The organism is Sulfuricurvum kujiense DSM 16994 (assembly GCF_000183725.1).
GTDB classification, from domain to species: domain Bacteria; phylum Campylobacterota; class Campylobacteria; order Campylobacterales; family Sulfurimonadaceae; genus Sulfuricurvum; species Sulfuricurvum kujiense.
The window spans coordinates 344,366-401,916 of record NC_014762.1 but is presented as its reverse complement, the minus strand read 5'-3'; the positions used below and the strand labels follow the sequence as shown (position 1 = coordinate 401,916).

Genomic DNA, 57,551 nt, shown 5'->3' with positions numbered 1-57,551 from the left:
AGCAGCAGCTCCGAACCGTACGATACCCCGATAGTCGCACTGAGACTCACTTCGCTCCGCTCATCGATGTTAAAACTCTTTTGCGATATTTTCTCACTGATAAGTGCGGCAAAATTCCTAAACTCATTCAAATCCATCCCACTGGTGCAGATATGGGCAAACTCATCCGAATGGAGCCGGTACAACCCCTCTTCTTTGGGCATTATCTCTTTTAAATACTGGGCAAACTCTTTAAGTATCAAATCCCCCGCCGGCTCTCCGTAAAGATCATTAATCTCTTGAAAAGAGTCAATGTTGATAATCATCAAAAAGACACTGTGCCGCTCTTCCAACTTTTCGGTGAGCCTTCTTCGATTCTCCAATCCGGTCAGTGTATCGAAATAAAACTGATGCTCAATCGAATCGAGCATACTATTAAAGACATCCTTAATCGAATCGATCTCTTCGATATTCTCATTCAGCTCTATGCGCTTTCTCATATCCTGAGACGCCGTTATATTCTTGATCAAATTAGAAAAATTCTTAATCGGCTTGATCAAATACTGGTTGAGTTCTATAAATATGGACAAGTAAACAATTATGGAAAAAACAATAATGAAAATAATAAAAAAGTTGATCATATCGGTGAGCGGTACTTTTAAATTCTCAACGGGATACGAGATATCGATGACCCCGAGAACATCTCCGGAACTGGCATTTACGTGGCATTTTAAACAATTCTCTTTGGCGATAACGGGATAGTAGTATTCGATGAGTTCTTTATCCGAAATATTCAGTACTTCTTCACCGCGAATCGCTTTTTTGATCTCTGTATTTGATTCACGGGCAACTTTGTCTTTTTCAATTTCACCGAAAAGATCGGCGACGACTTCACTCCGGTATACATTGACTTTCATATGAGAATCGACTCGGTTAAGCCTGCTGATAATCTCTTCGAGATCGTTTTTATTCCACCCTCTTTGCATAGCGGAATAGAGTGCTTCGAAAACCAGCATACTCGTTTTCTTGGCATCGACATGCGCCAGATTCGTAATTGCGTCTCTTTTCATGTACTCGCCATAGATATAGGTAGCGACAAGCGTGACTAACATCGTTATAAAAATGATTTTAGCCGCAATCTTCGTATAAGTCGTTTTATGGGACACTTTATTATTCCTGCATGCTTTCGCGGTTACGTATTTGACTCAATATAAATGTATCGATGATAACGAACGGGGGGTGAAAGATATCTTAAAGGCTGATTTTTGCTAAATTTGCCTTTGAAAGATACGCTACAATTTCATCCTCAACGCAAAGGTACCATGAATGATTAAAAAACTCGTTATCCTTCTGCTTACAACCGTACTTTCCCTCACGGCAGACGAACCGGTGCAATGGGGTGAAAACGTGACCGGTGTTGTTACGACATTTAAAACCTCTCAAAAAGAAGTCGCCCTTACCTTCGACGCATGCGGAGGCAGTGCCAAAAGTTCGCAATTTGATGCCGGACTGATCGACTTTCTGATTGAAAACCGTATTCCGGCGACATTATTCATCAATTCCCGCTGGATACAAAGCAATCCGGAAACGTTCATGTATTTAGCGGCTAATCCCCTCTTCGAGATTGCCAATCACGGAACCGCTCACCGTCCCCTTTCCGTCAGCGGCAAAAGTATTTATAATATCCCCGGCACCGCTTCCCCCGAAGAGGTTAAGCACGAAATCAACGGCAACGGAGATTTGATCGAAAAACTGACCGGCAGACGGCCAAAATTTTTCCGCTCAGGCACCGCCTATTATGATGAGCTCTCTGTCGCTATCGCCCGCCAAAACGGTGTAGAGATTGCGGGATTCAGCATTTTAGGCGATGCGGGGGCAACCTTTAGCGCTCCCAAAGTGGTCCAGCAAATAGAAAGTGCCCGCAGCGGCGATATCCTCATTTTTCACATGAACCATCCGGAAGGGGGGACGCGAGAAGGGATTATGGAAGGGGTTGTCAAACTCAAAGCACAAGGATATAGTTTCGTCCGTCTCAGTGATGTTAAAGAGCGTCTTAATCACTTCCCCTGAAGCAATCGGTGTTATACTCAGCTATCGGAATCTATTTAGGAGGTGACGAATGTGTCTTATAATAACGTTTGCTTTTATCGTAGCGACCTTCTCTTTTTTTTCTCAGGGGCTTATACCGCATGCAATTATCAGCGGTCTTCTCGCCTCCGTTTCCCTTTTCTTTTTTATCCGTAAACTCATTTTTAACGGACGTTGCATATTCGGTAAAGATACCGATTGCAATACCCCGAAATAATCTATGAACTTATTTTAAATACGAGCGAATCACGCTCACCAGCTTTTCCAAGTCTTCATTGCGCTGCTGTTCCGGAACATCCGGGCTGAGATGCTCGCGTATATATCCTTCCATAACCTCACTCATCAAACCGTTGATTGCCCCTCGAATCGCGGCAATCTGCTGAAGCACCGCCGAGCACTCTTTTTCATCGTCCAATGCCCTCTCCAATGCTTCTGCCTGCCCTTTTATCCGCCGGACCCGTGTCAATAACTGTTTCTTAGAATGGATCGTATGCGCCATGGTGTTCTCTTTGTTTTAATCTCAATTAAGTATACTGGGGTATAGTATCATAATTTAATTTAAGGATACGTTTCCTATGAGCACTTCTGCCGAAAAATGGTATCACTCTCACATCTTTGACGAAGGCAATCCCCTTGCTGAGCGAAACACCCGTATAGCCGTCGCGCTAACCGCTTTTATGATGGTAGCCGAGATCATCGGCGGATGGGCTTATAACTCTATGGCCCTTCTGGCTGACGGCTGGCACATGGGAACCCATGCATTGGCACTCGGATTATCGGTGATGGCCTACGGTGCCGCACGTCGATATGAAAATGACAAGCGTTTTGCATTCGGTACATGGAAAATAGAAGTTCTGGGAGGTTATACCAGTGCCATTTTCCTTGTCGGCGTGGCTGCACTTATGTTCTATGAATCAGCGCAGAGGCTTATTTCACCGACGCCGATCCATTACGGCGAAGCGATCCAAATCGCCGTCATCGGTTTGGTAGTCAATCTGATATGCGCATGGCTTCTTAAAGACGGGCACCATCATGATCATGATCACCACCACGGCCACGATCATAGTCATGATCATCATCACGATTTGAATCTCCGCTCAGCCTATATGCACGTTATTGCAGACGCCGCTACTTCGGTTCTTGCCATTATCGCACTCTTCTGCGGGATGTTATGGGGTGCTGCCTGGCTCGATCCGATCATGGGGATCGTGGGAGCCGGTTTGGTTGCGGTTTGGGCATACGGGCTGCTGCGCGACTCGGGACGCATTTTGCTCGATGCCGAAATGGATGCGCCCGTGGTGGATGAAATCTATGACGTCATTGAAGCAAGCCCTATCAAAGCAACCATTACCGATTTGCATGTATGGCGTGTCGGAAAAGGGAAATACTCCTGTATCCTCTCATTGCATACGACCGAAGAGGTTTCCCCCGATTTTTTCAAACAACAGCTGAGCATTCATGAGGAGCTGGTTCACATTACGGTGGAAGTGAACCAAGCATAAGTTTATCCGCTTCAATTATTCTATCAGAAAGACTTAAGGGGAAGTAACTACAATTTCGATAATAGTTATTGTTTTTAATATTAGGCGGAATCCGTGAATTTGATTTGGGAAGCATTTTGGGACTTAAGTGTTGCTATGGGCATTTATATCCTTTTTGGTTTATTGGCCGCAGGGGTACTGCATCAGCTGATCCGTGAAGAGTGGATCCAAAAACATTTGGGTTCCGACACGCACGGATCGGTCTATAAAGCAGCTCTGTTCGGAACACCTCTCCCCTTGTGCTCCTGCAGTGTCATCCCTTTTGCGGCATCACTGCGACGTAACGGCGCTTCCAAAGGCGCTACGCTGTCTTTTTTGATCTCGACTCCAATCACGGGAATCGATTCGATACTTGCAACCTTCGGGATGTTCGGATGGGTATTTACTTTTTACCGTGTTTTCACCTCGGTTATCCTAGCGATTACTGCCGGAATGCTGATGAATATCTTTGACCCCAAAGAAGTTGCCAAAAAAGGGGTTGCTTTTTCGGCAACCCCTCCGAATGCTCCTTCTCCCATTATCCAATCGGCTAAAGAAGAAAAGAAACCGCCGTTTTCGGTCTCGGGCGTTTTTCAGTACGGTCTGGTAACACTTCTGGGAAGCTTTAGCAAGCCCCTCTTATTTGGGCTATTGCTCGGTGCCTTTATCACAGCGGCAATCCCCTCCAATCTTCAGGAACTCTTTAATGACAACCGTATTTTAGGCTACCTGCTGGCCGTTGCGATCGCCGCACCCATGTATGTATGCGCTACCGAATCACTTCCGATAGCCGCTTCACTCATCATAGCCGGAGTTTCTCCGGGAGCCGCATTTATCTTCCTCAGTGCAGGACCGGCAACCAACACCGTAACGATGGGGGCAGTTAAATCGATGCTCGGAACGCGTGCATTGGTGATTTATCTCTCCGTCATTGCCATCGGAAGTATTACATTCGGTGCATTAGTCGATATTGTATTTGACACCCTCTCAATTAACATGGGTATAAACCTGCATGAACACCGCGGAATAGTCGAAGAAGCTGCTGCAGTGCTCATGCTTGGGCTTATCGGATGGCACCTCATCCGTGGATTATTTCAACAAAAAGAAAAGGGGTGTAACGGCGGTTCATGCTGCTCCTAAAGCGCATAATCACCAAACCCCTCTCTAGCACTACTTTGTCCGCTATAATTGCGCAATTATTTTTCAGGACTCACTATGAACGAAACTCTTCTTATCCTCGCCGTAGCATTGGCGATGGATTCCGTAGCCGTATCGATTGCCATCGGTTCAAAGTACAAAAGACTGCTCCTCTCTAAAGTGCTTTTCGTTGCCGCCGTTTTTGGATTTTTTCAGGGAATTATGCCTTTGGCAGGATATTTTATCGGAATCAGTTTTGCGCAATACGTCCAAGACTATGATCACTGGATCGCTTTTGCACTCCTCACGGCACTCGGGGGGAAAATGCTCTACGAAGCCTACAAAAACGAATTTGACGAAGAGGTCACCGATCTTTCAACCAAGACACTTATCACTCTAGGGATTGCTACAAGTATCGATGCCATGGCGATCGGTGTGACGTTTGCCTTTTTGCAAACCGATATTTATACCGCAGCGGGCGTCATCGCTTTGGTCACATTCCTATTGTGTATAGCGGCGGTGTATATCGGGAAAAAACTGGGATCGCTTCTGGAAAGCAAAGCGGAGATGCTCGGCGGGTTAATTTTAATCGGATTAGGCTTTAAAATCTTATTAGAGCATTTAGGAGTAATTTAATCACCATCCGTCCGTTGTGTGATTATCATGTTTTGATTTTTTGTATCGGCGGGCATTGATCCGTTTTTCAAGCTGATTTTGGGCGTAAAACAGCTCCTCTTTGATCGTCTCGATATCATTCTCGCTTGCCCTGAAATCAAGGATTTTTTGCCCCAAAGCTTCGAGTTCGGTGTATTCGTCTTTATAGAGTTTCACCGCTTCGTTTTTTTCCAAAAAACGGAAATTCATATCCACTTTTTGATCATACTGCTCTTTTGTCGGGCTCTGCGCTTTTGAAAGCCACGAGATAATCCCGCTGATAAAGCGGCCGAGCAAACGGATATAGCGAAGCCGTTTTGAATTTTCCTCTTTAGATGCGTTCATAAGCCCTCATATTAATCATTCATCGATACAATACCGCAATTATACCCTTAAGAGGATTTAGTATGCGAATTTTGCTTATTGCCCTATTGTTATCCGCTACCGCTTTGATGGCCGATTATAGTCATCAGCCGATCGATCAAAAGCTGATCGATTCCAAAATCAAAATCATCGATATCCGCACTCCAAATGAATGGAAAACAACCGGAGTAGTAAAAGGCTCGCTTCCGATCATGTTTTTTGATGAAAACGGGAATTACGACATGAACGGTTTTTTAGCGGAACTGAACACAAAAGTCAAAAAAAATGAACGCTTCGCACTCATCTGTAACAGCGGCAACCGCAGCAAAGTACTCGGTACCTATCTGGGCAAACAGCTTGGCTATAACGTTATCGATTTAGACGGGGGAATCCAGTACGCCATCGCTAAAAAAATGCCTCTTGAGCCTTATCAACCGAAAAAGTAAATGGGACGTTTCCTTTTTTTTCTTTTTACGCGAGTCGCATTAATATTTGGGGCAATCGCGTTGATTGCCTATGCCCTTGCGCGCGGTTTATATTGGCTATTAACGTAAGAACTCCAGCAAATCGATATACTCTTTTTCGATAACACCGAGATTTTCCAACATCCGGATCTCATCAACGCCCGGATTTTCACTCAAAAACTCCCGTCTCCATTGAATGTTATCCTGAAGTTCGGAGAGTCCTGTCGAGAGATATTCGATCATCGCCTCGATATCGGCGCCCCGAACCGCACCTTCGGTATCGGCTTTGTAAAACAACAGCGCATAGTCTCCCGTTTCATGTGAAAAACGAAAATCTTCGGCAATATTATGTATAATCGTCTTGATCCTCTCATCTTTTATGAGTCGTTTTGCCATCATTTCCCTCCCGTTTAAAGTCCCTTATTGTAATCGCTTTTGGTATAGGAGTTGCTTAGTTCTATTATCCAATGAATAAAGATTAATCAAAACAGTGAAAGCACTCAAACTCAAAACAAAGCTACTTTATTTGTTATTGCTTGTAGGATTCGGCCTTGTAGTCATCGGGCTAATCGGTTATATCAATATTCAAAACATCAAACGAAATATGGATACTCTCTATTTCGGCTCTCTCATCCCGTTAAATGAACTTAATACCATTACGGCAACCTATCATAATGATCTCGGCTCATCCGTCTACCGATGGAGTCATCAGCTCCTGAGCGACGAACAGGCGGCAACCAACATTTTACAAGGGCTGGACCGAATCAATCATTTATGGACGTCTTATCTTTCCCATGACAAACATCCCGAAGAGATGGCTTATATCAATTATACAGAAGCACAGATTCGAAGCATCGAAAACTATTTCATGCAAGTGCATTCTACCGTTAGCGATCCAAGCCGTTCACACCCAATCTCTCTAATGACTATGGATGAAAATATCCAATCGATACAAAAAACTATAGCTCAACTTATTACCTATGAATATGAAAACGCTAAGTACGAGCATGCAATGCTATTAGCGCAATATGAAAATGCACTGATGCAGCTCATTCTCTTTTTAGGGGTAATTCTCGCGCTGGTTATGGGATTGGCATGGGTTATTTTTTCCCGTATTGAAATACAGCAGCAGCAACTGATTGCTTCCAGTGAAACCCTCAAACACCTTAATCTGAAACTTGAACAGGCATCCTATACCGATTCACTGACCTCATTGTTTAATCGCCGCTATTTTAATATTGTGTATGATAGGGAATTTAAACGGGCATTACGCTCCAATAAGCCTTTTGTTTTCATGATGCTCGATATCGATTTTTTCAAACAATATAACGATACCTACGGTCATATACAAGGGGATGTCGCCCTTCAGACGGTTGCTAAAATACTCAAAAGCACCTTACAGCGTCCGGGTGATTATCCGTTTCGTTTGGGAGGGGAAGAGTTCGGTATTATCTTGTGCGATATCGATTGCAAAAATGCCCATATCATGGGGGAAAAAGTGCGTGCAGCCATTGATAGCCTGAAAATCGAGCACAAGGGGTCCAAAATTTTACCTACCCTGAGCGTATCGATCGGCGGAATCTGCATTACCCCAACCCTCGATATGAGTGACGATGCCCTGATTCACGCAGCGGATACCAACCTCTATGCGGCAAAAGAGCGGGGACGAAATCAAGTGGTTTTTGGAAATAAGTTGTAATTATTTTTTGAATTTAAAGGTGAGTTTTTCGAGCGCTTCACGCACTTTTGAGGAAATATCCCCTTGAAATTCCATCCACCCCTCTTTGTATGCTCCGCCGCAGGCCAGCGACTTTTTTAGGGATGAGAGCGTTTTTTGCGCTTCTGCTTCGTCCAGACTGAAAGGGCCTACCAGTGTGACAATTTTCCCGCGACGTTTCTCTTTTTGAAAAACGAGGCGGTGTGCGGAAGGATCAAGAAGGGCAAGTACTTTTGAGGTTTTTTCCTCTTCCATACTCCACCCTTCGCCCCACGAAGCTCCCAAATCGAGAGAGAGTTTCGTTCCGCGGCTCATTTTACCTCTCCGCTGTAGGTAAAACGCTTTGTACCGTTGGGAAGTATTTCGTCAAACATCTCAAGAGGGCGTACCCAAAGCCCCTGCTCTCCGTAAAGGGGGCGATAGACAACGAGAAGTTCCTCGGTTTCGGAGTGTTTCGCCACCCCTATTACTTCATAATACTTCCCTTTATAATGACGGTAAAGGCCGCTTTTAACCACGTACTACCTTCTGGATAAGGGCGCTTATCCCCTCGCCTTCCAAAGCACCCCGATTGGCCATCGAGAGGATCGGATTCATGCAATACTTGTCATTATCGTAAACTACGACAATGACCTCATCTCCGTCTTGGAGAAAATTGGTCTCGCCGAAATGGGTATAGCGGGTCGCACCGATACTGATGATCGCCTGCGCAGGAGATCCCGCCTCCATCAGATAGTTTTTGATAGGTTCCAAGGGGCCAAAATCTTCTTGTGTGTTGAGTTGATTTTTAAGCCACTCGATAAGTTTTCCGTGAAAATAGCTATAGCCTGTAAGCTCCACGTCTTCGCCGTAGCGCATCATCATCCCTTCACGGCGAACAAACGAGGCGATTCGATACCTATCCATAATCCCGCCTTGTTCAAACGAATCAATCGGAATCAATGTACGAGAGAGCCCTTTGGTTCCTTCACCCCAATTCTTCTTATGGCTTATTTTCGCCGCTCCCTCTTTGCGGAGGGAACAATCGTTATAGGCACCGAAAAATTTCGGAGTGATGGCACTCACGTTGCCTTCCGCATCGTACGTAAGCTCACAGATAAGAGCCACTTCGGGTTCGGGCTGAACATTGCATGCCTCTTTCGGAAGTATGATCGTATCGCAACTGAGCGGATAGACACCGAGCTGCCCCTCACGTCCGGGAATATAAAAAGGGAACACCCCTTTGGGACCGTTCGGGTCTTCGCTCACGACATCTTTGAAATCGGCACTCTCGCCCGCTTGTTCGAGATGGAGAGCAAAATTGCCCGCAACACCGAGTCCGACAAAGTTCTTATAGCTGTCCATCAAAACCTCCCCACTCCGTAATTATTATAAACTTCCGCTCGCTTTTGCTTCGGCAAACTCTTCATACGTCCCTTTGAAGTCGATATAGCTTCCATCCGCATGAAGCTCGATGATACGTCCCGCAAACGCATCGAGAAGCTCACGGTCATGGCTCACACAGATAACGTTACCCTCAAATTCGTACAACGCTTCACCCAGAGCGATAATCGCTTCAAGATCGAGGTGGTTGGTAGGTTCGTCCAGTACGAGGAAATTCCCCCCCTCTAGCATCATTTTAGAGAGCATCATGCGGTGTTTTTCTCCCCCGCTGATCTTCTCGATACTTTTTTCCTGCTGTTCGCCGTTGAAAAGCATTCGTCCCAAACAGTTGCGAATTTCGCTGATTTCCCGTTTCGGATCAAACGCACGAAGCCAGTCATACAGTGTTTCGGTCCCTTTGATACGGTCAGCGGTATCTTGAGGGAAATAAGTTGGCTCGATCGTAGCCCCCCATTTTACGCTTCCGCTGGTCGGTTTGATCTCTTCCATAATAATTTTTAGGAGAGTTGATTTACCGACACCGTTGCCTCCGATTACGGCAATTTTTTCGCCCGGAACGATTTTTAGGTTGATATCGTGCAATACGTTCAAATCACCGTAGCTATGAGACACATCGATCACATCGAGCGCTTCATCACCCATTTGGCGTTTCGCTTTGAAAACGATACTCGGATCACGGCGAGAAGATGGCTTAATATCGTCAATGGTGAGTTTGTCGAGCTGTTTCTGACGGGAAGTCGCCTGTTTAGCTTTCGAGGCGTTCGCCGAGAAGCGGCGGACGAATGCTTCAAGCTGCTCTTTCTCTTTGAGTTTTTTGTCCCGCTCCAACTGTGCCTGATTTGCCATAACGGTTGATGCCAGGTACCAGTCATCGTAGTTTCCGGTGAATTCGCGGATTTTCTGGAAATCGACGTCGAGGATATTGGTTACGACGGCATTGATAAAGTGACGGTCATGCGAGATAACGACCATCGTCCCCTCGTGGCGCTGAAGCTCATGTTCCAACCATCCGATCGTATCGATATCGAGGTTATTGGTAGGCTCATCGAGGAACAGAACGTCCGGTTTCGGATAGAGTACCTGAGCAAGAAGTACTTTAAATTTTTCCGATGACGGAAGTGTCGACATCAAATCGTGATGATGTTCGGCAGGGATGCCGACATTTTCAAGGATTTTAGCAATCTGAACGTCATATTCATAGGTCGGGTCCTCTTCGACGCAGATCATCTCCAAATCAGCAAGACGGTTGTTCACCGCTTCATCTTCAAAATCGCCCGTTGCGTACAGATGTTCTTTCTCTTTGATCGCGTCGTAGAGACGTTTATTCCCCCACAATACCGCGTCGGCAATCGTGAAATCTTCAAACGCGAACTGATTTTGTCCGAGCACTCCCACTTTGAGTCCCGGTTCGATGGAGATATCCCCCTCGTACTCTTTGATCTCGCCGCTGAGAATTTTCAAAAAAGTTGTTTTTCCGGCGCCGTTTGCACCGATAAGCCCGTAGCGTTTATTACGGTCGAGTTTAAGGTTAATTCCCTCAAATAAAACCCGGCTTCCGAAGCGCATTGTTAATTTTGTAACTTGTACCATTTTAAAACTCTTTACATACTAAAATTTCGCGATTATATCCAAATTCCTATTATCCTCTCCTAATGTACTTAAAGAAGAATCTTTTAATCTATAACAAATTACAATACTACCATCACAAAATAATCACTTTCTTAGGATTTCATGCAGACAGAAGCCCCGCTCTATGATGTTTTAAACTATCTCCCCGACGGGATCATTATGCTTGATGAACGAGGTGTTATTCTTTTTGCCAACGACGCTTTTTCTGAAATGGTAGGCTATAAAAGCGACCTGTTATTAGGGCTTAATATGCTGAGCCTTTTAGCGGATATTACAGTCTTTACCGAGTGTATAGCCAAAGTAATGAAGGAGGGGCAGTCCCTCGATGCCGAAACCGATTTTCTCCATCGCGACGGACATATCGTCCAAGCGGTAAAAAGCGTTCGGATGATCCGTCATAATGACCATACCCGTTTTTTTGTCAATGTCAGAAACCTTACCGATCTTATTCAGTTCAACAAAGAACTCCGGGCTTCCAAAGAGCTTATCGAGTTACAGGCTGCGGAACTCTCGTTTCTGCTGAATTCCAAACATCAGGAAATTGAAGATATCCTCAGCAGTATCGATGAAGTGATCTGGTATATCCATAACCAAACACTTTCGCTGCAATATGTAAATAAAGCCGTTGAAACAATTTTCGGTTTTACAAAAGAGACTTTTTTATCCGACACGACCCTCTGGCAACAGCAGATTCATCCTGAAGATCGCTCCCTGGTTCAAATGTTTTTTGAAACACTCGCCCCCGGACAATCGCAGGAGATACGGTTCCGTATTCTTCATTGCGACGGTGAAGTACGATGGCTCAACAGCCGGATCCATAATCATCCGAAACTAAACCTTTTTATCGGAATCACAAGCGATATTACCTGTTCTAAAGCCCAAAGCGAAGAGATCGCTTTTTTAGCCTATCATGACCCGCTTACCCATCTGCCGAACAGAGCAAAACTCAAACTGCAGTTGGAAAACCGTTTCGAACACGCTCCGAATTCCCCCTTTGCGTTGATGTTTTTAGACTTGGATAATTTTAAAAACATCAACGATACGATGGGACATAAAATCGGCGATAAAATTCTGATCGAAGTGAGCCGCCGTATTCGTGAAACGGTAGGGAAATACGATTTTTATGCCCGTTTCGGAGGAGATGAATTTGTTATTTTGCTCCAAGATGCCGATAGCGCGTCGATTGACCTTACCGCTCAAAAGCTGATTCAGGTTTTTAAAGAGCCCTGTACGCTAAACGAGACCGAATTCTTCCTCTCCGCCTCCATCGGTATCGTCCTTTATCCGGATGATGCCCTCAACGGCGATGACTTGATCAAACACGCTGATACCGCAATGTATGAAGCGAAAAAGAAAGGGAAAAACCAATTCGCGTATTACCACACTTCGATGGAGCGGGCGATTCACCATTTCATGTACATTGAATCGTTGATACGCGAGGGGCTGACCCAAAACCTTTTTGAGCTCTATTTTCAACCGCTGATCGATTCCAAGACACTCCGGATGGAAGGGTATGAAGCCCTTTTACGACTCAAGCATCCGCACAAAGGGTTTATCCCTCCGGACACTATTATACCTGTGGCCGAAGCAAACGGGGACATCCATCTTATCGGGGATAAAGTACTTTCCCAGGCCTGCGATTTTATCGATGCTCTGCGGGCTTTGCAGGACGAACCGTTTTTCGTTGCTATTAACGTTTCGGCAAAGCAGCTTCAACGCAATAAATTTGTTCAGGAATTATTCGATTATCTGGCCCTTCGTTCAATTCCCTCTTCCTATCTAAAAGTGGAAGTCACGGAAAGCACTGTTATGGAAAACATTGCCGTTGTCAGTCAGCAGCTTTCACAACTGAAAGCCGGCGGGATACGGATTTCACTGGACGATTTCGGCACCGGATACTCTTCGTTTGCCTATTTGGCACAACTTCCCATTGATACCCTTAAAATCGACAAGTCCTTCATTTTAGCCCTCTTCAAAGACAACTCCAACCGCCATATTGTCGAAGCGATATCAAATCTCGCCCATGCCTTAGGGATGAATGTCACAGCTGAGGGGGTCGAAGAGGCTCAGCATTATGACTTTTTACTTGAAAACAATATCGATACGCTTCAAGGCTACCATCTCTGCCGTCCTCTTCCGAAAGATGAAATCCTCAACAATATGCAAAAAATACTCCCTGTTTTGCGAGAATACACGAGGCAGTAGCCTTCTTTGTAAAGATTTGGAAAAGGTATCATACTAATCACGAAAATACAATTATTTTTAACATTCCCATAAGATTTGAATGGATAAAATGGTTATAAGGATTATGCTGGTTATAGTTCGATTTTTTCACGGAGTACAATGTGACACAAATTTATGTCGGGAATATTCCCTACGGCAAAGACGAAAATGATCTTAAAGATCTTTTCGGACAATACGGTGAAGTTAGTTCAGTTAAATTCGTAAATGATAAAGAGACAGGCCGTTTCCGCGGTTTCGGTTTCGTTGAAATGGCGAACAAAGACGAAGCTGACAAAGCGATCACTGCCCTTGAAGGTAACGATTTCGGCGGGCGTACACTTCGTGTTAACGAAGCGCGTCCACGTGCTCCTCGCCCTCCACGCGATCGCTGGTAATCACATCATGAAGCCCGAAAGGGCTTTCATGCCGCTTATATAATTTCTCCTTTTCTACCTATCAAACCAATTTTTATTGTAAAGACATAATTATGACGTATACACTCACGGAACCTTTTATCGAGCTTCATAAACTCATCAAACTTTTAGATCTAGTCGATACCGGCGGACAAGCCAAAATGCTTATCGAAAACGGCCATGTACTCCGTAACGGGGAAGTAGAGACCCGGAAACGGGCAAAAATCACCAAAGGGGAGACCATTCAGATCGGAGATGTCGTTATCGAAGTCGTCTGAATCCATTGTTATTTAATGGAGTTTTCACTATAATTCCTGATCTTACTTTAACGGCTCTACACAAGGTTCAAAAAACGTATGAAAAACACAAAAATGATGGTAGTCGGTTTTGTCAGTGCCGTAGCGGTTAGTCTCATCCTGTCGACATCACTGTTTGCAAAAAACACCGTTGCCGCACCTACTGAAGCCTCTGTAGAAGCCTCACGTCTCCAATCGCTCGCTAAATTTACGAAAGTCTTGAGCATTGTCGAGCAATACAACGTAGACGGTCTTACCGTCGATCAACTCATTGACAAATCGCTGCAGGGGATGCTCTCCAATCTCGATGCCCATTCTACCTATATGGACAAAAAAAGCTACGACAATCTAAAAACACAAACCGACGGTGAATTCGGCGGACTTGGGATTACCGTCGGAATGCGCGACAACGCTCTCACCGTTATCGCCCCTATCGAAGGGACGCCTGCCGATAAAGCGGGAATCAAAGCAGGCGATATTATCCTTAAAATCAATGATAAATCAACACTGAGCATGACGATAGACGATGCCGTGAGTATCATGCGCGGTGCTCCGAAAACCCCGATCGATCTTACCATCGTCCGCAAAGGGTTGGCCGATCCTCTTAAAATCCATATTATCCGAGATATCATCACCGTCCAATCCGTATACACCCGAAATATCAGCGGAAATATCCTCTATATCCGTGTTACCAGTTTCGATAAAAAAGTTGCGGCGGATGTCAAAAAAGCGATTAAAAAATACAGCGGAAAAAGCAAAGGGATTATCCTCGATTTGCGAAACAATCCGGGAGGATTGCTCGATCAGGCGGTTGACCTGACCGATCTGTTTGTAGACGAGGGGATCATTGTCTCCCAAAAAGGGCGTAACAAAGCCGATGATATGACGTATAAGGCAACGAAGAGCAATACGATAACCGATCTCCCGCTTGTCGTTTTGGTGAATGAAGGCTCAGCCAGCGCATCCGAAATCGTCAGCGGTGCACTTCAAGACTTGAAACGGGCAGTCATCGTCGGAGAAAAAACCTTCGGAAAAGGCTCCGTCCAAGTGGTCATGCCGATTACGGAAACCGAAGGGATCAAACTCACCGTTGCACGCTACTATCTCCCAAGCGGCCGTACTATTCAAGCCGTCGGCGTGACGCCTGACATCGAAGTCGCTGCAGGTGAAATAAAAAAACATGAGAAGTCTTTTAATATCAAAGAAGCCGATCTTAAAGAGCATCTGGTTTCCGAACTTGAAAAAAGCGACGGAATGATTGACGTTACCGAAGCCAATGCTACCAATAAAACCGTAATTACCCCTGAGCAGATGAATAGAGATATTCAGCTCAAAGAGGGTGTCGATATTATCAAAGCTTTAATCATAGTCAAAGGAAAGTAACCATGGAAAAACGCGATCTCATCTACGAGGGAAAGGCTAAACGCCTCTTTAGTACCGACGACGCCAATTTAGTCATTGCTGAATTTAAAGATGATCTGACCGCATTTAACGGCGCAAAAAAAGATAACGAATCGGGCAAAGGGGCTTTAAACAACAAGATCTCTACCGAATTATTCAAAATGTTGGCCAAAAACGGAGTTGAATCCCATTTCGTCGAAATGCTCGATGATACCCATATGCTGTGTAAAAAAGTGGATATCATCCTCATCGAAGTGATCGTCCGTAACATCGCAACCGGCAGCCTGAGCAAAAACCTCGGTATTCCTGACGGGAAAGTTCTTCCGTTTACCTTGGTCGAATTTGACTACAAAAACGATGCCCTCGGCGATCCAAAACTCAACGACCAGCACTGTTTGATTTTGGAACTCGTCAAAAACGAAGCGGAACTCGATCAGCTCCGTGCAATGGCACGCGAAGTTAACAGTATCTTACGCCCTTATTTCCATGATAAAGGTCTTAACCTCGTCGATTTCAAACTCGAATTCGGTCGTGACAAAGACGGAAAAATCATCCTTGCCGATGAAATCAGTCCGGATAACTGCCGTTTCTGGGATTTGGAAACCGGTGAAAAAATGGATAAAGACCGTTTCCGCCAAGGGCTCGGCGGACTTAAAGTCGCCTATGAAGAAGTATTAAACAGAATATTGGGGTAATTGAATGAAAGCAATCGTAAACGTATTTTTGAAAAACGGAGTCTTGGACTCTCAAGGTAAAGCGGTACAGCATGCACTCTCCGGTCACGGATTCGAAACTGTCAAAGACGTACGTGTAGGCAAACAAATCATTATCGAGATGAATGAAAACGATGCAGATGCGGCAAAAGAGAAAGTAGCACATATGTGTGAAGAGCTTTTGGCCAATACTGTCATCGAAGATTACGAGATCGAGATCCAAGCATGAAAGTCGGCATCATCCAATTTCCGGGAACCAACTGTGAATACGATACCCAGCATGCGTTTGCCGCATTAGGGTGCGAAACACAAATTCTTTGGCACAAAGAGGATACTATCCCTTCCGATATGGACTTGGTAGTAGCCGCAGGCGGATTCAGCTACGGAGATTACCTTCGCAGCGGTGCCATTGCCAAAATGTCTCCGATCATGAAAGCCCTTAAAGTCTATGCAGAGAACGGCGGAAAAGTCTTAGGAATCTGTAACGGATTTCAGGTATTGACCGAAACCGGTCTTCTTCCGGGTGCATTGAAACGTAATGAAGGGCTTCACTTCATTTCACGCCATCACCATCTCAAAGTCATTAACAACGATAATATTTTTCTTCGCCATTGCAACGTTGATCAGGTTCTAAACATCCCTATCGCGCATCACGACGGGAATTTTTACATTGATGAGCACGGTTTGCAAGAGCTGTATGCGAATGGCCAGGTATTGCTTAAATATACTGACGAAAAAGGGAACATCGATAATCCGAACGGTTCTGTCGACAGTATTGCCGGTATCTGTAACAAAAGCAAAAACGTTTTCGGTTTAATGCCTCATCCGGAACGCGCTATGGAAACTCTTTTAGGCTCGGATGACGGCAAAGCGATGTTAGAGGGGTTTATAAACGCTTGAAAGCTCTAGCTTTTCTTTTTTTCTTTCTAGGACAAATCCTTTTAGCGGAACCGTCCGTTCTTACAGATCCGGCTCCGGCACCTGTAACCGCGACGGAGGAAACTACTGCCGCTCCGACTGTTGAGACAGATGTAAATGCACTTTTTTCCGGTGTTTCCACTACCGCAGGATTGACGCTTCAGTTCAGCGATCTCCCCTCACATCCCTATGTCGGGGAAATTATCCCTGTTACCGTCAAACTTACTCCGGTTGATATAGCTTCCGGAAACATCGAATATACTCTTCAAAACGAAGAGGGGATTCGAATTTTCAGCGATACACCGCGCAGAAGCGTAAAAGAAGACGGTGTATACGACACATTCTATTTTCTGGTTCAATCCTCATCCATCCGCTTTCCCGATATTACGGCAACGCTCACATCGACCGGAAGCGTCACCGAGCCCCTTATCGGAACGGCTTTAAATGCGATACCTCTCAGTCCGCCCTCAGGGTTTGCAAACGTTTTAGCCGATAAGTTCGAGGTTATTAATTACAAAACAACTCCGTATAATAATGAAAGCAACGTCGTTATTTTCACAGTTAAGGCATCGCGATGTAACATCGGAGACTTCTCCATTCCTAATGCGATCAAGCAAGGTTTCGAATCGAAATTCTCCAATGTCGGCGAATCGCAGATGACCTATTATGCCATTATCCCCAATACGGAACAAAACCTCAATTTTTCATTTTTCAATCTTAAAAAGCAACGATATGAGTCGATTGTCATTCCGATTGTCGTGGATGACGATACCGTCTCTACCCAAAGCGATCTCTCACCGACCGATGCACGCCATACCGAACTTAAAATCAGCGCCGCGGCAGTGGTAGTAGCGGTTCTTTTCGGATTATTTTATTGGAGACGGGATAAATGGTACCTTTATGCTTCGTCATTACCGATGTTTTATATCGTATATGCCCTCCTTCCGAATCCGACCATATGTGTCAAAAAAGATGCGCCGATCTATTTGCTTCCAATCAAAAACGGCACAATTTTTGAAATGACGCTCCAAGAAGAACATTTGGAAGCCGAAAAAGAGGTCGGAGAATTCATTAAGGTACATCTCGATGATAAAGTAGGATGGGTTAATAAACGTGATCTTTGCTCGAATTAAGTGGCTTTATGCCGTAATCGTCATCTTTACCGGGATGACGCTGATGATCACAACGTTTTATCTTCTCCCGAAACCCTATGCCGTGAAGTTTTCGGCCTGGTTTATCCGTTTTCTCGTTTTTATCCCTGTAGAGGTTAGAGGGAACCCCGATCCAGACGCACAGATGTTTCTTATCAACCACCAAAGTGATATCGATATCGGTGTCATGGAGACGATTACCGACAAAGATTTAGCATGGGTCGCTAAAAAAGAGTTGTTCAATGTCCCATTCTTCGGACTGGTCGTACGCTTGCCGAAAGATATCGCTTTAGAGCGGGAAAGCAAAACTTCCCTTGTCAAGCTGATCAAAGAGTGTAAAGATCGACTCGATCACGGACGCGTCATTACCATCTTTCCGGAGGGAACCCGCACCGAGAGTGGTAAAATGAAGCCGTTCAAAGCGGGAGCCAAAATGGTGGCAGACAAGTTTAATCTCAAAGTGCAGCCTGTCGTTTTGGTTGCGACCGCATGGCATTTCAGCAATAAACGCAAAGATTTTAAGCCCGGCACCATCACCGCGATATATCTTGATTCTTTTGTCGCCGATAAGAGTAATCCCGAGTGGTTGAACGAAACTCACGATGCAATGCAGCACGCCTATGACGAGGCACTCTCAAATCTTCCTAAATATCACAAGCGGCGTATCAGCTAAGCGTCACAATCTCATCGGCGCACCAAGCTGCCAGATCTCCGTCATGGGTGATCAGCAGTACCCCCATCCCCTCAAGATTATCCACAATCAGTTTCATAATATCGAGTTGGTTTAGATTATCCAGTGCCGAAGTCGGCTCGTCTAAAAGAAGCAGTTTCGGCTTCATCAGCAACGCCCGTAATATAGAGCACCGCTGCAGCTGACCGCCCGAGAGTTTATGGGGAAGGGAATCCAAAAAAGCCTCTTCCAGCCCCATCTTTTCCAGCAACAATTCATACCCTTCCATCGACGTTACTTCTTTGATCTGTTCACGCACGGTGTAGGTGGGGTGAAACGAGCTGTAGGGGTCTTGAAAGACCTGAGAGAAGGATGATGATCGGATAAAGCCCGATAAGGGTTTACGATGTCCTAAAATGAGTTCAAACAGCGTCGATTTTCCGACACCGCTCGGTCCCACTATCGCTTTTATCTCCCCCGCCTTAAGAGAGAGTGAAAAGTTATCGAATAATAATATATCTTTAGTATATCCAAAAGATATATTTTCAATATCTAAAACGGTGTTCAACGAATTTGACCTTTGCCGTACACTTTGTACTTATAGGTGGTTAAACCCTCGACACCCATCGGTCCGCGTGCGTGGAGTTTGTTGGTGCTGATCCCGACCTCTGCACCGAATCCGAATTCTCCGCCGTCTGTAAAACGGGTCGATGCGTTGACGTAAACGGCGGCGGCATCAATACTCTCCATAAACCGTTCCGCCGTTGTAATGTTTTCGGTAATGATCGATTCGGAGTGCCCTGAACCGAAGCGGACGATATGGCTGATCGCTCCGTCAACTCCGTCTACGACACGTATATTGAGAATATTCGCCAAATACTCGGTATCAAAATCTTCATCACTCGCTTCAGAGACCTCGATGATTTCACGGGTTAATGCACATCCTTTAAGCTGGGTATTTTCCCGATCAAATACTGCTTTGAACATCGGAAGAACAGCACTCGCGATACTCTCATCCACCAACAGCGTCTCAATTGAATTACAAGCAGAAGGACGCTGTACTTTTGCGTTCACCGCAATTTTCAAAGCATCCTCGATATTCGCATCTCTATCGATATAGAGATGGCATTGCCCTTTGTCGTGTTTGACCACCGGAACACTCGCATTTTGGCTGACAAACCGTATCAATGCCTCTCCGCCACGCGGAACGATCAGATCGACGTAGCGATCCATCTTGATCAACTTAGCCACCCCTTCGCGGCTTGAATCAGGGAGCAAGGCAATCAGTTCTTTCGGGAGGTCATTTCGGATCAGTACCTGCTGCAATACGTCGGCAATAATCTTATTGGACTCTTCCGCCTCTTTTCCCCCCTTGAGGACACATCCGTTGGAACTCTTAAAACAGAGCGCCGCCGTATCGGAGGTGACATTCGGACGCGATTCATAAATGATGCCGATCATTCCGATCGGGATACTCACTTTCTCGATTTTGAGTCCGGTCTCGGTAATCCACCCTTCGATTACTTTTCCGATCGGATCTTTCAGTGCGGCGATCTCTTCGATCGCCACTGCCATTGCATTGATACGTTTTTCATCCAGCATCAAACGGTCTTTAAGCGATGAGGAGAGGTTGTCAACGTCTGCTTTTTTCATATCGATCGCATTGGCTTCGATGATATTCATCGTGTTAGCACGAAGCGCTTCGGCCATTTCACGCAAGATTCGGTTACGTTCGCTTCCGCTGAGAGTTGCCAATACACGGCTGGCAGATTTGGCTTTTTCTAAAAAATGTTCCATAGTTTTTTCCTTTATGATGCCAAAGGCTGAATTGCTTCAATCTCTTTGGCTTCCGACTGCATGGATCGATATAAATCCCATCGGATTTGGAGATTCAGCCAAAAATCCGCCGACATCCCGAAATATTTTGCAAGGCGAAGTGCCGTAGCCGGAGTAATCCCCCGCTTTTGATTGATGATCTCATTGACACGCTGATAGGGGACATGAATCGCATCGGCTAACGTCCGTTGCGTTATCCCCATCGGTTCTAAAAACTCGGTGAGGAGCATTTCACCCGGATGGGTAGGTGCTCTGTGGGTTGGGATATTCATAGTATACTCCTTATGAGTGATAATCGGTTATTTCTACATTTACCGCACCCGTGTCACTCCATGTAAAACAGATACGGTACTGATCGTTGATACGGATACTCATTTGATTTTCTCTGCTCCCGCGCAGTTTTTCGAGACGATTTCCGGGGGGAACCTTTAATTCATCCAACATGATGACCGAATCGATCTGATCAAGTTTTCGAGATGCACTTTTCCATAGTTCCATCGGAAGAGCTTTACGAGCTTGTTTGCTCTCTATGCCGTTAAATATATCCGATGTAGCTTGATCCGCAAACGAAATTATCATGTAAAAATTATAGCATGGTATCCGTGATTTTATGCTTTTAATAAAAAGTGATTTACTGGAGAAGAAATAGTTCCCGCCGAAGCGGGAGGAAAAAGTATCGGAGATTACTCGATTTCAGCGTCGATGACGTCGTCATCTTTTTTCGCAGAAGAAGAGGCTGCTTCGCCGCCTTCGTTTTGTTTGTACATTTGCTCAGCCATTTTGTGGCTCGCATCGGCCAATTTTTTCGTAGCCGCTTCGATCTCTTCTTTAGACGCATCGGTATTTTTGAGAACCGCTTTAAGCTCTTCCAGAGCCGATTCGATCGCCGCTTTCTCTGATGCGTCAATTTTATCTTCCATCTCTTTGAGAGATTTTTCAGTTTGGCTCGCCAAAGCGTCCGCTTGGTTGCGAAGATCTACGATCTCTTTGCGTTTCGCATCTTCGGCTTTGTGGTTTTCAGCGTCTTGAACCATTTTGTTGATCTCTTCTTCTGAAAGTCCTGAACTTCCTGAAATCGTAATCGATTGAGATTTACCGGTTCCTTTGTCGGTCGAGCTAACGGTCAAGATACCGTTCGCATCGATGTCAAAGGTTACCTCGATTTGAGGTACACCGCGCGGTGCCGCAGGGATACCGTTAAGTTCAAACAAACCGAGAGATTTGTTATCGCGGGCAAACTCACGCTCACCTTGAACAACCGAGATAGAAACCGCAGGTTGGTTATCTTCCGCAGTCGAGAACACTTGCGATTTTTTAACCGGAATAGTGGTCCCTTTTTCGATAATTTTTGTAGCGATACCGCCGAGCGTTTCGATTCCGAGTGACAACGGTGTAACGTCAAGCAAAAGGACGTCTTTAACATCTCCGCGTAATACCCCACCTTGGATCGCCGCACCCGCTGCTACGACCTCATCCGGGTTTACCCCTTTGTTGAGGGTTTTGCCGCCGAACTCATCTGAAACCATTTTTTGTGCGATCGGAAGACGTGTTGAACCCCCGACCATAATGATTTCGTTGATCTCGTTTTTGCTAAGGCCGGCATCTTTCATCGCTGTTTTGATGTGGCTGATCGTCTCTTTTACGAGCGTATCGATCATCCCTTCAAATTTTGCACGGGTCAATTTAACAACCAAGTGTTTAGGACCGGTCGCGTCTGCCGTGATAAACGGAAGGTTGATCTCTGTCTCTTCCGCAGAAGAGAGCTCTTTTTTCGCATTTTCTGCCGCGTCTTTAAGACGTTGAAGCGCCATTTTGTCCGCTTTCAAATCGATACCGTGATCGGATTTGAACTCAGATGCTAGGAAATCAACGATTTTATTATCGAAGTCATCCCCACCGAGGAACGCATTCCCATCGGTTGAAAGAACTTCAAACGTACCTTCAGAGATTTCCAAAACGGTAACGTCGAATGTTCCGCCCCCGAGATCGTAAACGAGAACTTTTTCATCCCCTTTTGAATCCAAACCGTATGCCAATGCAGACGCTGTCGGCTCATTGATGATACGAAGGACGTTCAACCCAGCAATGGTTCCCGCCTCTTTCGTCGCTTTACGTTGAGCATCATTGAAGTACGCCGGAACGGTGATAACTGCGTCGGTTACTGATTGACCCAAGTATGACTCTGCATCTGCTTTGAGTTTAGAGAGGATTTTCGCAGAGATTTCTTGAGGGGTATACACTTTACCCGCTACGTCAACCGCAGCCATACCGTTTTTATCAACAATTTTATAGGTAACTTTATCGTGCGCCTCTTTCGCTTTCTCTTCGTTCATCATGAGACCCATGATACGTTTGACCGAGTAGATCGTTTTATCCGGGTTTGTGATCGCCTGACGTTTTGCAGGATCACCGACAAGAATTTCACCTTTGTCCGTAAACGCTACAACGGAAGGAGTTGTATTTTTTCCCTCTTTATTCGGGATAATTTTCGCTTCGCCGCCCTCATAGACAGCAACACATGAGTTTGTTGTTCCTAAATCGATACCAATAACTTTTGACATTGTATTTCCTTTATTTTAAATTCGTTTTTATTTTCGACGCCGATGCCGGAAGCATCGGTGTGCTTTAGTGCCTTAGCGGCAAGCGTAGACCATCGGAACTTTGTTCCGATGGTCGTTCAAATCAATTGGCGATTACAACCATCGCATCTCTAAGAGTGCGTTCTTTGTATCGAAACCCTTTTTGAAAAGTATTCACGATTGCGCCGCTCTCATGATCCGGACTGTCCACACGCTGTACCGCATTATGGATATTCGGATCGAACGGCTCGGATTCATCTACCGGAGTTACACCGTGTTTTTCGAGAACACCGAGAAGCTGTTTCATCGTAAGTTCAACACCCTCTTTGAGCTTCTCTAAAAGGACCGCAGGTTCTGCTTCGATCTCTGCCGCTCCGATCGCCATTCCTAGCGAATCGACTACCGGAATGAGATCTTTGGCAAATTTTTCGTTTGCATACTCCAGCGCTTGGTATTTCTCCCGCTCGAGACGTTTTTTAATATTATCAAAATCGGCATGTACGCGAGCGTACTTATCTTTAAAAGACGCCAATTCCGCCTGAATAGTTTCTAATTCGTTCATGCTCTCAGCAATGACCTCTTCACCCGTATTTTGGGATGTTTGCTCGTCGCTGATCACGTCTTCATTTACTTCGTTAGACATAAGTTTTTACGACTCCTTTTTTGAAATCCAGCGTTATTATAGTACATTGAGTCGACTATTGTCAAGTGGTATATGATAATTTTTATGAAGATAAGTTGAGTCTATTTATATCAAGTATATATACCGACCTAAAATGCTATAATAAGCTTAAAAAAAGGGAGGGATAATGTCACTCAGAGTCAAACACCTCTATCCTGTCGTATTGCTCGGAATGTTTGCCTTAACCCTGTGGCTTACTCCCCCGCCCCTCGCCATCAGCCCCAAAGCGTGGCAACTTTTTACGATTTTCCTGACAACTATTATAGCTATTTTAGGTAACGTGCTGCCCATCATCGCCGCATCGGTCATTGCCCTCGCGATCAGTGTCTTGTTCGGGGTCATTGAACCCGTAAAAGCGTATGCGGGATTTTCGGAAAGTTTTATATTGATGATCATTGCGGCTTTTTTAGTCTCACATGCCGTCCATAAATCGGGATTAGGCAAACGACTTTCGCTTCACATTATCCGCCGTTTCGGCCACTCCACCCTCGGTCTGGGATACAGTCTCATCGCTACCGATATCCTGATCGCCCCCGCTTTTCCGAGCAATACTGCCCGAAGCGGTGTCCTTTACCCTATCGTCTACGGTCTGGCGCACGACTGCGGCTCAAAGGTGGGAGATAATACCCAGCGGCGTGCGGGAAGCTACCTGATGATGACCTCTATGGCAGGGCTTACGATCTCATCGGGCCTTTGGCTCACCGCCATGGCGGTTAATCCCGTCGGTGTCGGAATCGCCGAAACGATGGGGATCCATATCACATTCGGAAGCTGGCTTTTGTATGCTATTGTCCCGACGCTGATCGCTTTTGCCCTGATCCCCTGGATGCTGTACCGCATCTATCCCCCCGAACTTCGTTCAACTCCCGATGCGCCTCAAAAAGCCAAAGAGGCGTTAGAACATATGGGGAGAATCAGCCGCAACGAGTGGATTACGGCCGGAGTTTTTATCTCGATGCTGACTTTCTGGGCCCTCTCAGGAGTTTTGGGAATCGATAAAGCCGCCGTCGCCTTCGGAGGGCTTGGAATTTTGATGGCGACACGCGTTTTCGGAGTCGAAGATTTTAGAAGCCAAGGCGAAGCGCTCAGTACCCTAATCTGGTTTGCCATCCTCTTTGCCCTCAGTACCCAGCTCGCCGAAATGGGATTTATGGGAGCCGTCGCCAGCCACTTTACCCTCTATCTCGTCGGGCTATCGTGGATGTGGGTTTACATACTTCTAATAGCCGTTTACGTATTAATCCATTATCTCTTCGTTTCGCAAAGCGCCCATCTTTTAGCTCTCTTCGGTATCTTTTTAGCCGTCGGTGTCGGCGCTGGGGTACCCGGAGAACTGATGGCGATGATGCTGCTGTTCGCTACCAATTTTAATGCCACCATCACACCGCAGGGCTCTTCGTGCAATGCGATCTATCTTAGCTCCGGCTATATCAGTGCCCGTGAAATCTATATCTACGGCGGTGCGGTAACCCTCCTCACCTTTCTGGTATTCATGATTATCGGAACACCCTGGATATTGGCGCTGCTATGAAACGTATCCGCTATTTTCACCATACCCTGATCGGAAAAATCTTTTTCTCCTTTTTGGGAGTTATTCTGGCAGCCGCAGCCGTTATTTTTTCACCGTGGGGGAACCGCCTTACGGCCCCTTTAATCGAAAAATCACTTACTTCCGCCTTCTCAACGCCGATCACACTCCAAGAATACGGGTTAACCCCTAATCAGTTTCAGCTCCTTTTCCAGGATCAATACGGTAACACGTTTTCAACTCAGGGGGGATTTTCTCTTCTGACGCTTCGGATGTATGCCCATTACCGACTCTCCTGTTTTCAGCACGGCGGCATCAACCCTCTTTTTTCCCCTTTTAAAACAGAAGGCTCTCTCAGCGGAGGCATCGCCTCTTTGCTCATTCAAGGAAACGGAGATATGTTCGGCGGAGATCTCATTTATAAAATCGAACTCCATCGGTTTCATCTCGCATCTCTCAATCTAAAAGCGGACAAAATAGCCTATACGCCTCTTATGCAGCTGCTCAAGTATCCATCCGACACCGATACCCTCCTCACCGGGGGGATCGATCTACGCGGATTTGATCAGCGCTACGTTGAGGGATCGATCCTTCTAAATTCCAAAACCCGCCGTTTTAATCCTACCCCTATCGCAAAAGACAATAACGAATCGGTAACGCTTAAATCGCTATTGGCCGACAAATACGGCGATGTCAAACCTTTTAACGTTAAGGTCACCATTAATACTTCTCTGGATCATGCGGGAATTTTGGAACAGTTTGTCGGTATGCCGCTTGGAGGAGCCCTTGAATTAAACGCGACACTTACGGGTGATCAGAAACTGCTTCGGCTGAAAGGCAATTCCGATGTCGCCCGAAGCGATACTTCGATTTCACTCACTATCGCGGATTTGGAACCCTCAAAATTATCTTTTGACTGTAAACACGCCGATTTGGAACAGACTTTTAAACTCTTTGCCCTTACCCCTCCGATATCAGGAAGCGGTGATTTGTACGGAGAGCTAAACACCACAGGAGGAAGTGTAAACGTCATCATTACCGAAGCTTCTACCGTTCCGAAGGTGTTATTCCAAGAATACCAAATTACCCAGCCCCTGATCCGTTTCGATGCGGAAGTGCATGCCGACCTCAGCAAAAAAGGGGTTCATTACAGAGGATCGTTCCAATCCGATTTAAGCCGCATGGAAACCGATAATACGACGACGCATGAGCAAATGCTTCGGGATCTATTAAAAAGCTTACACTAATTCAAAATCAAAGGGGAGATTTAACGGTTTTAACCGACAATCCCTCTATGAAAAATGTATCCTCCGTACTCGAATATCACGACCGAACCAAACACCGACCCTCACGTTATGCCGCCAGCCTCGGCTATATGGATTGGGAAACTCAGCCAAATCCTTTTCGGCGTTATGAGAATGCCCCTCTAATACCTTTGCCCTTTAGCGAAGCGACCCCGCCGTATCATCTGTTGTTCCAACCTGATTCGCTCCCCTATGCCCCTTTGTGCATCGAATCGCTTGCGCAATTGCTGCGCTACGCTCTCGGACTCGCCGCCATCAAAAGCCACGGCGGATCGGAATGGGCGCTTCGGTGCAATGCCAGCAGCGGAAACCTTCATCCCAGCGAATGCTATATTATTGCTCCCCCGTTGAAAGGTCTGAGCGATTCTCCTACCCTTAGCCACTATGCGCCGCGTAAACATGCACTGGAGCTGCTGCATACTTACCGTGAACCTATCGGCGAGGAGACACTTCTCATTGCTTTAAGTTCGGTCATCTGGAGAGAAGCGTGGAAATACGGGGAACGGTGCTGGCGCTATTGCCAGCTTGATGCGGGGCATGCCGCCGAATCGATCCGTATTTCGGCGGCGATGCTGGGGTGGGAGTGCAGTGTTCTTAGCATCGACACGGCCGATATCGCCTCACTGTGCGGTCTGGATCAGCTTCACCGTTATGATCCGAATGAGAGAGAAAGCCCCGATATGTTGCTTCAAATCCGTAAAGGTTCATTCACCCTTCCCAAAACCCCCGAACTGCTTTATAACGCAAACCGTCTCAGTCACTCCCATCATCTATGGCCGATACTGGAGATCATCGATACGGCGACGCAAGGAGAGTATCCTCGTCCCGTGATAATGAAAGAGTCCCGTCATACTCCATCACCGACAAAAAGTTCCGGAGAGATCGTCCTAAAACGCCGAAGCGCACAGATGATGGACGGCTTGGGTATCACTTTAGAGCAGTTTCGGCAGCTTCTGGATGCTTCCCTCTTCTGCCGCGACGCCTCGGACGTTAATCTTGTTATTTTTGTCCATCGGGTCGAAGGGTTAGAAAAAGGGCTCTATGCCTATATTCGCGATCTAAAAGAGTTGCTTTCACTTCAAAACAGTATGGACTCGACCTTTGAATGGGCCGAGTTTACTGAGGGGCTTTATCGACTACGAAGCGGTGATTATCGGGGAGCGGCCCAAATGGTCTCCTGCAATCAGGAGATCGCCAAAGACGGCGCCTTTAGTTTCGGAATGCTCTGCAATTTTTCAAGCTCGCTTGAACGTCACGGAGCGATCGGATATAAAAACCTTTTTCACCAATGCGGAATGATCGGCCAAATGCTCTATCTTGAAGCGACCTCGCTGGGTCTGAGCGCAACGGGGATCGGATGTTTTTTAGACGATGAGTTTCATGCGTTATTGGGGTTGAGAGATCAGAAATACCAATCCTTGTACCACTTTACGATCGGACGCGCTATCGTCGATACCCGAATCACGTCACGCCAGCCCTATTGACTATTTATTCTCCGCATCGCTAAGGGTGAGACAGAGGATCACTTTTTTTCCCTGCGTATGGAGAACTTCGGCCGCTTCAGAGAGCGTTGTTCCCGTCGTGACGATATCGTCCACCAAAATCACCTCATTTTCCGAAAAGGGGGTATAAATAAACCGCCTTGGATTCATCAGCCTATCTTCGACACTTTTTCCCGCATATTTATAGTGCTGCGAAGCGCGAAGTTTGCCGTACTGCGGGACAATATTATTCGATTTCAATGCACGGTTCAATACGGCGGTATGCGAGTAGCCGCTCTCTGAACGATCATCTATCCCGACAGAGGCGACGGTGTTTTCATACTGCCATTCACGGGCAAAAGCACCGAGCGAACGCTTTGCCAATATCGTGTAGATGTAGTATCCCAAATCGGTATGTTTGGTAAGCAGCAGAGGTTCGATTTCATTATAGGGATAAAAAGAGTAGACGGGAATCGAACCCAGGATTTTTCGTTTATGAAGGATCGGAGTAAGGAGAGAGCTTTGACAAGAAGAGCAGATATGCGAGAGGCTGAAGCGCTCACATATCATGCAGCGCATGTTAATCCATTTTGAGGACGGACATGAACGCTTCTTGGGGAAGCTGAACCTTCCCGATCGCCTTCATCCGTTTTTTCCCCTCTTTTTGCTTGTCGAGGAGTTTGCGTTTACGGGAGATATCCCCGCCGTAACATTTGGCGGTAACGTTTTTCCCCATCGATTTGACCGTTTCACGGGCAATAACGCGATTTCCGATAGAGGCTTGAATCGCCACTTCGAAAAGCTGGCGTGGAACAATCTCTTTCATGTTCGTCACGAGTGCCCGCCCGCGTGACTCCGCACTGCTTCGAGGAACGATAACGCTGAGCGCATCGACGACATCTCCGGCTACGCGGACATCGAGTTTGACCAAATCGCCTTGACGAAATTCGATCGGATCGTAATCGAAACTCGCATACCCTTTAGAGGTTGATTTGAGTTTGTCGTAAAAATCGACGACGATTTCGTTCATCGGCATGACGTAGATCAGCATGACCCGCGTCTCGTTGAGATATTCCATCTTCTCCTGCATCCCGCGCTTGGCGGTCAAGAGGGTAATGACATTGCCCAAATAATCGGTCGGGACGATGACCGTTGCACGAACATAAGGCTCTTCGATCCGCTCGATGTTCTGAGGTTCGGGCAATTCGCTCGGATTTTGAACTTCCACCATAGTGCCGTCGGTTTTATAGACTTTATAAACAACCGAAGGGGCGGTCGCGATCAAATCGAGATTAAATTCACGCTCTAACCGCTCTTTAACGACCTCCATATGGAGCATCCCCAAAAATCCGACACGGAACCCGAATCCGAGGGCAATCGATGTTTCCGGCTCGTAACTGAGGCTGCTGTCGTTGAGCTTGAGCTTATCGAGCGCATCGCGGACCGATTCAAACTCATCGGTATCGATCGGATAGATCCCCGCAAATACGAACGGTTTGGCCGGGGCGTATTCGCCAACCGGCTCTTTGGCCGGGTTACGTGCATCGGTGATCGTATCGCCGACACGGATACTTCCTACCTCTTTGACACCCAGAATCACAATCCCGATCTCGCCGCTTTTGATACTTTGCGTTTTTTGACGGCGCAAAGGATGAGGATAGAGCAGCTCCAGCACTTGATGGTTTTCATTGTTGTGCATCAGCTTGACCATCTGCCCTGTCTTGATCTCACCGTCAAACACGCGCACCAACGCCATTGCCCCTTGGTACGAATCAAACCAAGAATCGTAAATAATTGCCTTGGTCGTCGCACTCGGGTCACCTACAGGGGCCGGTATACGATCGACGATCGCATCGATCAACTCACGGATTCCCACACCGGTTTTTGCTGAAATCATTACCGCATCGGTCGCATCGATACCGATCGTCGTTTCGATCTCTTCGGCGACCCGTTCGGGTTCGGCGGCAGGAAGATCGATTTTATTGATAACGGGTATGAGGGTCAGATTGTTTTCCATCGCCATATAGACGTTGGCAATCGTTTGCGCTTCAACCCCTTGTGCCGCATCGACGATCAGTAATGCGCCGTCACTCGAAGCGAGCGACTTGGAGACTTCGTAACTGAAGTCAACGTGGCCCGGAGTGTCAATAAGATTGAGGATATAGTGCTTGCCGTCTTTGACGTAATCGAGACGGACACTTTGGGCTTTGATCGTGATTCCGCGCTCTTGCTCGATGTCCATCGTGTCCATCATCTGTTTGGTGAGTTCACGGTCACTGACCGCTCCGCACTCTTGAATAATCCGATCGGCTAACGTACTTTTGCCGTGGTCGATATGGGCGATAATTGAAAAGTTACGAATATTATCCATTAGGTTCTATTGCTCATTTATTTTAATTAGTGGAATTATAGCAGAACACTGCTTAGGAGGATTGGGGCAAAACCCCAAGAAGAATTAGCTGAACAGGCTGTTGACACTTTCATTGTGATAAACACGGCGAATGACTTCAGCAAATAAAGGGGCAACACTTAAAACCTTGATTTTATCGCTTTGACCGCTAAGGACGAGAGTATTGGAAATAACCAACTCGTCCAATTCACCGTTATTAAGATTTTCATACGCTTTACCGCTGAGAACTCCGTGAGTCGCACACGCCATAACCGACGTCGCTCCCCGTTTTTTGAGTGCTGCAGCCGCTTTCACCATGGTTCCTGCCGTATCGACCATATCATCGATCATGATGATATCTTTTCCGGCAACGTCACCGATGATATTCATCACTTCGCTTTCATTGGCTTTTTCACGACGTTTATCGACGATAACCATCTCTAACCCCAGTTTTTCGGCAAAATAACGGGCACGCGCTACACCGCCGATGTCCGGTGAAGCGATGACCGGATTGGCAAGATTTTTAGAGCGGATATACTCTTCAAAAATAATCGCACCGTAGAGGTTATCGACCGGAATATCAAAGAAGCCTTGGATTTGGCCCGCATGCAAATCGATCGTTACGACACGGTCAATCCCCGCCGTCTCGAACATATCGGCAACGAGTTTAGCGGTAATCGGAACACGCGGAGCCGCTTTGCGGTCTTGACGTGCGTATCCGAAATACGGAACGACCGCCGTAATCGAGTTAGCCGATGAGCGGCGAAGCGCATCGGTCATGATCAACAATTCCATCAAATTGTCATTTGAGGGTGCACCGGTTGATTGGATGATGAATACGTCACGTCCGCGAACGCTCTCGCTGATTTGAACGTTGATCTCTCCGTCGCTGAAACGTTTTACTGAAGCTTTGGAGAGGGGAACATCAAGGGTTCGGCACACTTCCGCTGCAAACTCGGTACACGCTGAACCGCTGAAAATTTTATATCCGCGCATGGGTCTTCCTGTAGGGCTTAAATTATCGCGATTATAGCAACCCATCACTTAGTACATGCTAATAAAAAAGAAGAAAAAGCATACAAGTGTGCGTGGGCTTTCTGCCGAAGACATTGTGCCCCGAAGCGGGTAAAACGTAGAGTTATCGTAGCCGAGCGGGGCTCTGCTCCGTCGGCGTTAGAAATTTATGTTCTGTAATCCGCATTGATTTTGACGTATTCATGCCCCAAGTCACATCCGTAGGCTGTAAATTCGCCGTCTTGAAGCCCGATATCACAGTGAATCGTAAAAGAAGATTTTTGCATAACGGCCGCGGCAAGAGGTTCGAGTTTTTCATCGAAGAGCAGCTCCCCTTTTTTATAGACGCAGATATCATCAAACCAGATACTCAAAAACGCTTCATCGCACATGATACCGCTCGCACCGACCGTTGACGCGATACGCCCCCAATTCGGGTCTTGTCCGAAAAGTGCCGTTTTTACCAGAAGCGAATTGCTGAGCGCTTTTGCCGCGATCTCCGCCTCTTTATGGTTGATCGCCCCCGTCACTTTATAGGTAACGAGCTTCGTCGCCCCCTCGCCGTCGCGTACCATCTCTTTGGCTAAAAAGAGCATGATCGATTCCAATGCTTCTTTGAATGCTCCCGCATGAAACGCTCCAGAGAGACCGTTTGCCATAACCACTACCGTATCGTTCGTCGAGGTATCTCCGTCCACGCTTGCGGCGTTGAACGTCGTATGGACACACTCATCGAGGATATCCTGCATCGTCGTTTTATCGACCGCGGCATCGGTAGTGATAAAACAGAGCATCGTTGCCATCGCCGGATTGATCATCCCCGCACCTTTTGCCATCGCTCCGATGCGAAACGATTGTCCATTTTCCAAAGTCACTTCATAGGCGAGGCGTTTGGAAAAAGTATCGGTCGTCATAATTGCTTCGGACGCATTGATCCCTTCACGACGGGTCAAATCAAACTTCATCGCCCCTTCAATGATCTTTGCCTTCGGCAAACGTACCCCGATCACACCCGTCGAGCTCATGACCGGATTTTGTATTTGCGGAAATTTTGATTTGAGTTCACCCAGTACTTCGGTGATATCATCGATTCCGGCACGTCCCGTCATCGCATTCGCATTTTTGGAATTGATAAGGACAAAATTCCCTTCAAATTCTCCTAAAGAGCGAAAATGGCGTATCGGCGCCGCCGTCATTTTATTGGTTGTAAATACCGATGCTATCGCACAAGGTTTCTCGGAATAAATAAACGCGAGATCCTTTGCCCCCTCTTTTTTCAGTCCGATATGTATACCATCGGCAAAGAACCCTTTTGCCGCACAAACACCGCCTTCAATCGTGTTAAGTATCGCCATAAAAAAATCTCCAAAAATAAACTGCATTATTATAAACGCTGTAGCCTAGAAGTAGGTTAAAAATTTTAAATCGAAAAGGGAAGAATTACAAGCTAAAGAAGAGAGAAGAAAACCGGGGAAAACCCGATCTCGTGAGAGCACTACGTGCAGAGATTACGAATCTTTTTTAAGAGTACGAAGCTCAGAAGCAGCGATTTTAAGTTTTTTGGTAGTACCGTCTTCAAGCGTTACGCGAACAGTACGAAGGTTTGGTAAAAAACGACGCTTAGTTCTATTTTTCGCGTGAGAAACGTTGTTCCCGCTCATTGGGCCTTTACCACTAATAGCACATTTTCTTGCCATTTTGAGGCTCCTTGCGTAAATTTAGGTTGCGAATTCTATCGCAGTAAACCCAAAGTTTACCTTAAGCAACGGTTTAATCCTTTATCAAAGGCTCGTTTAATCAAATCACGATTACAATTAGCGGAATTTGAAAAAATAATTAAGATCGGATGCTGTGAGACGTGGTTACTCAAGAACAAATTACAAGTTACATACAAAATATACCGCCAGCTCCGTTTGTTGTTAAACAAACACTCGATTACGTGCGTGTAGGCGATTTGACCAAAGCGGCCAAATGTGCCGAAGAAGACCCTGCTCTCAAATTTTACCTCAAGACCCTAGTTAACCGCCCTATCTACGGATTTCGTAACGAAGTAAGCGATCTGGCTCAGATCTTTACTATTTTGGGAATCTCGACCGCTCAGCAGATTTTATATAATTACCTCCTCTCCCTCTTGGCCCCGAAAGAGTGGGGACTTTTTAAACTCACTTCGCAAGAGTTTTATGATTTACAGGCTAGCCTTAGCCGAAAATGGGTCAAAATTCTCACCCACTTGAACCTGCACAATCATGACACCGAAAGCGCTATCACCCTTTTGCCGGCTAGTATCATCGTATGTGATGCACTGTTCGGAGAATACAAAAGCGAAGTGGCACAGCTGCGAAGCGTCAAAGCGTTGGATTACAACACGATCCTTTATCGGCTGACCAAAATGAGCTTGTTTAATATCTGTACGGAAATTGGCGAAAAATGGGAACTTTCGCCGATGATCAGTCGAATTGTCCATGCATCTTCCGGTTTGGATCAAAACCTTGAAGAAAATGAAAAAACATTGGCAAAATGGATGCATTTGCTCCTTTTTTATGAATTGAGCCAAAATGCTTATGTCGAAGCGGGACTGAACGAATTTATCGAGTTTCAAATCGAATTCGTTCAGGACATATACGAATCTTTTATGCAGGTGGTGGAGTACGATGAGAGCGACCGTTAAAGGGAGGATTGCCATCTTTCATCCACAGGGATTTTTGGACGGCAACAACGCCCCTTCTTTCCTTACTATCGATGATATTCATGCAACCGAAGCGCTCAATATCGATATGCTTCTGGTGTCGCTGAAAAAAGTGATCTTTTTTAACAAAAACGGCTTGGATGTTTTCATCCGTCTTTTGGACAGTATCCGTTCCCATAAGCACATAGCCGTCGGTTTGTGCGACTACGACTCCGCAAAATTTGTGACCATCAATAAATTTTACGGCAGCAATCTCACGTTTTCATTGTTCCGAACTGAAAAAATAGCCGAGCTTTTTGTCCCTACCAATAAAAATGAATCTAAAACCGTATTATTGTACAACGAAGACGCTTCACAGCGCTCAGCCATGGCGATTGAGCTTTTCGATTACGGACATAACCCCGTCATTGCCCAGACCAAAAAAGAGTTTGAAGAGAAAAAACGAAATCCCGATCTCTATTATGCGATAATCGAAGAGACCTATTTAGGGCTGTTCGGCCAAAAAATAGCAACACGTGTCACCGGTAATGCGATCATTTACACCATTGCCAATTTTTTAGATGCCGGAATCACCGATACGTTCAACATCGCGTACCATAACAACTCCCTCAACGTCGGGTTCCGCCTCTTTATTTTCGATGCGTACAAAGTCGTTTCGATGAACGTTCATGCGTTGAACTTTTTTACTAAACTTGCCTCATCGGCGGCAGAATACAATGCATCCATCTGTTTTGTCGGGATGACATTCGAAAAAACCCCTCAATCGTTTAAAAACGATCTTGAAGATGCCGGTATCATGTTTTTTGATCAGATGGAAGATATCCTTAAAAACAAAGAGTTGTTGCAAGAGCTAGGAGGAAGCAGCGGTACTTCTTCCAAAAGTACACGAACGCTGACCAAAGCGTTAATCCATGAACTTCCCGGTTTCATCGACGCAACCGTATCTACGATCGCGATGATGACGAATGCACAGGCCATAAAAGAGTCCATGAACATTCAGACCTTGGAAATCAAAAATTCTAAAGAGCAATATGCCAGTTCCATCGGTTTTTACGGAGATTTGGACGGGATGATTATCCTTATTTTTCCCAAAAAAGTTGCGACGAAAGCATGTGAACTCCTTATCGGCGAAGAGAACAATGATGAAGAGGCTATTTTGGATTCCTTAGCAGAATTTGTCAACATTATCGGAGGACGTGCCAAAGCCCTTTTGGGAGAGAAAAAACACCGCGTCGATATCACCCTTCCCCGTACCTATGCCGATGTCGATTCGCTTTTGGAAATGGCCCAAAACCGAAAAGGGGTTCAGGTCGACTTGCGATTCGAAGGAAGCAGCTTTATCTTTTTCCTCACACGATAGATTTTTCAAAGCTAGCTGCAAATCTTTTTCGCTAAAATAACAAAAATATTTGTTAAGGTGTACACCATGCTCGTTGCTCCCAGTGTCCTCTCTGCCGACTTCGGCAATTTAGCCCGTGATGTCCGAGCCATTTGTGACGCAGGGTGCGATTTGGTGCATGTTGACGTAATGGACGGCCATTTTGTCCCGAATCTCACTATCGGACCGGTTGTTGTCAGCGCAATAGCGAAGGCAGCTACCAAGCCCCTTGATATCCATCTAATGGTACAAAACAATACCTTTTTCGTCGATCTTTTCGCACCCTTGAAACCGGAGTATATCTCTTTTCATATCGAAGAGGAGAAAAATCCTCACCGCCTTATTCAGCATATCCGCTCGCTCGGGATCAAGCCGGCAATCGTTCTTAATCCGCACACCCCTGCCGAAGCCATCGAATATCTTTTAGGTGATCTGGATATGGTTTTGGTGATGTCGGTTAACCCTGGCTTCGGGGGACAAAAATTCATCCCGACCGTTGTAGAGAAAATCAAACGGCTCAAAGCCTTACGCGACCGTATCAATCCTGAATGCATGATTGAAATTGACGGCGGTGTCGGCAGTTCAAACATTGCAGTACTCAAAGAAGCCGGTGTCGATATCTGTGTCGCCGGTAGCTACGTGTTCGGGGCAGATGATTATAAAACCGCTATCGATAGCCTTCGCGTATGAGAGTTAAAATCTGCGGTATTACCAATATAGAGGATGCACTCCTCGCGATCAATGCCGGAGCGGATGCACTCGGATTTGTCTTTTATCCCGAATCTCCGCGCTATATTGCCCCGGAAAATGCAAAAGCCGTTATTGCCGCCCTTCCCCCTTTTGTTGAAAAAGTAGCACTCTTTGTCAATGAAACCCCTGATGTGATCCGCTCAGTCTGCCTAAGCACAGGATGTACACTGGCCCAGATTCATTTCGATGTTCAAGATGATTTTTTCTCCGATGTCCATTTTCCGACCCTTCGCGTCATCCGTGCTCAAAAAAAAGAAGACATACTAACGTACACTGATGAATACCGCCTTATTGATGCGTACTGTGAAGCGTATGGAGGAAGCGGAAAACGCCTTAACATCGAATGGTTTGAGGGGATCGATTGTTCAAAAATCATCCTAGCAGGCGGGCTTGATCCCGAGAATGTCGCTTCACTTAAACCGTACGGATTCTACGGTGTCGATGTCAGCAGCGGTGTCGAAGCCTCATATGGGAAAAAAGACCATAAACTGGTAGAGACGTTTATCCAAAAGGCAAAAGTGTGAAGCTGTTCGACCCGAAAATTTTGTCACGTTTGTCTAAAAACGGTATCCCGAAAGAGGAATTTGAACTCCTCTTGGGCAGTGATGCCGATCTGAGGCTCGAGCTTCTCAAATCGCAGGGGATGAACATCATTCTTCATGAGGAGATGTATTGCTTTCAAAGCGCCATAACTTCCGTAAAAGATACTCTCTTTTGTATCGTCGATGTTGAATCAAACGGTTCAAAACCCGCCCACCACCAGATTATCGAAATCGGTGCGGTTAAGCTGCAAAACGGAAAAATAATCGATACCTATGAGAGTCTTGTCTATTGTACCGATATCTCCGATCAGATTCAGGAGATTACCGGTATCAAAACGGAGCAAACCCTTAAAGCTCCGGCCATGAGCAAAGTAATGCGCGAATTTCGTCTTTTTCTCGGCGATGCAATTTTCGTAGGACATGATGCCAAATTTGACTACAACTTTGTATCGGCGATGATGGAGCGTGTCGGTTTATCAAAACTTCTCAACCGCTCTTTATGTACGATTGATTTGGCGGAGAGAACCATCGAGTCTGAACGATACGGTTTAGCCTATCTAAACACAGCACTGGAGCTCTACAAAGAAGCCACTCACCATCGCGCCCTCTCCGATGCCATGACAACGACAAAACTACTCAAGCGTGTCCTCAATCTTCTCCCATCCTCCATAACCAATAGCGAAGAGCTCATCGCATTTTCAAAAGAGGCGAAACGTCTGAAACGTCCGAAACCGAAAAAAGAAGAGAAAAAAGAGACGGAAGAAAAAGAAGCGGTGAAATAAAGCACGCATACGTGCTTTCTAATGCGGAAACAGCATTTGATTATTCGCTGAAGCGTCCCATACCGACAAGACGGTTGTAACGCTTATCAAGGCGCTCGGAATCACTCAGCTTGCGAAGTGTATTGACCTGAGTCATAAAATATGATTTAAGGGCGTTTGCGGAGCCCTCTTTATCACGATGTGCACCGATCAGCGGCTCATCGATAATATCATCGATCAAATCAAGCTCTTTCAGGTCGGCAGAGGTGATTTTAAGCGCTTTCGTTGCCGCTTCTACTTTGGTCGGGTCATTCCACAAAATTGCCGAACACCCCTCAGGTGAGATAACACTGAAGACGGAGTAGCGCATCATAGCGAGGCGATCCGCTACACCGATCGCCAAAGCACCTCCGCTTCCCCCCTCGCCGATGACCACCGATACGGTAATCGTATTGAGGTTTGAGAGTTCGAGAAGATTTCGGGCAATCGCTTCGCTTTGGTTACGCTCTTCCGCACCCAGACCCGGATAGGCGCCCGGAGTGTCGATCAGCATCAGAAGAGGAATATTGAATTTTTCCGCCATTTTGGCCGCACGAAGTGCTTTGCGGTACCCTTCAGGATGAGGCATACCGAAGTTTCGTTTGAGCTTATTTTTGGTTCCGCGCCCTTTTTGTTCACCGATCACCATAACCCGTTCATCACCGATGGTGCCGATATAGCAGATAATAGAGAGATCATCTCGAAAGTGACGATCTCCGTGAATTTCATACTTTTTATCGAGGATAAGGTTGATATAATCAAGGGCATACGGACGGTCTTGATGACGCGCGAGCTGAAGCTCTTGATACGGGGAAAGATTCGCGTAGGTTTTTTGAACCTCTTTATCTAAATCCTGCTTGAGGATCTCTACGGCATGGTGATCGTAGCGAACTTCTGCAGCTATGATCTCCTCTTGAATTTGACGGATATTTTGTTCAAAATCTAAATAGGTAGCCAAAGGCTTGCCCTCTTATATTTTTTTGAAAATGACAACACCGTTGGTGCCGCCAAATCCAAAAGAGTTAGACATAACGATATTAAGTTCCGCTTTACGTGCCGTATTCGGAACGATATCCAAATCGCAGTTTTCATCCGGATTGACGTAGTTGATAGTCGGAGGGATAATACCGTCACGCATCGCCATAATACTGATAACCGCTTCAATACCGCCCGCTGCACCGAGACAGTGCCCCGTTTGCCCTTTTGTCGAACTCACCGGAGGACAGTTCTCTTTGCTTCCGAATGCGATTTTGAGTGCTGCCGTTTCGTTTTTATCGTTGGTCGGAGTACTGGTTCCGTGCGCATTGACATAGTCAACTTTAGGATTCCCCGCCATTTTAAGTGCCGCTTTCATTGCACGAAGCGGCCCCTCAAGACTTGGTGTTGTAATGTGATTCGCATCACCGCTCTCACCGAATCCGATGACTTCCGCATAAATACGGGCACCGCGCGCCACTGCCGCATCGTACTCTTCGAGTACCAATGCGGCAGCCCCCTCGCCCATAACGAACCCGTCACGATCCGCATCGAACGGACGTGATGCATGTTTCGGATCATCGTTGCGGGTAGAAAGCGCTTTCATTGATGCAAATCCGCCGATACCGACACCGGTAATCGCCGATTCAGCCGCGACGACCAGCATTTGATCAGCACCGCCGACCATAATTGTTTTTGCCGCTTCGCTGATCGCATGGGTTCCTGCCGCACATGCCGTTACCGCTGATAGGTTAGGACCTTGAAGGCCGTGATCGATAGATATAAACCCGCCGAGCATGTTTACCAATGCTCCCGGGATAAAGAATGGAGAGATACGGCGTGCACCTTTGGTTTCAAGGATAATCGAATTTTTTTCAATCGACGGAAGTCCTCCGATACCGGCTGCCGCGTCGATACCGAAACGCTCTTTATCGAATCCTTCCGGAAAATTGGCATCCGCCATCGCTTCTTGAGCCGCTTTGATCCCAAGATGAATAAAACGGTCCGCTTTTTTAACCTCTCGGGCATCCATAACGGTCTCAGGATCGAAATTTTTTACCTCACCGGCAATTTGAGCACTTTGTGTCGATGCATCAAAAATCGTGATCATATCAATCCCGCATTCACCGTCACAAATAGCTTTAAATGAGCTCTCTTTATCGTGACCAAGCGCATTGATCATTCCCATACCGGTTACTACTACTCTTCTCACAATTCTCTCCTGATACTGGATGGTCTGAAACTTTGGCTCCGTTAAGCCAATCTCTTAAACCATAAAAATAATTTGTTTGGATTTATCGAGGTGGGTCCCCGATAAAGTTTTTTAGTTTTTGCTCTCGATGTAGTTGATTACATCTTGGACAGTTTGGATTTTTTCCGCTTCGTCATCAGGGATTTCGATATCGAATTTCTCTTCAAGAGCCATTACCAATTCAACAACATCTAGGCTGTCAGCACCAAGATCTTCTACGAATTTAGAATTCTCTTTAACTTCGTCCGGGTTTACGCTTAGTTGCTCAACCACTACTTCTTTAATATCTTCCAAAAGTGCCATAATAGCTCCTGTTCTATGAATAAAAATCGTAAAATTATACCATATTTAGCTTAAGTGGCAAAACAGCCGCCCCAAGCGCTCTTACATGAACATTCCGCCGTTGACTTTGAGAGTTTCTCCGGTGATGTAGCTGGAATGATCGCTGAGCAAAAATGCGGTCGCTTCAGCCACTTCCGCGGCGTTCCCGAAACGGCCCATCGGAATTTTTGATGTGAACGAGGCTTTGATCTCTTCGCTGAGGACATCGGTCATATCCGTTGCGATAAAGCCCGGAGTAACCGTGTTGTAGCGGATACCGCTTGATGCCGCCTCCTGAGCAAAACTTTTGGTCATTGCGATCACGCCCCCTTTGGAAGCCGCGTAGTTCGTCTGTCCGGCATTTCCCGTTTCACCGACGATAGACGCGATATTGACGATGGCACCGAATTTTTGTTTGCGCATTGCTTTAAACGCTTCGCGGCATCCGACGAATGCGGAGAGGAGATTGGCGTTGATAACCGCCATGAAATCATCGCTCTTCATACGAAGGGCCAAGGCGTCTTTCGTAATCCCCGCATTATTAACCAAATAGGAGAGTTCGCCGTCCGCATCGATAATCGTTTTGATCGCATCGACAAATGCCGCTTCGTCGGCTACGTCGAATCCGATAACCGCCGCTTGCCCGCCGGCCGCTTCGATTTGTGCTTTAACCGCATCCGCCGCTGCCGCACCGCTACGATAATTGATCCATACTTTAAGACCGTAGAGAGCCAACACTTTTGCTACTTCCGCACCGATTCCCCGGCTTGAACCTGTTACCAATACATTTTTTCCCGAAAATTTCATTCTTATCCTTTTTATTAATAATTTTATAACGCTATCGGAGTAAAGCCCGCGTATGCCTGCATACTTTAATTTATATTAGCGGTGTATCCATCTCGGACGGAATATCCAGCTCCATTAATTTTAGAACCGTCGGTGCGACATTATTAAGGGCACCCGGATGTACTTCGCTCACCCCCTCAGCCATAACGAAACACCATACTTTTCCGACCGTGTGGTTGGTTAAAATATTGCCCGCATCATCACGCATCTCTTCGCAGTTGCCGTGATCGGAGGTCAATACCATCGAATAGCCGTTCTTTTGTGCCGCTTCGACGATTCTCCCCAATTCGTGATCAACCGCCTCGACGGCGCTGATTGCCGCTTCAAAATTGCCGGTATGTCCCACCATATCACCGTTGGCGAAATTGACGACCACAAAATCGATTCCCTCATCCATTGCTTTAACCACGGCACTCCCGACTTCGGGTGCAGACATCTGCGGCTGCATGTCATACGTTTTAACCTGCGGACTCGGGATCAGCACCCGAGTCTCGTTTTCATACGGCTCTTCGATACCGCCGTTAAAGAAAAAGGTGACATGGGCATACTTTTCGGTTTCCGCCGTATGCAGCTGGCGAAGCCCCGCTTTCGAGATCACTTCCGCCAAGGTATTTACGGGAGCATCTTTTGGGAAAAGAACCGGATAAGGGAAAGATTTGTCATACTGCGTTACCGTTGCCAAATGGGTCGGAACAAACACCCTCTTAAATCCGTTAAATTCAGGATCGCCGATCGCCGTCGTGAGTTCACGCATCCGGTCACTTCGGAAATTGAGCATCAATACCGCATCCCCCTCTTTTACCCCTTCATACCCGTAGAATGATGTAGGGGTAATGAATTCATCGGTCTCTCCCGAAGCATACGCATTTTCAATATAGTCGGCAACACTTTGTTCGCTTTGAGGGAGTGCACTCATAATCGCCTCGTATCCTTTTTGGACACGATCCCATCGGTTATCCCGATCCATGGCGAAAAAGCGCCCTCCGAGAGATCCGATTTTGATATTGGCCGACCCGTGCGCTTCTATCGTATTTAAAAAGAGTTTTGCCGATGTAGGAGCCACATCGCGCCCGTCAGTGATAAGATGGAGCCACACCTCTTTACCCATATCCGCCGCAATTTCGGAAACTCCGATCAGATGATCGATATGCGAATGAACTCCGCCGTCGCTCATAAGGGCAATCAGATGAAGCCGTTTGCTGGTTTTAAGCAGTGATGTAAAAACTTCATTGTGCTCAAATGTCCCCTCTTCCAATGCAAGAGAGATTTTGACCAAATCCTGATACAATACCCGACCGCTTCCGATCGACATATGCCCCACTTCGGAATTGCCCATTTGCCCCTCAGGAAGACCGACGCTCAAACCGAACGTATCGATCAGTGAGTGGGGAACTTCGCTAAACAATCGATCATACGTCGGTTTTTTGGCTGCGTGAAAAGCATTAAAGTCATGCTTCGGCGAGTAACCGATGCCGTCTGTAATGACCAAAACGGTTTTTTTGCTCAAATTGGCTCCTTCGATTAATCAAACTTTGTGGGGATTATATTAAAATGTCACTTTTGCATTGCTTTTAAAATTTAATCACAAAAAGAGTTCATAGAATGTTATATTGGTTTCATAAGGCCCTCGGTATCAATCTGTTCCAGTACATTACCCTTCGTGCAGGGGTCGCTTTTTTCATCGGTTTGTTGCTAACCCTCTTTTTTATGCCGCGCTTTATCGCCTGGGCACAGCGTTCCGCACGCGTTCAGCCGATCAACGAATACGTCAGTGCCCATCAGGGCAAAGCCAAAACTCCTACGATGGGAGGGATCGTTTTTGTGGCTTCTACTATTATCGCATCCCTACTCACCGTCAACATTATGAATCCGTTCGTAATCGGCGCGTTGCTCACTCTTGTGTTTTATGCCTATATCGGGTTTACCGACGACTGGGGAAAAATCCGCGGAGGGCACAACCTTGCCGGCCTCAGCGCCCGTGCCAAAATGGCGCTCCAGCTCATCTTCGGTCTCGCCATCGGCGTCTTCTTGATCCATTATGCGAAACTTGAAACAGGCTTTTATGTTCCGTTTATCAAATCGAGCCTCTTTGACATGGGGTGGGGAAGTATCATTTTTTGGGTGCTCGTGATGATCGCCACCTCTAATGCCGTCAACCTTACCGACGGGCTTGACGGTTTAGCTACCGTCCCCTCGATCTTTGCCCTCCTCTCACTCAGTATCATCGTCTACATCGTCGGTAACGCCGCGTTGGCACACTATCTATTGATGCCGAAAATCCCTGCCGGAGAAGTGGTCATCATCGCCATGGCGCTGATCGGTTCATTGCTCGGGTTTTTATGGTTCAACTGCCATCCGGCACAAGTATTTATGGGGGACAGCGGATCACTCACGATCGGTGCGTTTATCGCCTATATGGCAATCATCGGCAAAAGCGAAATCCTCCTCATCCTCATCGGGCTGATTTTTGTTATTGAAACGGTATCGGTTATCTTGCAGGTAGGAAGCTATAAGCTCCGTAAAAAACGGGTCTTTTTGATGGCGCCGATCCATCACCATTTTGAGATGAAACAGTGGGCGGAGAACAAAATCATCGTCCGTTTCTGGATCATCTCGCTCCTCTCCAATATTTTCGCACTCATCACTCTAAAGATCCGCTAATGAAAAATCAAAATATCGCCTGTTTCGGCTACGGGAAAACGACCCGTGCCATCGCCAAACTCCTCGGTCCCTGTACTTTTTTCGACGATAAAATTACCGTCCCCTCCGTCGATGAGGACGGCAATGCTCTCAAACCGGTGAGCGAATTCGATACCCGTCTTTTTACCCATGAGATACCCTCACCCGGTTTTCCGCCGTCGCATCCGCTGATTCAGAAGGCTCAGCACCTCATCAGCGAATACGATTTCTTCGCTCCCAATATCCCCTTTTCGATCTGGATCAGCGGTACCAACGGCAAAACGACGACCACGCAGATGGTAGAGCACCTTTTGGCTGACAAAGGCTCTATCAGCGGCGGTAATATCGGAACTCCCCTTGCCGAGATGTCTCCCGATGCCCCCATCTGGATTTTAGAGACGAGTTCTTTCAGTATGCACTATACCGATATCGCCCGCCCGAATATTTATGCCCTTCTCCCCGTCACCCCCGATCATGTGAGTTGGCACGGAAGCATGCAGGCCTATTACGACGCCAAACTAAAGCCCCTTAGTATGATGAAAGAGGGAGAAGCGGTCATTTTGCCGAAGATGTTCGCAGATACCCCTACAAAAGCTTTTAAAATCATCTACGAAGATGAAAAGGATCTCGCTAAATACTTCGGATTCGATGCAAACAAAATCAAATTCAAAGGGGCGTTCTTGATGGATGCCATGATCGCGATGGGGATTGATAAAATCCTTTACGACCGATGCGATTACGACCGTATCAATGCATTCGTCCTTGATCCTCACCGCCAAGAGGAGTTTCGTGACTCCCGTGACCGTCTTTGGATCAACGATTCCAAAGCGACCAATATCGATGCAACGTTAGCGGCACTCCGCACCTATGGCTCTTATCCGATCCATCTGGTGCTCGGAGGCGATGACAAGGGGGTAGAGCTCGAAGAGCTTTTTACCCCTCTTAAACGCTACGACGTCAGCGTTTATGCTATCGGAAGCAATGCGTTGCGTCTCGAAGCGCTCTGCAAGCAATACGATATCCCCTGTACCCTCTGCCATACACTCGATGTGGCGGTAGAAGAGATCAGCAAAAAACACAACCGCCACAGCATTGCGATGCTCTCTCCGGCTGCGGCTAGTTTGGATCAATTTACGTCGTATGCACAGCGCGGGAATCTATTCCGCGATCTTGCAAAAGCAACAAAATAACGATTAAGCTTACTTTTAAGCTTGTGAGGCTATAATTTCGGCCTCACAAATATGTGGCCAATTAGCTCAGTCGGTAGAGCAAATGACTGAAAATCATTGTGTCCTTGGTTCGATTCCGAGATTGGCCACCACCTTCAAATAAAACTCCACTAAAAATACTAGAGACAAAGCAAGGGTATCCCTTTCAATTCATTTATTAAACTTATTTGATTTTATTTTCCTACCGCATATATTAATTTCAATCATAAACTCCGAGTGCTATATTTCATCAAGTGCACTGAAAAACTATCTCTAAAATACCTTTCAAAAGGAGTTGTTATGAACACACGCGGTACATCTATACGACAGGTCGCATTAATGAGTTTCGGCTCAGATGAAGTTGAAGCGATGGAGAGTTTAAATACTCTATGGGTTCAAACCATGGATTTAAAACACGAGAATGCTCTTGTTTATCCGTTGGATATCATGGTAGAACACATCGGAGAGCTTTACCCTCTCAAATATATCGATAAAGACAACTTTAGCACCTATGAAGCGGAAAACGGTTCTGAGTGGCTTATTTCAAAATCACTTCACATCAATGATATCGACGCATTTTTTAAAGTATATCTGCATCTAAGCGATGAAGAAGCGGCAGCCTGATATTTCAGGCTGTTGAATTCACCGATCTTCTTAGTCATCAAATGATAGTTTTATAACCGATAAAGTTGGATTCAATGGGATATAAAACAAAAAAATTCCATAAAAACTGTTTTAATATTTCTTTGTTTTTAATAAGTTTCTATTATACTCTTCAGCCTATAAACCTGCAAAATTCTTGGACTTTTCGTTCTCAAAAACTCCTTTTATGATATGATTATGCATCAGTCAAATGAATATTACACTCATATTGATACTTTTTCAGTACGGAGCCAAATTGAAGCATTTATCAGTCTTTTGCATCTCGCTGTTATTCTCACATTCACTGCTCTTAGCCGAAAGCAGCGATGACCTTGATAAAGTACTGGAAGAAGCAACCACCATTGCGACAAAGACCAAGTTAAATGCCGATTACGTCCCCGGTACCGTAACGGTCATCAGCAGTGAAAAATTAAAATCGCTGGGGATAACCAATCTTGCCGAGCAGAATGCGTTTGACATGATTGTAGGATTTGACTCCTCCACCCTCTCGCTCAGAGGCTCAGGCTCAATATACGGGGCAGAAGGGAACAAAATAAAATGGATGATCAATGACAAACCGATAAGTGCGGAGATATGGGGAATTCCGAAGCTGGGTGTCGGGCAGATAGTTTTTCCGATACCGACCGATGCGATCGACCGGATCGAAATCATCAGAGGGCCCGGTTCAGCCATATATGGCGGAAACGCTATTTACGGCGTAGTCAATATCATTACTAAAAAAGAGACGGGTACTTTATTTACGACCCTGTCTCAGATGCAAAGCAATAAATTCGGTAAAGCGTTGGGAGGCTATACCTCTTTTAGACAAAACGACCTGGAAGCATCCGCGATTATCTCAGCCGAAAAAAGCGATGGCTGGGATTTGCCGATAACGACCCAAGCTCCGGCCGGAAGCGGCAATCTTCCGAATGCATACGGAAACAGCCTGATTATGGCGGATGTCTCCTATAAAAATTTTGATTTCTGGGCATACAAATTAAAAGCCAAAAACGACTATGCCCGTCTGCAATGGGACCCGTCCAACTTTTTGCCGCAAGACAACACCGAACCTGTCCAATCCAATACGTACACCATGCTGGGTGTGCAAGGAAAGTTTGAAATTACTTCCAATCTGTTATTAACGGCAAAAGCCGGGATCAATCAATACGAAAACAATGCTGACGTCATGTTTTTTCCCTCATACCTGCTGGGAAGCAATCCGAGCAATCTGGACGGTGTGCGTAAAATCGATTACAGAGAAAGTACAAAATATCTCGAAGGAATGGTAGAAACAACGATAGGTTCCAATCGATTGCTTGGCGGAGCCTATGCCGGATTTCTGTCGGTTGATCAAGACGATGTTACCCAAATGTGGAGCCGTGTCAGCGGGCGCACTGTCTATAATCCATCAGGTACATCGACCCATTTGCTAACAACAAACAATCCCAAAAGAATCAACAGAGCCCTCTATCTGCAAGATGAAATACAGCTCGATGAACAAAGCACGGTCACCGTCGGAGCACGCTATGACACCTACAGTGACGGACGGGAAGCTTTATCTCCAAGAATCGCACTGGTATATCAATACGATGAATCTAATATTCTAAAAGCTCAATATTCAAGAGCGTTTAGACCGCCTAGCTTTTCAGAGCAGTATTCTCCCAATAATCAGGCTTCACATACAGACTATGAGTCAGAAACAACCGATACAATCGAGTTGTCATACATTTTTAAAACCAAAGGTTCTTCCCTCAAAACAACCGTATTCAACACCAGAACAGCTAACATGATTACGTATCATGATTTCACCTATGAAACGATCAATCTCGAAAGTCCTACGACGGTAAACGGTCTGGAAATCGAGTTGAGCCAAAATTATGAATCGCTCGCTTTAGGTGCGAACCTGTCATTTTACAAATCGCGCAGGGGAGATGTCGAATTAACTAGAGCCGGATCTACTCTCAATTATGATTCCAGCGAATTTGCACTCTCGGCTAAATTTATAGGGAACCTGTTTGCTACCCTTAACAGCGATACGCCGTATCCGACCACTGTATGGTATCACTATACGGGAAACAAACACCGTGTAAACAACGAGACGCTGGATGAAAACGGCAATGTAAAAGGGATATATACCACGAACGGCTCCACACCCGTACAAGATTATGTCAATATTACCCAAAAAATCAACGGAATCGCAAAAGACCTCGATTTGGAATTCGGGGTAAAAAATCTCTTCGGCAAAACACTAAAAACTCTCTATTTCCCGTTAAATCCGCCGAATACGAGTGACATTCCGTATATGAAGCAGACATTTTGGGTCAATTTACTGTATAGATTTTAAGAGATGTCTCATACTAACACATACCATATGTTGTAATGTTTTATCGGTCCATATAACTGAAACGATCAAATTCACCTAAATTAATCATAAATTAACTAATTTTTGCATAATATTAATTTATGCTATTAAACATTGGATTCGGATGACACAAACGCTTATCGGGAAATTCGCATGGGTATTCTGGCTGCTTTATATCGCAGTTATAGCCCCAATATATATCTTTGTTCAAGTTAATGTCTCTTCAGTCCTCAACGAAAGCGAAAAAGCAAAAATTGAGCTGATTATCCAAACGCTCAAACCGATCATCTCTACCTATCTGACATTCGATCAAACAGATATGCTCAACGATACGATGCGTACATTTTTTCAAAATCCTAATATTAAAGATGTATCGTTGGTCGATGTCAACCAAAATATTATTTTTGAACGCCATTATCCGCATTCCAATATCCATAAAACCATAACCCTCACGACACCTGTAATCGATTCTATCACCCATCAGACACAGGCGACTCTGATAATCAGTTATTCAAATAATTTCGTTCACGATCTACAGTACAAACTTTTTACGCAATTGATTGTCCTCTCGCTGTTTGCGCTTCTGATATTTACAATTACCTATATCTATTTCAGAAAGCAGTTTTTTGTCCTTCGTCTCTTGGCAAACTGGATGGGAGACTATTCGATTCACAAAGCTTCCGAGCCGTTTAAAAGCGATAACAACAATACTGAAATTCTGACCATTACCTCTTCAGCCAACAAAATGGTCGAGACCATTGAAGACTACCGCGTCCAAATGGAAGAGATCAACAACGAACTCGAAATGCGCGTCGAAAATGAAATTATTCAGCGTCGTGAAAAAGAGCAGCTTCTTATCCACCAGTCACGCCTCGCCGCAATGGGTGAAATGATTGAAAGTATCGCCCATCAGTGGCGTCAGCCTTTGAATATCATCGGTCTTGCGGTTGCCGATATGAACATGAAACGCGCACTCGGTTCTCTTGGTGAACAGGAGCTTGAAAAAAATACCGCTATCATCGATAATAATCTCCAGTTCATGTCCAATACGATCGATGATTTTCGAAACTTTTTCAATATGGACAAAGAGTCTCTCAATTTCTCACCGGTCCAGCCTATCCATGAAATTTTCTCCCTTTTGGATGAGCAGCTCCGCTACGCAAATATCACCTATCTCATACATGAAAACTGTAATCAAGAAATTTTCGGCGTTGTCAACGAATTCAAACAGGTTATTTTGAATATTATCAATAATGCTCAAGACGCTATTAAAAGCCGGAAAAATCAAATCGGAGGAAAGATCGAAATAACATTGCGCTGCGACATAAACTATCTTTATATCGATATCAGCGATACGGGAGGCGGTGTTCCGATTAAAATCGTTGAACGTATTTTCGAACCTTATTTTACAACCAAACTTCATAATAAGGGGACAGGAATCGGGCTTTACATGTCCAAAGTCATTATTGAACAACACTTCGAAGGGAGCCTCAGCGTGAGTAACACCGATGATGGAGCCCTTTTCACCATTACTATGCCTTTGAAACACACATGAACAAAATAGTTCTTATTCTTCTCATCCCTTTACTCCTTTACGGCACAACGTACGATGCGACGCTATTGCAGATTGGGGCAAAAATATTTCCTAAAGTCGCCTTAATGGAAAAAGGGACAAAAGAACGTATTCAATCGACCGTAAACTTTGTTATTGTCGCGTCCCCGTCCAACAAAGCGGCTGCGCAGCGATTATCGGAGATAATAGAGCATCAGTACAATGGTATCCTAGCCGATCATCCACTGGCCCTCTTTGTTGTCTCACCCAAAGAAGCATTGGAGATCAAAAATGCACACAGCTTTGTTTTGCTCATGGACCCGGATGACAGTATTCTGCCTATGGTGTTAGAACATGCCGCAAAAACAAAAACTCTGACGTTTAGTTTCGATCCTTTACTGCTGCAAAAAGGGGCTGCCGTTTCGCTTTACATCGGTAGAAGCGTCAAGCCTTATATCAACCTTGCCACGCTTAAACAGGTCCCCTTTACGTTTGAATACGGTTTCTTAAAACTTTCTCAGCCCTATTAATATCAAACCTTACACCCTTCCACCCTGTTTCTGCCGTTTTTCTTTGCTTCATACAATGCTCCGTCCGCTTTTTCGAACAGTGTTTTTTTGTTGTCATCGTCGGAAAGCTGCGCAACCCCGAAACTGAGCGTCATCTGATTTTCGACATAGCTAAACGGGTGCAGCTGGACAAGTTTTCTTAGATTTTCAGCCAAATTACAAGCGCCGTTAATGTCTGTAGAGGGAGTTAATATGACGAATTCTTCTCCTCCCCATCGTGCAAAAATATCTCCGTTCTTAATGTTATCTTCAATCAGCTTCACCAAATCGATCAAAATAGTGTCACCCGCCTGATGCCCATAGGTATCGTTTACCAGTTTAAAGTTGTCAACATCGAAGATTACTAATGAAAGCGGGATATTGTTTTGCTTCGCTGTAGCGATCTCCAATGCGAATATGTCTTCAAAGTTTTCACGATTATTTATCCCGGTCAACTTATCTTTGTACGCTTTTTGTTCTAACGTATTGGTCATCGAATAAAGTTCATCGACTTTGTTTTTCATCGCTTTGTTGATGTTTCTCAACTGTTGTTTGGTTTGTTCAAGCTCGGTAATATCATGACGGATCGCGATGTATTCAACAACATCCCCGTCCACATCCAATATCGGTATGACTGTTGTATCGACAATATACTGACCGCCGTCTTTTTTCATATTGGTGACAACGCCGCTCCAGCTTTTTTTCGCTTTGATAGTGTCCCACAGCTCTTTAAATGCTTCTCTTGGCATATCCGGATGTCTAATGATATTATGCGGTTTGCCGATAAGCTCATCTCTTGAGTAGCCCGATATTTCGCAAAACTTGTCATTCACATACGTAATAATCCCTTTGGGGTTTGTTTTCGAAACAATATTACTCAGATCAACCGCTTTTTTATACTCGGTTAAAAGATTGGAATTTTCACTTTTGTAATTTTGGTTGCTGTTTATAATGGTTTCAAAATTCAATTCTAAATCAATCGCCATCTGAAGGGTCAGCGAATCAATCTCACTCTGCAACGCATACGAGAGGTTTCCGTTTTCGAAAATAACCTGCTCAATCGCATTTTTCAGTTTGAATACCAATGTGAACAGATCGGCCACCGTTACGTTGTAGTTGTTCAATAGCTGTAAAAAATCTATTTTGATCTGACATTCCGAAATAGTTGACCGCCATTCGATCACGCTGATGAAACAATCGCAAAACTGATAAAAAAGATAGGTGTTTTTGTCTATAATCGGTAAAGAATGCCTATGAAGTACATTCTGTACTTCACTTTTTTCCATCCAAATCTTTATTATTTTATTTCTGTGGACACGTAAAAAATAAGAAAACTCTTCACTATTTATTATTTTTATCATCTACGCTTACCTTTTACTCTTACAATATTTTTTTACTATTCATTGTATTATATCGACAATGAAACTCACATAGCTAATCCGAATGGCGGTTTTATAATCAATGTTTGGAGATCCGCCTTTTTTGATCTCTTCGAACTACGTTAATATTCTTCCAGGACAGTTCATGAAGACCGTTGGAGCTCTCTTTCTTTTACTTTCGATAGCTGTAAATCTTTCCGCCCAAACCTATGAAAAAAAATGGATTCCCATCAAGCCGATAAACGAGAATGAAGTTTCAAGACTGGATAGCAATAAATCCAAGCTTCAGCCCGCTGTCCGGATGATTCAGAATCTAACAATGATTAAAAACCTGCTGGACCACGTTAGTAAAGACGGATTAAATTCGGAAGAAAAAAAAGTTGGTACTCTTTTGAACCGGCGGATAATGAGTGAACAATCAAATTTCATATCAATCCGTCACGCTGCATCCGTTCCTGAAGCGCTATTAGAATATACGCACTCACCGTCCCGCCGTGATATTCCCGGATTTTTTCTTCCCACTGCGTCGGGATGGTTATCAATTTCTTTTTCTTCTCTTTGTCACTCTTTGCACTCTCCTCTCTTTCGCTCATAGCTGCCGAACTTTTTACTTTTTCAATATTTTGCAGAAAACTCTTTTTTGCCACTTGATATCCTTTATATATTAATTATATATATTTTAAATATCTATTTTATATTCAAAATAGATTTAACTTCCACAATCAGATCATCCATTTCCTGATCGGCTTTACTGAAAATCCGGTATTCTTTGATACTTTTTCCTTCACCTACGGAATGGGCGATATCAACGCGCTGGCGGAGGATGGAAACCATCAGTTCGAAATGTTCGGATGTACAGATAAAATCAACCAACTCGCCGAACCGTTTCATTGCGGGATTGATATTGTTAAAAAGGACATGGGTTTTAATCGTTTCGCCTTGGATTACTGAGAGACTTTTGAGTATCTCTTCGTACTTTTGCAGCCCCATCAGATCAAACGGCTTATCACTCACCGGGGTAATAAGCAGATCCGAAGCGATAATTGCGATACGGTTAAAAGCACTGTCAAATCCCCCCGAATCGATAATGGTCAGAACGTCATCCGAATCTGCCGCCGCATACTCCGCCAACTCTTCGGCAGTATTAAAATGGATCATTTTTATCGAGGGTAGATTATGTTCTTTACGAAGTGCGTTCGTCACGGTAAGAGAACGTTGGGTATCAAGATCTACGATACGGGTATCCATGATGCCGGAGAAATAAACGGCAAGATTCCATGCTACCGTAGATTTGCCGACACCCCCTTTTTGGTGGGAAAGAGTCAGGATCATTTATATGCCTTAAATATCGAATTAATATATAAAGTATATATATTGCCACCTTAATCCTTGCTATAGCAAATGAAAATTAAATTACCTCATATTGTAAAAAGCACGGTATAATAGTCCTTTCAGGCTGGAGGTTTAACAATGAGCGAAATAGGGTTACTCACTGTTTTTGTCGGAATTATCGCACTGTGTATGGTGATTATTACGTCCGTAGTTATTTTCATCGGAATACAGTCGTCTAAAACAATGCAAAAGTCACAGGAACTTATGGCACATCTGCAAAATGAGCTTAGTTTCCTCGCAACTAAAGCGGCGTTGACTCTCCATGAAGTGAATGAGCTTATCGGCCATCTCAAAGAGGAGACCAAAGCTCTGAGCGACAAATCAAAACTTTCCTTGCATGAATTACACGATTTGATCTCCTATCTTCATGATGAGACTAAAACGCTCGCACTGAAAGCATCCAACGGTATTGCAAAAGTGACAATAGGTTCACTTGCCATCGGAGCGATTTCGCAATTTTTCAAGAAAAAAAACAATTCATAGGAGTAACACATGAACCAAGACAATACACTCAGTTTTATCGTAGGTGCCGCACTCGGCGGAATTGCGGGATATTTTCTTTTTAAACATCAAGACCAGATTGTGGATAAGATCCATGAACTTGAGGGGAATCTCAATATCGACCATAACGCTTTGATCGATAAAGCAAAACACAAACTCGATGCCCTAACCCAAAACGTACAATCAACGATTGAACGCTATACGCACGGCAGTGAAGACAAATCAACCGATGAAATCACATCGATCATGGCGGAACTAGCCAAGCTTCGCGAAGAAGTCAGAGAGCTCAAAGCAATCTAACCGCTTCCTTTTCTCCTCCTCAGGGGAGAAGAACACGGTTTGTTTTACGCAATGTCCTAAGCGTTGTCATCGCAAAAGCAACGATCGCCGGTCCCAAAATAAATCCCCAGAATCCGAATGTCGCCAATCCACCTACAATCGCAAAAAAGATCACAAACTCGTTTATTCTCCGTTTTCCGATACTCAAAGAGCGGTTTACAAAATTCAAAATTACCAATTTGACAATATTATCGATGAAAAAAGCCATCATGGCCCAGGAATAGAGAGAAATTATAAATGCGTTTACGATGTTTCCCGACATATATTCATGTACCGCAACCGGAATCCAAACCAACGCGGTTCCGACGACGGGAATAATCGCCGAAATCCCGGTTAAAAAACCCAGAAGCAAAGGGTTATACCCCTCAAAAAATGCGATAAATATTCCGAATGCAAGCCCTTGTGCGATCATAACACCGACCAAAGTATAAAACACAACGGCACTCATGATCGTCATCTCATCCAAAAAATCCCTCTTAATCGAACGCGGCAACGGAATAATGGGGAGCAGAAACAATAAAAGGCGCCGGCCGTACCATGTCAGAAAGAAGAAAAAAATGACGATCATCGCCATCTCACCCAACATGGAGGCAAATGTTTTGATTCCGCTTCCGAACCATCCCGCGAGAAAAGCGATGATTTCATCCTTGTGGTTTCGGATCTGTGTCAAGAGGTTATAAAGGGGATCGCTAAGCCATTGCAAAAATGTGGGAAGATTCAAATAAGGGGAATCAATCTTATTCCCGATCATACGGATCATATCAAGAGTTTTGGCAGGATTATCAAGTATCTGATACAAAAAAATGGCTATCGGTAAAAAGATTATCAATGAAAGACCGATACTGACAATCGACGCGGAAACAAGTGAAGCGACGGAAACGAGTGCAGGATAGCGATCTATACGGGATTTAATCGATCTGTACAGCGGTGAAACCGCCATAGCCAATAAGAGTGCTACAAAAAAGCTCTTCAAGAATGGGGAAAAAAGCCATAGAATGAGAACAAATATACCAAAACTCATCCAACGTAAAAAATTATTTTGCTGCATTGCGCTTCCTTATCCGTGCTGAGAATTTATAAATCGCTTGTAACTGCCGTCGATGGCTTCCAAAACATCACGAGTCCCCTCTTCGAGAATAATACCGTTTTCCAACACATAGATGTAATCGGCGCGTGTCACCGTACTCAGCCGATGGGCAATGATTATCACCGTTTTATCTTTCAAAAATGCTTCCAATGCTTCAAAAAGTTTGCTCTCCGTATGCACGTCGAGGGCTGAAGTGGATTCGTCAAAAATGACCGCTTTGGGCTTGGCCAATACCATCCGTGCAATAGAGAGACGCTGGCGTTGTCCGCCGGACAATCGGATGCCGAATTTTCCGACCTGAGTGTTTAACCCATCCGGCAACGTCGACACAAACTCCGAAAGCTGTGCTATCTCCAATGCTTTTTGAATCTCATCATCTCTGATCTCATCCCCCATCGTCAAGTTGAATCGAAGGGTATCGTTAAACATCAGCGGCTGCTGCAGCACGACAAAAACGGCGTCGCGTACATTCGGAAAACCGATATCACGTACACTGACACCATTATAAAAGATATCGCCTGAGGTAGGTGGATAAAATCCAACTAACAGTTGCGACAAGGTACTTTTTCCGCTTCCGCTTGCTCCAATAATCGCAACGGTACTTCCGGCATGTATATCGAGATTCACCCCCCGCAATACCGGCTCTTTCTCATCGTATCCAAATACCAGATTTTCTGTATGGATCGAAAGGGGCCCAGACGCCGATATGGATTGTGCAGAGACATTAGCCGTCGGTTCGGTCGGAAGAGACAACAACTCATTCAATCGCTGAAGGGCATTTTTGGCATTGGCAAAGCTGTATTGCAGCGAAAGTAAATCCTGCACAGGGGTCATCATAAACCACAAATAGCCGAAAATCCCGAACATCAGACCGATAGAGAGATGCGAATATAGAACCATCACAAGACCAAGCGCACGGAAGATTTCGAATCCGCTGAGAAACAGGGTATATGAATACCGCTCACCCATCAGCGCTTTTATACCGTATTCACTGGCACTTTGTCTCAGCCGTTTGGAGTGATCGATTGCGTTGTCGATAAAACGCTCTTCCTTGTTGCTTGCCCGGATCTGCCCAAAAAGATCACACATCTGGGTCAGCGTATCGGAAAGCTCCCCTATAGTACGGTTCTGCTCTTTTTTTAGCATCCCCACTCTGCCCGATATTTTACGGGTCACCAGCATAATGAGCGGCTGAAAAATGAGAATGAGGATTCCGAAAAGGGGATTTATCCAGATCAAAACGACCGCAACACCGATCAAGGTTGCGACAGAGACGATGAGTTTTGAAAGGGCACTCCCCAAAAACTGCTCAATCGTATCGATATCGGTGATGAGATGGGTAATGACTTTACCGCTTCCCAGACGCTCGTATGAACTCATCGAAACATGTTTTAGATGTTCCAGTGCACGGACGCGGATGGTAAAACTGAGTTCTTGGGAAAGAGTGATAAAAAACTTTTGAGAGACAACACTCAAAATAAAAAATAAAAATCGAAGAGTGATCGTCACCGCCAGAACGATCCCGATATAGATCAGAGGATCATGTGCCGAGCTTAACTGATCGATTACACCGGTAACCGTTCCCCCTTTTTCTAAAAGAACCTCATCTACCATTAGCGGGATCAGTAACGGAATCGGTATGGAGACCAATGTTGCTATGATCGCAATAACATTTCCCCAAAATAAAGAGCGTTTATAGCGTAGCATCATGCCAAATAGGGTTTTAAATGTAATCATTTCACGATTATATCGAAAGGATGTATATGAGGCTGTAATACCTATTCTAAATAATAAAAATTTTCCTTTAGAAAATCTGGTTACTTTCTTCCGATTTATTTGAATTAATGTTCATGTGTTACAATTTCCCTATATTACACACAAACCACACAAGGAAATAAAATGCTCGTAACCAAAAAAGCCCCGGATTTTACCGCTACAACCGTTCTTGGAAACAACCAGATCGTTGATAATTTCAATCTTTATGAAAACCTCGGTGAAAAAGGTGCCGTCTTGTTTTTCTATCCGTTGGATTTTACATTCGTTTGTCCGTCTGAGATTATCGCATTCGATCACCGTTTGGAAGAATTTACTGCGCGCGGTATCAATGTTATCGGTGTATCGGTTGACTCACAATTCAGCCACTTCGCATGGAAAAACACTCCGGTAAAAGAGGGTGGTATCGGTCAAGTTCGCTACCCGCTCGTAGCAGATTTGAACAAACAAATCTCACGCGATTATGATGTATTGCTCGGTGATTCTGTAGCACTTCGCGGTTCGTTCTTGCTTGATAAAGACGGAACAATCCGTCACGCGGTAATCAACGACCTTCCGCTTGGACGCAACATCGATGAAATGCTTCGTATGATCGATGCGATGTTGTTCACGAATGAGCATGGTGAAGTTTGTCCTGCAGGTTGGGCAAAAGGTGACGCCGGTATGAAAGCAAGCACAGAAGGTGTTGCTGAATATCTTTCTGCACACGCAGAGACACTTTAATTTGAACGCTACAGGAGCAATACCCTTTAGGGCACGTGACCCCCTGTAGCTACGCTCGCCGCTATGGCACATGTAGCGAAGCGAAAAGCCTAGCGTAGTGCAGGCAAAAGCTTGCCTCTTCGAGGCAGATTTTAGCTTACTCTTTTTATTAATCAAAAATACTCTATCCTTTCTCTATGCAATACTCTTTTTTAGCCTCCTACCTTCTCATCGTCTTTGCCCTTTGGTACTCACGTCGCGAACAGTTCGGTCTGGAAAAAATGATCCTTACCAATTCGATCCTC

63 protein-coding genes and 1 tRNA gene (2 of these 64 running past the window's edge) are annotated in these 57,551 nt (G+C 45.3%); 35 read left to right on the top strand and 29 right to left on the bottom strand.

Annotation, left to right across the window (positions count from 1 at the left end; genetic code table 11):
• A protein-coding gene (locus SULKU_RS02090) for an EAL domain-containing protein (RefSeq protein WP_013459273.1) crosses the window boundary here: on the bottom strand, positions 1–1,145 show its 5' portion. 829 nt of this gene lie to the left of the window's left edge; the window shows 1,145 of its 1,974 coding nt (coding positions 1–1,145); the start codon lies at positions 1,143–1,145; its stop codon lies beyond the left edge, outside the window.
• A gap of 160 nt (positions 1,146–1,305) precedes the next feature.
• Between SULKU_RS02090 and SULKU_RS02085 the strand changes: the two genes are divergently transcribed.
• The gene (locus tag SULKU_RS02085; protein ID WP_013459272.1) at positions 1,306–2,049 is read left to right on the top strand and encodes a polysaccharide deacetylase family protein; all 744 of its coding nucleotides are present in this window, start codon (positions 1,306–1,308) and stop codon (positions 2,047–2,049) included.
• Positions 2,050–2,098: 49 nt separating this feature from the next.
• Positions 2,099–2,284: a hypothetical protein gene (locus tag SULKU_RS02080; protein WP_013459271.1), complete on the top strand. Its 186-nt coding sequence runs from the start codon at positions 2,099–2,101 to the stop codon at positions 2,282–2,284.
• A gap of 9 nt (positions 2,285–2,293) precedes the next feature.
• Here the strand turns inward: SULKU_RS02080 and SULKU_RS02075 are convergent, their stop codons facing one another.
• Complete coding sequence (locus SULKU_RS02075) at positions 2,294–2,566, bottom strand: metal/formaldehyde-sensitive transcriptional repressor (RefSeq protein ID WP_013459270.1); 273 nt, start codon at positions 2,564–2,566, stop codon at positions 2,294–2,296.
• Positions 2,567–2,642: 76 nt separating this feature from the next.
• Here SULKU_RS02075 and dmeF point away from each other — a divergent pair, with 76 nt between their 5' ends.
• The 3 genes from dmeF to SULKU_RS02060 all read left to right on the top strand — a co-directional run bounded on the left by dmeF (position 2,643) and on the right by SULKU_RS02060 (position 5,360).
• Positions 2,643–3,569, top strand: coding sequence for a CDF family Co(II)/Ni(II) efflux transporter DmeF (gene dmeF / locus SULKU_RS02070; protein ID WP_013459269.1), 927 nt, complete (start codon positions 2,643–2,645; stop codon positions 3,567–3,569).
• Positions 3,570–3,662: 93 nt separating this feature from the next.
• Positions 3,663–4,727 (top strand): SO_0444 family Cu/Zn efflux transporter, encoded by a 1,065-nt coding sequence (locus tag SULKU_RS02065; RefSeq protein WP_013459268.1) that lies wholly within the window; start codon positions 3,663–3,665, stop codon positions 4,725–4,727.
• A gap of 75 nt (positions 4,728–4,802) precedes the next feature.
• The gene (locus SULKU_RS02060) at positions 4,803–5,360 is read left to right on the top strand and encodes a manganese efflux pump MntP (RefSeq protein WP_013459267.1); all 558 of its coding nucleotides are present in this window, start codon (positions 4,803–4,805) and stop codon (positions 5,358–5,360) included.
• Here the strand turns inward: SULKU_RS02060 and SULKU_RS02055 are convergent, their stop codons facing one another.
• On the bottom strand, positions 5,361–5,723 hold the full coding sequence (locus SULKU_RS02055; RefSeq protein WP_013459266.1) for a hypothetical protein: 363 nt from the start codon (positions 5,721–5,723) through the stop codon (positions 5,361–5,363).
• Positions 5,724–5,785: 62 nt separating this feature from the next.
• Between SULKU_RS02055 and SULKU_RS02050 the strand changes: the two genes are divergently transcribed.
• On the top strand, positions 5,786–6,187 hold the full coding sequence (locus SULKU_RS02050) for a rhodanese-like domain-containing protein (protein ID WP_013459265.1): 402 nt from the start codon (positions 5,786–5,788) through the stop codon (positions 6,185–6,187).
• A 99-nt stretch (positions 6,188–6,286) separates the two neighbouring features.
• On the opposite strand, the gene SULKU_RS02045 is transcribed toward SULKU_RS02050, so the two are convergent.
• Positions 6,287–6,604, bottom strand: a complete 318-nt coding sequence (locus SULKU_RS02045) for a hypothetical protein (RefSeq protein WP_172633595.1) — start codon at positions 6,602–6,604, stop codon at positions 6,287–6,289.
• 91 nt (positions 6,605–6,695) lie between these two features.
• Between SULKU_RS02045 and SULKU_RS02040 the strand changes: the two genes are divergently transcribed.
• On the top strand, positions 6,696–7,904 hold the full coding sequence (locus tag SULKU_RS02040) for a GGDEF domain-containing protein (protein WP_013459263.1): 1,209 nt from the start codon (positions 6,696–6,698) through the stop codon (positions 7,902–7,904).
• Here SULKU_RS02040 and SULKU_RS02035 read toward each other — a convergent pair whose 3' ends face one another.
• The 4 genes from SULKU_RS02035 to SULKU_RS02020 are packed head-to-tail and all read right to left on the bottom strand — an operon-like array spanning position 7,905 to position 10,895.
• On the bottom strand, positions 7,905–8,237 hold the full coding sequence (locus SULKU_RS02035; protein ID WP_013459262.1) for a translation initiation factor: 333 nt from the start codon (positions 8,235–8,237) through the stop codon (positions 7,905–7,907).
• Positions 8,234–8,440, bottom strand: coding sequence for a DUF1653 domain-containing protein (locus SULKU_RS02030; RefSeq protein WP_013459261.1), 207 nt, complete (start codon positions 8,438–8,440; stop codon positions 8,234–8,236). Before SULKU_RS02030 ends, SULKU_RS02035 begins: the two co-directional genes overlap by 4 nt.
• Positions 8,433–9,266 (bottom strand): DUF5718 family protein, encoded by an 834-nt coding sequence (locus SULKU_RS02025; protein ID WP_013459260.1) that lies wholly within the window; start codon positions 9,264–9,266, stop codon positions 8,433–8,435. The genes SULKU_RS02030 and SULKU_RS02025 overlap by 8 nt, the downstream gene beginning before the upstream one ends.
• A 24-nt stretch (positions 9,267–9,290) precedes the next feature.
• Positions 9,291–10,895 carry an ABC-F family ATP-binding cassette domain-containing protein gene (locus SULKU_RS02020; protein WP_013459259.1) on the bottom strand — a complete coding sequence of 535 codons (1,605 nt, stop codon included), beginning with the start codon at positions 10,893–10,895 and terminating at the stop codon, positions 9,291–9,293.
• Between the two features lie 141 nt (positions 10,896–11,036).
• On the opposite strand from SULKU_RS02020, the gene SULKU_RS02015 reads away from it, so the two are divergent.
• From SULKU_RS02015 to SULKU_RS01975, 9 genes are all read left to right on the top strand, one after another.
• The gene (locus tag SULKU_RS02015) at positions 11,037–13,139 is read left to right on the top strand and encodes a sensor domain-containing protein (protein WP_013459258.1); all 2,103 of its coding nucleotides are present in this window, start codon (positions 11,037–11,039) and stop codon (positions 13,137–13,139) included.
• Positions 13,140–13,279: 140 nt separating this feature from the next.
• Complete coding sequence (locus tag SULKU_RS02010; protein ID WP_013459257.1) at positions 13,280–13,552, top strand: RNA recognition motif domain-containing protein; 273 nt, start codon at positions 13,280–13,282, stop codon at positions 13,550–13,552.
• A 92-nt stretch (positions 13,553–13,644) separates the two neighbouring features.
• Positions 13,645–13,848 (top strand): RNA-binding S4 domain-containing protein, encoded by a 204-nt coding sequence (locus SULKU_RS02005; RefSeq protein WP_013459256.1) that lies wholly within the window; start codon positions 13,645–13,647, stop codon positions 13,846–13,848.
• Between the two features lie 78 nt (positions 13,849–13,926).
• Positions 13,927–15,249: a S41 family peptidase gene (locus tag SULKU_RS02000; RefSeq protein ID WP_013459255.1), complete on the top strand. Its 1,323-nt coding sequence runs from the start codon at positions 13,927–13,929 to the stop codon at positions 15,247–15,249.
• Positions 15,250–15,251: 2 nt separating this feature from the next.
• Complete coding sequence (gene purC, locus SULKU_RS01995; protein ID WP_013459254.1) at positions 15,252–15,962, top strand: phosphoribosylaminoimidazolesuccinocarboxamide synthase; 711 nt, start codon at positions 15,252–15,254, stop codon at positions 15,960–15,962.
• A 4-nt stretch (positions 15,963–15,966) separates the two neighbouring features.
• On the top strand, positions 15,967–16,209 hold the full coding sequence (purS, locus tag SULKU_RS01990) for a phosphoribosylformylglycinamidine synthase subunit PurS (RefSeq protein WP_013459253.1): 243 nt from the start codon (positions 15,967–15,969) through the stop codon (positions 16,207–16,209).
• Positions 16,206–16,880 (top strand): phosphoribosylformylglycinamidine synthase subunit PurQ, encoded by a 675-nt coding sequence (purQ, locus tag SULKU_RS01985; protein WP_013459252.1) that lies wholly within the window; start codon positions 16,206–16,208, stop codon positions 16,878–16,880. The genes purS and purQ overlap by 4 nt, the downstream gene beginning before the upstream one ends.
• Positions 16,877–18,031 carry a hypothetical protein gene (locus SULKU_RS01980; RefSeq protein ID WP_013459251.1) on the top strand — a complete coding sequence of 385 codons (1,155 nt, stop codon included), beginning with the start codon at positions 16,877–16,879 and terminating at the stop codon, positions 18,029–18,031. The genes purQ and SULKU_RS01980 overlap by 4 nt, the downstream gene beginning before the upstream one ends.
• Complete coding sequence (locus tag SULKU_RS01975; protein ID WP_041666716.1) at positions 18,012–18,722, top strand: lysophospholipid acyltransferase family protein; 711 nt, start codon at positions 18,012–18,014, stop codon at positions 18,720–18,722. The genes SULKU_RS01980 and SULKU_RS01975 overlap by 20 nt, the downstream gene beginning before the upstream one ends.
• On the opposite strand, the gene SULKU_RS01970 is transcribed toward SULKU_RS01975, so the two are convergent.
• The 6 genes from SULKU_RS01970 to grpE form a co-directional block, all read right to left on the bottom strand.
• Positions 18,715–19,287 carry an ATP-binding cassette domain-containing protein gene (locus SULKU_RS01970; protein WP_013459249.1) on the bottom strand — a complete coding sequence of 191 codons (573 nt, stop codon included), beginning with the start codon at positions 19,285–19,287 and terminating at the stop codon, positions 18,715–18,717. The genes SULKU_RS01975 and SULKU_RS01970 overlap by 8 nt on opposite strands.
• Positions 19,284–20,516, bottom strand: a complete 1,233-nt coding sequence (locus SULKU_RS01965) for a glutamate-5-semialdehyde dehydrogenase (protein WP_013459248.1) — start codon at positions 20,514–20,516, stop codon at positions 19,284–19,286. Before SULKU_RS01965 ends, SULKU_RS01970 begins: the two co-directional genes overlap by 4 nt.
• Before the next feature lie 11 nt (positions 20,517–20,527).
• Positions 20,528–20,827, bottom strand: coding sequence for a HigA family addiction module antitoxin (locus tag SULKU_RS01960; protein ID WP_013459247.1), 300 nt, complete (start codon positions 20,825–20,827; stop codon positions 20,528–20,530).
• A gap of 10 nt (positions 20,828–20,837) precedes the next feature.
• Positions 20,838–21,134, bottom strand: coding sequence for a type II toxin-antitoxin system RelE/ParE family toxin (locus SULKU_RS01955; protein ID WP_013459246.1), 297 nt, complete (start codon positions 21,132–21,134; stop codon positions 20,838–20,840).
• Between the two features lie 104 nt (positions 21,135–21,238).
• Positions 21,239–23,116: a molecular chaperone DnaK gene (gene dnaK, locus SULKU_RS01950; RefSeq protein ID WP_013459245.1), complete on the bottom strand. Its 1,878-nt coding sequence runs from the start codon at positions 23,114–23,116 to the stop codon at positions 21,239–21,241.
• 121 nt (positions 23,117–23,237) lie between these two features.
• Positions 23,238–23,777 carry a nucleotide exchange factor GrpE gene (gene grpE, locus SULKU_RS01945; protein ID WP_013459244.1) on the bottom strand — a complete coding sequence of 180 codons (540 nt, stop codon included), beginning with the start codon at positions 23,775–23,777 and terminating at the stop codon, positions 23,238–23,240.
• Between the two features lie 166 nt (positions 23,778–23,943).
• On the opposite strand from grpE, the gene SULKU_RS01940 reads away from it, so the two are divergent.
• From SULKU_RS01940 to SULKU_RS01930, 3 genes are read left to right on the top strand one after another with little or no spacing between them, the layout of a single operon-like run.
• Entirely contained in the window at positions 23,944–25,347 is a 1,404-nt protein-coding gene (locus SULKU_RS01940) for a DASS family sodium-coupled anion symporter (protein ID WP_013459243.1), read from the top strand.
• Positions 25,344–26,591 carry an AsmA family protein gene (locus tag SULKU_RS01935; RefSeq protein WP_013459242.1) on the top strand — a complete coding sequence of 416 codons (1,248 nt, stop codon included), beginning with the start codon at positions 25,344–25,346 and terminating at the stop codon, positions 26,589–26,591. The genes SULKU_RS01940 and SULKU_RS01935 overlap by 4 nt, the downstream gene beginning before the upstream one ends.
• 47 nt (positions 26,592–26,638) lie before the next feature.
• Positions 26,639–28,132 (top strand): SagB/ThcOx family dehydrogenase, encoded by a 1,494-nt coding sequence (locus SULKU_RS01930; RefSeq protein ID WP_013459241.1) that lies wholly within the window; start codon positions 26,639–26,641, stop codon positions 28,130–28,132.
• Here the strand turns inward: SULKU_RS01930 and SULKU_RS01925 are convergent, their stop codons facing one another.
• The 5 genes from SULKU_RS01925 to rpmB all read right to left on the bottom strand — a co-directional run bounded on the left by SULKU_RS01925 (position 28,133) and on the right by rpmB (position 33,229).
• Complete coding sequence (locus SULKU_RS01925; RefSeq protein WP_245535156.1) at positions 28,133–28,699, bottom strand: ComF family protein; 567 nt, start codon at positions 28,697–28,699, stop codon at positions 28,133–28,135.
• Between the two features lie 10 nt (positions 28,700–28,709).
• Complete coding sequence (gene lepA, locus SULKU_RS01920) at positions 28,710–30,500, bottom strand: translation elongation factor 4 (RefSeq protein ID WP_013459239.1); 1,791 nt, start codon at positions 30,498–30,500, stop codon at positions 28,710–28,712.
• An 84-nt stretch (positions 30,501–30,584) separates the two neighbouring features.
• Complete coding sequence (locus SULKU_RS01915; protein WP_013459238.1) at positions 30,585–31,514, bottom strand: ribose-phosphate pyrophosphokinase; 930 nt, start codon at positions 31,512–31,514, stop codon at positions 30,585–30,587.
• A gap of 185 nt (positions 31,515–31,699) precedes the next feature.
• A complete protein-coding gene (gene argJ, locus SULKU_RS01910; RefSeq protein ID WP_013459237.1) occupies positions 31,700–32,887 on the bottom strand; it encodes a bifunctional glutamate N-acetyltransferase/amino-acid acetyltransferase ArgJ in 1,188 nt (395 codons plus the stop codon).
• A gap of 153 nt (positions 32,888–33,040) precedes the next feature.
• A complete protein-coding gene (gene rpmB / locus SULKU_RS01905) occupies positions 33,041–33,229 on the bottom strand; it encodes a 50S ribosomal protein L28 (RefSeq protein ID WP_013459236.1) in 189 nt (62 codons plus the stop codon).
• A gap of 161 nt (positions 33,230–33,390) precedes the next feature.
• On the opposite strand from rpmB, the gene SULKU_RS01900 reads away from it, so the two are divergent.
• From SULKU_RS01900 to SULKU_RS01880, 5 genes are all read left to right on the top strand, one after another.
• Positions 33,391–34,200 carry an HDOD domain-containing protein gene (locus SULKU_RS01900; protein ID WP_013459235.1) on the top strand — a complete coding sequence of 270 codons (810 nt, stop codon included), beginning with the start codon at positions 33,391–33,393 and terminating at the stop codon, positions 34,198–34,200.
• Entirely contained in the window at positions 34,184–35,578 is a 1,395-nt protein-coding gene (locus SULKU_RS01895; RefSeq protein WP_013459234.1) for a chemotaxis protein CheX, read from the top strand. Before SULKU_RS01900 ends, SULKU_RS01895 begins: the two co-directional genes overlap by 17 nt.
• 66 nt (positions 35,579–35,644) lie before the next feature.
• Complete coding sequence (gene rpe, locus SULKU_RS01890; protein WP_013459233.1) at positions 35,645–36,286, top strand: ribulose-phosphate 3-epimerase; 642 nt, start codon at positions 35,645–35,647, stop codon at positions 36,284–36,286.
• Positions 36,283–36,870 carry a phosphoribosylanthranilate isomerase gene (locus tag SULKU_RS01885; protein ID WP_013459232.1) on the top strand — a complete coding sequence of 196 codons (588 nt, stop codon included), beginning with the start codon at positions 36,283–36,285 and terminating at the stop codon, positions 36,868–36,870. The genes rpe and SULKU_RS01885 overlap by 4 nt, the downstream gene beginning before the upstream one ends.
• Positions 36,867–37,670 carry a 3'-5' exonuclease gene (locus tag SULKU_RS01880; protein WP_013459231.1) on the top strand — a complete coding sequence of 268 codons (804 nt, stop codon included), beginning with the start codon at positions 36,867–36,869 and terminating at the stop codon, positions 37,668–37,670. Before SULKU_RS01885 ends, SULKU_RS01880 begins: the two co-directional genes overlap by 4 nt.
• 40 nt (positions 37,671–37,710) lie before the next feature.
• Here the strand turns inward: SULKU_RS01880 and accA are convergent, their stop codons facing one another.
• The 5 genes from accA to gpmI all read right to left on the bottom strand — a co-directional run bounded on the left by accA (position 37,711) and on the right by gpmI (position 42,589).
• Entirely contained in the window at positions 37,711–38,646 is a 936-nt protein-coding gene (accA, locus tag SULKU_RS01875; protein ID WP_013459230.1) for an acetyl-CoA carboxylase carboxyl transferase subunit alpha, read from the bottom strand.
• Positions 38,647–38,658: 12 nt separating this feature from the next.
• A complete protein-coding gene (locus tag SULKU_RS01870; protein WP_013459229.1) occupies positions 38,659–39,876 on the bottom strand; it encodes a beta-ketoacyl-ACP synthase II in 1,218 nt (405 codons plus the stop codon).
• 111 nt (positions 39,877–39,987) lie between these two features.
• A complete protein-coding gene (gene acpP, locus SULKU_RS01865; protein WP_013459228.1) occupies positions 39,988–40,218 on the bottom strand; it encodes an acyl carrier protein in 231 nt (76 codons plus the stop codon).
• Positions 40,219–40,299: 81 nt separating this feature from the next.
• A complete protein-coding gene (gene fabG, locus SULKU_RS01860) occupies positions 40,300–41,043 on the bottom strand; it encodes a 3-oxoacyl-ACP reductase FabG (RefSeq protein ID WP_013459227.1) in 744 nt (247 codons plus the stop codon).
• Positions 41,044–41,113: 70 nt separating this feature from the next.
• Positions 41,114–42,589 (bottom strand): 2,3-bisphosphoglycerate-independent phosphoglycerate mutase, encoded by a 1,476-nt coding sequence (gpmI, locus tag SULKU_RS01855; RefSeq protein WP_013459226.1) that lies wholly within the window; start codon positions 42,587–42,589, stop codon positions 41,114–41,116.
• A gap of 95 nt (positions 42,590–42,684) precedes the next feature.
• Here gpmI and mraY point away from each other — a divergent pair, with 95 nt between their 5' ends.
• The 7 genes from mraY to SULKU_RS01820 all read left to right on the top strand — a co-directional run bounded on the left by mraY (position 42,685) and on the right by SULKU_RS01820 (position 50,055).
• Positions 42,685–43,743, top strand: a complete 1,059-nt coding sequence (gene mraY, locus SULKU_RS01850) for a phospho-N-acetylmuramoyl-pentapeptide-transferase (RefSeq protein WP_013459225.1) — start codon at positions 42,685–42,687, stop codon at positions 43,741–43,743.
• A complete protein-coding gene (gene murD / locus SULKU_RS01845; protein WP_013459224.1) occupies positions 43,743–44,951 on the top strand; it encodes a UDP-N-acetylmuramoyl-L-alanine--D-glutamate ligase in 1,209 nt (402 codons plus the stop codon). The genes mraY and murD overlap by 1 nt, the downstream gene beginning before the upstream one ends.
• A gap of 55 nt (positions 44,952–45,006) precedes the next feature.
• Positions 45,007–45,082: transfer RNA gene (locus tag SULKU_RS01840), tRNA-Phe, on the top strand.
• A 187-nt stretch (positions 45,083–45,269) separates the two neighbouring features.
• Entirely contained in the window at positions 45,270–45,593 is a 324-nt protein-coding gene (locus SULKU_RS01835; protein WP_013459223.1) for a hypothetical protein, read from the top strand.
• Between the two features lie 274 nt (positions 45,594–45,867).
• Entirely contained in the window at positions 45,868–47,955 is a 2,088-nt protein-coding gene (locus SULKU_RS01830; RefSeq protein WP_172633594.1) for a TonB-dependent receptor plug domain-containing protein, read from the top strand.
• Positions 47,956–48,097: 142 nt separating this feature from the next.
• Positions 48,098–49,528 (top strand): sensor histidine kinase, encoded by a 1,431-nt coding sequence (locus tag SULKU_RS14195; protein ID WP_013459221.1) that lies wholly within the window; start codon positions 48,098–48,100, stop codon positions 49,526–49,528.
• Entirely contained in the window at positions 49,525–50,055 is a 531-nt protein-coding gene (locus SULKU_RS01820; protein WP_013459220.1) for a hypothetical protein, read from the top strand. Before SULKU_RS14195 ends, SULKU_RS01820 begins: the two co-directional genes overlap by 4 nt.
• Positions 50,056–50,057: 2 nt before the next feature.
• Here SULKU_RS01820 and SULKU_RS01815 read toward each other — a convergent pair whose 3' ends face one another.
• The 3 genes from SULKU_RS01815 to SULKU_RS01805 form a co-directional block, all read right to left on the bottom strand.
• The gene (locus SULKU_RS01815; RefSeq protein ID WP_245535155.1) at positions 50,058–51,359 is read right to left on the bottom strand and encodes a sensor domain-containing diguanylate cyclase; all 1,302 of its coding nucleotides are present in this window, start codon (positions 51,357–51,359) and stop codon (positions 50,058–50,060) included.
• Positions 51,360–51,877: 518 nt separating this feature from the next.
• Complete coding sequence (locus SULKU_RS01810; protein ID WP_013459218.1) at positions 51,878–52,099, bottom strand: hypothetical protein; 222 nt, start codon at positions 52,097–52,099, stop codon at positions 51,878–51,880.
• A 40-nt stretch (positions 52,100–52,139) separates the two neighbouring features.
• Entirely contained in the window at positions 52,140–52,784 is a 645-nt protein-coding gene (locus SULKU_RS01805) for a ParA family protein (RefSeq protein WP_013459217.1), read from the bottom strand.
• Between the two features lie 138 nt (positions 52,785–52,922).
• Between SULKU_RS01805 and SULKU_RS01800 the strand changes: the two genes are divergently transcribed.
• Together SULKU_RS01800 and SULKU_RS01795 are read left to right on the top strand one after the other, a co-directional pair.
• A complete protein-coding gene (locus SULKU_RS01800; RefSeq protein WP_013459216.1) occupies positions 52,923–53,327 on the top strand; it encodes a hypothetical protein in 405 nt (134 codons plus the stop codon).
• A 9-nt stretch (positions 53,328–53,336) separates the two neighbouring features.
• Positions 53,337–53,645 carry a YtxH domain-containing protein gene (locus tag SULKU_RS01795; protein ID WP_013459215.1) on the top strand — a complete coding sequence of 103 codons (309 nt, stop codon included), beginning with the start codon at positions 53,337–53,339 and terminating at the stop codon, positions 53,643–53,645.
• A 19-nt stretch (positions 53,646–53,664) separates the two neighbouring features.
• Here the strand turns inward: SULKU_RS01795 and SULKU_RS01790 are convergent, their stop codons facing one another.
• On the bottom strand, positions 53,665–54,732 hold the full coding sequence (locus SULKU_RS01790) for an AI-2E family transporter (RefSeq protein ID WP_013459214.1): 1,068 nt from the start codon (positions 54,730–54,732) through the stop codon (positions 53,665–53,667).
• Positions 54,733–54,741: 9 nt separating this feature from the next.
• Positions 54,742–56,508, bottom strand: coding sequence for an ABC transporter ATP-binding protein (locus SULKU_RS01785; protein WP_013459213.1), 1,767 nt, complete (start codon positions 56,506–56,508; stop codon positions 54,742–54,744).
• 162 nt (positions 56,509–56,670) lie between these two features.
• Between SULKU_RS01785 and SULKU_RS01780 the strand changes: the two genes are divergently transcribed.
• Both SULKU_RS01780 and SULKU_RS01775 read left to right on the top strand, forming a co-directional pair.
• Positions 56,671–57,267, top strand: a complete 597-nt coding sequence (locus SULKU_RS01780; RefSeq protein WP_013459212.1) for a peroxiredoxin — start codon at positions 56,671–56,673, stop codon at positions 57,265–57,267.
• A 176-nt stretch (positions 57,268–57,443) separates the two neighbouring features.
• Positions 57,444–57,551, top strand: the 5' portion of a protein-coding gene (locus tag SULKU_RS01775) for an ABC transporter permease (RefSeq protein ID WP_013459211.1). It continues 639 nt past the right edge of the window; 108 of the gene's 747 nt are visible here — the first part of the coding sequence; its start codon is at positions 57,444–57,446; its stop codon lies off the right edge, out of view.

Bases quoted from the DNA above. Each gene is read 5' to 3' on its own strand.
- SULKU_RS02085 (WP_013459272.1), top strand. From the start codon at position 1,306: ATGATTAAAAAACTCGTTATCCTTCTGCTTACAACCGTACTTTCCCTC.
- SULKU_RS02080 (WP_013459271.1), top strand. From the start codon at position 2,099: ATGTGTCTTATAATAACGTTTGCTTTTATCGTAGCGACCTTCTCTTTT.
- SULKU_RS02075 (WP_013459270.1), bottom strand. From the start codon at position 2,566: ATGGCGCATACGATCCATTCTAAGAAACAGTTATTGACACGGGTCCGG.
- dmeF (WP_013459269.1), top strand. From the start codon at position 2,643: ATGAGCACTTCTGCCGAAAAATGGTATCACTCTCACATCTTTGACGAA.
- SULKU_RS02060 (WP_013459267.1), top strand. From the start codon at position 4,803: ATGAACGAAACTCTTCTTATCCTCGCCGTAGCATTGGCGATGGATTCC.
- SULKU_RS02055 (WP_013459266.1), bottom strand. From the start codon at position 5,723: ATGAACGCATCTAAAGAGGAAAATTCAAAACGGCTTCGCTATATCCGT.
- SULKU_RS02050 (WP_013459265.1), top strand. From the start codon at position 5,786: ATGCGAATTTTGCTTATTGCCCTATTGTTATCCGCTACCGCTTTGATG.
- SULKU_RS02045 (WP_172633595.1), bottom strand. From the start codon at position 6,604: ATGATGGCAAAACGACTCATAAAAGATGAGAGGATCAAGACGATTATA.
- SULKU_RS02035 (WP_013459262.1), bottom strand. From the start codon at position 8,237: ATGAGCCGCGGAACGAAACTCTCTCTCGATTTGGGAGCTTCGTGGGGC.
- SULKU_RS02025 (WP_013459260.1), bottom strand. From the start codon at position 9,266: ATGGACAGCTATAAGAACTTTGTCGGACTCGGTGTTGCGGGCAATTTT.
- SULKU_RS02020 (WP_013459259.1), bottom strand. From the start codon at position 10,895: ATGGTACAAGTTACAAAATTAACAATGCGCTTCGGAAGCCGGGTTTTA.
- SULKU_RS02015 (WP_013459258.1), top strand. From the start codon at position 11,037: ATGCAGACAGAAGCCCCGCTCTATGATGTTTTAAACTATCTCCCCGAC.
- SULKU_RS02005 (WP_013459256.1), top strand. From the start codon at position 13,645: ATGACGTATACACTCACGGAACCTTTTATCGAGCTTCATAAACTCATC.
- SULKU_RS02000 (WP_013459255.1), top strand. From the start codon at position 13,927: ATGAAAAACACAAAAATGATGGTAGTCGGTTTTGTCAGTGCCGTAGCG.
- purC (WP_013459254.1), top strand. From the start codon at position 15,252: ATGGAAAAACGCGATCTCATCTACGAGGGAAAGGCTAAACGCCTCTTT.
- purS (WP_013459253.1), top strand. From the start codon at position 15,967: ATGAAAGCAATCGTAAACGTATTTTTGAAAAACGGAGTCTTGGACTCT.
- purQ (WP_013459252.1), top strand. From the start codon at position 16,206: ATGAAAGTCGGCATCATCCAATTTCCGGGAACCAACTGTGAATACGAT.
- SULKU_RS01965 (WP_013459248.1), bottom strand. From the start codon at position 20,516: ATGGAACATTTTTTAGAAAAAGCCAAATCTGCCAGCCGTGTATTGGCA.
- SULKU_RS01960 (WP_013459247.1), bottom strand. From the start codon at position 20,827: ATGAATATCCCAACCCACAGAGCACCTACCCATCCGGGTGAAATGCTC.
- SULKU_RS01955 (WP_013459246.1), bottom strand. From the start codon at position 21,134: ATGATAATTTCGTTTGCGGATCAAGCTACATCGGATATATTTAACGGC.
- dnaK (WP_013459245.1), bottom strand. From the start codon at position 23,116: ATGTCAAAAGTTATTGGTATCGATTTAGGAACAACAAACTCATGTGTT.
- grpE (WP_013459244.1), bottom strand. From the start codon at position 23,777: ATGTCTAACGAAGTAAATGAAGACGTGATCAGCGACGAGCAAACATCC.
- SULKU_RS01940 (WP_013459243.1), top strand. From the start codon at position 23,944: ATGTCACTCAGAGTCAAACACCTCTATCCTGTCGTATTGCTCGGAATG.
- SULKU_RS01935 (WP_013459242.1), top strand. From the start codon at position 25,344: ATGAAACGTATCCGCTATTTTCACCATACCCTGATCGGAAAAATCTTT.
- SULKU_RS01930 (WP_013459241.1), top strand. From the start codon at position 26,639: ATGAAAAATGTATCCTCCGTACTCGAATATCACGACCGAACCAAACAC.
- SULKU_RS01925 (WP_245535156.1), bottom strand. From the start codon at position 28,699: ATGATATGTGAGCGCTTCAGCCTCTCGCATATCTGCTCTTCTTGTCAA.
- lepA (WP_013459239.1), bottom strand. From the start codon at position 30,500: ATGGATAATATTCGTAACTTTTCAATTATCGCCCATATCGACCACGGC.
- SULKU_RS01915 (WP_013459238.1), bottom strand. From the start codon at position 31,514: ATGCGCGGATATAAAATTTTCAGCGGTTCAGCGTGTACCGAGTTTGCA.
- argJ (WP_013459237.1), bottom strand. From the start codon at position 32,887: ATGGCGATACTTAACACGATTGAAGGCGGTGTTTGTGCGGCAAAAGGG.
- rpmB (WP_013459236.1), bottom strand. From the start codon at position 33,229: ATGGCAAGAAAATGTGCTATTAGTGGTAAAGGCCCAATGAGCGGGAAC.
- SULKU_RS01895 (WP_013459234.1), top strand. From the start codon at position 34,184: ATGAGAGCGACCGTTAAAGGGAGGATTGCCATCTTTCATCCACAGGGA.
- rpe (WP_013459233.1), top strand. From the start codon at position 35,645: ATGCTCGTTGCTCCCAGTGTCCTCTCTGCCGACTTCGGCAATTTAGCC.
- SULKU_RS01885 (WP_013459232.1), top strand. From the start codon at position 36,283: ATGAGAGTTAAAATCTGCGGTATTACCAATATAGAGGATGCACTCCTC.
- acpP (WP_013459228.1), bottom strand. From the start codon at position 40,218: ATGGCACTTTTGGAAGATATTAAAGAAGTAGTGGTTGAGCAACTAAGC.
- fabG (WP_013459227.1), bottom strand. From the start codon at position 41,043: ATGAAATTTTCGGGAAAAAATGTATTGGTAACAGGTTCAAGCCGGGGA.
- mraY (WP_013459225.1), top strand. From the start codon at position 42,685: ATGTTATATTGGTTTCATAAGGCCCTCGGTATCAATCTGTTCCAGTAC.
- murD (WP_013459224.1), top strand. From the start codon at position 43,743: ATGAAAAATCAAAATATCGCCTGTTTCGGCTACGGGAAAACGACCCGT.
- SULKU_RS01835 (WP_013459223.1), top strand. From the start codon at position 45,270: ATGAACACACGCGGTACATCTATACGACAGGTCGCATTAATGAGTTTC.
- SULKU_RS14195 (WP_013459221.1), top strand. From the start codon at position 48,098: ATGACACAAACGCTTATCGGGAAATTCGCATGGGTATTCTGGCTGCTT.
- SULKU_RS01820 (WP_013459220.1), top strand. From the start codon at position 49,525: ATGAACAAAATAGTTCTTATTCTTCTCATCCCTTTACTCCTTTACGGC.
- SULKU_RS01815 (WP_245535155.1), bottom strand. From the start codon at position 51,359: ATGGAAAAAAGTGAAGTACAGAATGTACTTCATAGGCATTCTTTACCG.
- SULKU_RS01805 (WP_013459217.1), bottom strand. From the start codon at position 52,784: ATGATCCTGACTCTTTCCCACCAAAAAGGGGGTGTCGGCAAATCTACG.
- SULKU_RS01800 (WP_013459216.1), top strand. From the start codon at position 52,923: ATGAGCGAAATAGGGTTACTCACTGTTTTTGTCGGAATTATCGCACTG.
- SULKU_RS01795 (WP_013459215.1), top strand. From the start codon at position 53,337: ATGAACCAAGACAATACACTCAGTTTTATCGTAGGTGCCGCACTCGGC.
- SULKU_RS01790 (WP_013459214.1), bottom strand. From the start codon at position 54,732: ATGCAGCAAAATAATTTTTTACGTTGGATGAGTTTTGGTATATTTGTT.
- SULKU_RS01785 (WP_013459213.1), bottom strand. From the start codon at position 56,508: ATGATTACATTTAAAACCCTATTTGGCATGATGCTACGCTATAAACGC.
- SULKU_RS01780 (WP_013459212.1), top strand. From the start codon at position 56,671: ATGCTCGTAACCAAAAAAGCCCCGGATTTTACCGCTACAACCGTTCTT.